At 54.9% G+C, this 57,671-nt stretch carries 54 protein-coding genes and 2 pseudogenes (1 of these 56 running past the window's edge); 26 read left to right on the forward strand and 30 right to left on the reverse strand.

Annotated elements, in window-relative coordinates; genetic code table 11:
• The 5 genes from CRO08_RS17385 to CRO08_RS11615 form a co-directional block, all read left to right on the forward strand.
• A partial coding sequence (locus CRO08_RS17385; protein ID WP_255252342.1) for a hypothetical protein occupies window positions 1-322 on the forward strand: 322 nt, incomplete at its 5' end.
• A gap of 61 nt (window positions 323-383) precedes the next feature.
• On the forward strand, window positions 384-2,183 hold the full coding sequence (ftsH, locus tag CRO08_RS11600) for an ATP-dependent zinc metalloprotease FtsH (protein ID WP_369684804.1): 1,800 nt from the start codon (window positions 384-386) through the stop codon (window positions 2,181-2,183).
• Window positions 2,184-3,095 carry a dihydropteroate synthase gene (folP, locus tag CRO08_RS11605; protein WP_097035667.1) on the forward strand — a complete coding sequence of 304 codons (912 nt, stop codon included), beginning with the start codon at window positions 2,184-2,186 and terminating at the stop codon, window positions 3,093-3,095.
• Complete coding sequence (gene cdaA / locus CRO08_RS11610; RefSeq protein ID WP_072810962.1) at window positions 3,082-3,915, forward strand: diadenylate cyclase CdaA; 834 nt, start codon at window positions 3,082-3,084, stop codon at window positions 3,913-3,915. The genes folP and cdaA overlap by 14 nt, the downstream gene beginning before the upstream one ends.
• Window positions 3,916-3,943: 28 nt before the next feature.
• Window positions 3,944-5,209 (forward strand): SUMF1/EgtB/PvdO family nonheme iron enzyme, encoded by a 1,266-nt coding sequence (locus CRO08_RS11615; protein WP_097036340.1) that lies wholly within the window; start codon window positions 3,944-3,946, stop codon window positions 5,207-5,209.
• A gap of 77 nt (window positions 5,210-5,286) precedes the next feature.
• On the opposite strand, the gene CRO08_RS11620 is transcribed toward CRO08_RS11615, so the two are convergent.
• Window positions 5,287-5,748 carry a hypothetical protein gene (locus tag CRO08_RS11620; RefSeq protein WP_141398354.1) on the reverse strand — a complete coding sequence of 154 codons (462 nt, stop codon included), beginning with the start codon at window positions 5,746-5,748 and terminating at the stop codon, window positions 5,287-5,289.
• Between the two features lie 110 nt (window positions 5,749-5,858).
• Here CRO08_RS11620 and CRO08_RS11625 point away from each other — a divergent pair, with 110 nt between their 5' ends.
• A complete protein-coding gene (locus CRO08_RS11625; RefSeq protein WP_072810972.1) occupies window positions 5,859-6,221 on the forward strand; it encodes a hypothetical protein in 363 nt (120 codons plus the stop codon).
• A gap of 94 nt (window positions 6,222-6,315) precedes the next feature.
• On the opposite strand, the gene CRO08_RS11630 is transcribed toward CRO08_RS11625, so the two are convergent.
• From CRO08_RS11630 to CRO08_RS11640, 3 genes are read right to left on the reverse strand one after another with little or no spacing between them, the layout of a single operon-like run.
• Window positions 6,316-7,086 carry a TlpA disulfide reductase family protein gene (locus CRO08_RS11630; protein WP_097036342.1) on the reverse strand — a complete coding sequence of 257 codons (771 nt, stop codon included), beginning with the start codon at window positions 7,084-7,086 and terminating at the stop codon, window positions 6,316-6,318.
• Window positions 7,087-7,096: 10 nt separating this feature from the next.
• Window positions 7,097-7,669: a hypothetical protein gene (locus CRO08_RS11635; RefSeq protein WP_072810980.1), complete on the reverse strand. Its 573-nt coding sequence runs from the start codon at window positions 7,667-7,669 to the stop codon at window positions 7,097-7,099.
• A 9-nt stretch (window positions 7,670-7,678) separates the two neighbouring features.
• Window positions 7,679-8,872, reverse strand: a complete 1,194-nt coding sequence (locus tag CRO08_RS11640) for a dihydroorotate oxidase (protein ID WP_097036931.1) — start codon at window positions 8,870-8,872, stop codon at window positions 7,679-7,681.
• 34 nt (window positions 8,873-8,906) lie between these two features.
• Between CRO08_RS11640 and CRO08_RS11645 the strand changes: the two genes are divergently transcribed.
• The 4 genes from CRO08_RS11645 (at window position 8,907) to rd (ending at window position 12,351) form a co-directional block, all read left to right on the forward strand.
• On the forward strand, window positions 8,907-10,280 hold the full coding sequence (locus CRO08_RS11645; RefSeq protein ID WP_255252344.1) for a M20/M25/M40 family metallo-hydrolase: 1,374 nt from the start codon (window positions 8,907-8,909) through the stop codon (window positions 10,278-10,280).
• A gap of 38 nt (window positions 10,281-10,318) precedes the next feature.
• Window positions 10,319-11,008 carry an NAD-dependent deacylase gene (locus CRO08_RS11650; RefSeq protein WP_097036344.1) on the forward strand — a complete coding sequence of 230 codons (690 nt, stop codon included), beginning with the start codon at window positions 10,319-10,321 and terminating at the stop codon, window positions 11,006-11,008.
• Between the two features lie 37 nt (window positions 11,009-11,045).
• A complete protein-coding gene (mqnE, locus tag CRO08_RS11655) occupies window positions 11,046-12,086 on the forward strand; it encodes an aminofutalosine synthase MqnE (protein ID WP_097036345.1) in 1,041 nt (346 codons plus the stop codon).
• 100 nt (window positions 12,087-12,186) lie between these two features.
• Complete coding sequence (gene rd, locus CRO08_RS11660) at window positions 12,187-12,351, forward strand: rubredoxin (RefSeq protein WP_097036346.1); 165 nt, start codon at window positions 12,187-12,189, stop codon at window positions 12,349-12,351.
• A gap of 1 nt (window position 12,352) precedes the next feature.
• Here the strand turns inward: rd and CRO08_RS17390 are convergent, their stop codons facing one another.
• Window positions 12,353-12,475: a hypothetical protein gene (locus CRO08_RS17390; protein ID WP_255252345.1), complete on the reverse strand. Its 123-nt coding sequence runs from the start codon at window positions 12,473-12,475 to the stop codon at window positions 12,353-12,355.
• An 11-nt stretch (window positions 12,476-12,486) separates the two neighbouring features.
• Between CRO08_RS17390 and CRO08_RS11665 the strand changes: the two genes are divergently transcribed.
• The 3 genes from CRO08_RS11665 to CRO08_RS11675 are packed head-to-tail and all read left to right on the forward strand — an operon-like array spanning window position 12,487 to window position 15,973.
• Window positions 12,487-14,115, forward strand: coding sequence for a nodulation protein NfeD (locus CRO08_RS11665; RefSeq protein ID WP_255252346.1), 1,629 nt, complete (start codon window positions 12,487-12,489; stop codon window positions 14,113-14,115).
• A 42-nt stretch (window positions 14,116-14,157) separates the two neighbouring features.
• Complete coding sequence (gene floA / locus CRO08_RS11670) at window positions 14,158-15,129, forward strand: flotillin-like protein FloA (protein ID WP_072810990.1); 972 nt, start codon at window positions 14,158-14,160, stop codon at window positions 15,127-15,129.
• A gap of 16 nt (window positions 15,130-15,145) precedes the next feature.
• Complete coding sequence (locus CRO08_RS11675) at window positions 15,146-15,973, forward strand: hypothetical protein (protein WP_097036347.1); 828 nt, start codon at window positions 15,146-15,148, stop codon at window positions 15,971-15,973.
• Window positions 15,974-15,996: 23 nt separating this feature from the next.
• Here CRO08_RS11675 and CRO08_RS11680 read toward each other — a convergent pair whose 3' ends face one another.
• Window positions 15,997-16,710, reverse strand: a complete 714-nt coding sequence (locus CRO08_RS11680) for a hypothetical protein (RefSeq protein WP_097036348.1) — start codon at window positions 16,708-16,710, stop codon at window positions 15,997-15,999.
• Window positions 16,711-16,805: 95 nt separating this feature from the next.
• Between CRO08_RS11680 and CRO08_RS11685 the strand changes: the two genes are divergently transcribed.
• A complete protein-coding gene (locus CRO08_RS11685; protein ID WP_097036349.1) occupies window positions 16,806-17,252 on the forward strand; it encodes a hypothetical protein in 447 nt (148 codons plus the stop codon).
• A gap of 31 nt (window positions 17,253-17,283) precedes the next feature.
• Here the strand turns inward: CRO08_RS11685 and CRO08_RS11690 are convergent, their stop codons facing one another.
• From CRO08_RS11690 to CRO08_RS11715, 6 genes and pseudogenes are all read right to left on the reverse strand, one after another.
• A complete protein-coding gene (locus CRO08_RS11690) occupies window positions 17,284-18,078 on the reverse strand; it encodes an amino acid ABC transporter ATP-binding protein (RefSeq protein ID WP_097036350.1) in 795 nt (264 codons plus the stop codon).
• An 8-nt stretch (window positions 18,079-18,086) separates the two neighbouring features.
• On the reverse strand, window positions 18,087-18,746 hold the full coding sequence (locus tag CRO08_RS11695) for an amino acid ABC transporter permease (protein WP_073114339.1): 660 nt from the start codon (window positions 18,744-18,746) through the stop codon (window positions 18,087-18,089).
• Between the two features lie 85 nt (window positions 18,747-18,831).
• On the reverse strand, window positions 18,832-19,623 hold the full coding sequence (locus CRO08_RS11700; protein ID WP_097036351.1) for an amino acid ABC transporter substrate-binding protein: 792 nt from the start codon (window positions 19,621-19,623) through the stop codon (window positions 18,832-18,834).
• A gap of 83 nt (window positions 19,624-19,706) precedes the next feature.
• Window positions 19,707-19,892, reverse strand: a complete 186-nt coding sequence (locus tag CRO08_RS11705) for a UPF0175 family protein (RefSeq protein WP_217990590.1) — start codon at window positions 19,890-19,892, stop codon at window positions 19,707-19,709.
• A 251-nt stretch (window positions 19,893-20,143) separates the two neighbouring features.
• A pseudogene (locus CRO08_RS11710) lies at window positions 20,144-21,342 on the reverse strand (HNH endonuclease family protein).
• A gap of 9 nt (window positions 21,343-21,351) precedes the next feature.
• Window positions 21,352-22,434: pseudogene (locus tag CRO08_RS11715) on the reverse strand (adenine-specific methyltransferase EcoRI family protein); the annotation flags it as partial.
• A 65-nt stretch (window positions 22,435-22,499) separates the two neighbouring features.
• On the opposite strand from CRO08_RS11715, the gene CRO08_RS11720 reads away from it, so the two are divergent.
• From CRO08_RS11720 to CRO08_RS11735, 5 genes are all read left to right on the forward strand, one after another.
• Entirely contained in the window at window positions 22,500-22,829 is a 330-nt protein-coding gene (locus CRO08_RS11720) for a transposase (protein WP_097034692.1), read from the forward strand.
• Between the two features lie 17 nt (window positions 22,830-22,846).
• The gene (locus CRO08_RS11725) at window positions 22,847-23,695 is read left to right on the forward strand and encodes an IS3 family transposase (RefSeq protein WP_176495014.1); all 849 of its coding nucleotides are present in this window, start codon (window positions 22,847-22,849) and stop codon (window positions 23,693-23,695) included.
• Window positions 23,696-23,750: 55 nt separating this feature from the next.
• On the forward strand, window positions 23,751-24,104 hold the full coding sequence (locus CRO08_RS16765; protein WP_141398355.1) for a hypothetical protein: 354 nt from the start codon (window positions 23,751-23,753) through the stop codon (window positions 24,102-24,104).
• A gap of 695 nt (window positions 24,105-24,799) precedes the next feature.
• Window positions 24,800-25,087 (forward strand): type II toxin-antitoxin system RelB/DinJ family antitoxin, encoded by a 288-nt coding sequence (locus CRO08_RS11730; RefSeq protein WP_097036353.1) that lies wholly within the window; start codon window positions 24,800-24,802, stop codon window positions 25,085-25,087.
• Window positions 25,084-25,497, forward strand: a complete 414-nt coding sequence (locus CRO08_RS11735; RefSeq protein WP_097036354.1) for a putative toxin-antitoxin system toxin component, PIN family — start codon at window positions 25,084-25,086, stop codon at window positions 25,495-25,497. The genes CRO08_RS11730 and CRO08_RS11735 overlap by 4 nt, the downstream gene beginning before the upstream one ends.
• Before the next feature lie 91 nt (window positions 25,498-25,588).
• Here CRO08_RS11735 and CRO08_RS11740 read toward each other — a convergent pair whose 3' ends face one another.
• The 6 genes from CRO08_RS11740 to CRO08_RS11765 all read right to left on the reverse strand — a co-directional run bounded on the left by CRO08_RS11740 (window position 25,589) and on the right by CRO08_RS11765 (window position 33,186).
• Window positions 25,589-26,365, reverse strand: coding sequence for a succinate dehydrogenase/fumarate reductase iron-sulfur subunit (locus tag CRO08_RS11740; protein ID WP_073054923.1), 777 nt, complete (start codon window positions 26,363-26,365; stop codon window positions 25,589-25,591).
• Window positions 26,365-28,278 carry a fumarate reductase/succinate dehydrogenase flavoprotein subunit gene (locus CRO08_RS11745; protein ID WP_073114345.1) on the reverse strand — a complete coding sequence of 638 codons (1,914 nt, stop codon included), beginning with the start codon at window positions 28,276-28,278 and terminating at the stop codon, window positions 26,365-26,367. Before CRO08_RS11745 ends, CRO08_RS11740 begins: the two co-directional genes overlap by 1 nt.
• 12 nt (window positions 28,279-28,290) lie before the next feature.
• The gene (locus CRO08_RS11750; RefSeq protein WP_097036355.1) at window positions 28,291-29,085 is read right to left on the reverse strand and encodes a succinate dehydrogenase cytochrome b subunit; all 795 of its coding nucleotides are present in this window, start codon (window positions 29,083-29,085) and stop codon (window positions 28,291-28,293) included.
• A 36-nt stretch (window positions 29,086-29,121) separates the two neighbouring features.
• Complete coding sequence (ndk, locus tag CRO08_RS11755; RefSeq protein ID WP_072797367.1) at window positions 29,122-29,574, reverse strand: nucleoside-diphosphate kinase; 453 nt, start codon at window positions 29,572-29,574, stop codon at window positions 29,122-29,124.
• 41 nt (window positions 29,575-29,615) lie between these two features.
• Window positions 29,616-31,643 carry a peptidyl-prolyl cis-trans isomerase gene (locus tag CRO08_RS11760; RefSeq protein WP_176495141.1) on the reverse strand — a complete coding sequence of 676 codons (2,028 nt, stop codon included), beginning with the start codon at window positions 31,641-31,643 and terminating at the stop codon, window positions 29,616-29,618.
• 121 nt (window positions 31,644-31,764) lie between these two features.
• Window positions 31,765-33,186 carry a hypothetical protein gene (locus CRO08_RS11765; protein ID WP_097036357.1) on the reverse strand — a complete coding sequence of 474 codons (1,422 nt, stop codon included), beginning with the start codon at window positions 33,184-33,186 and terminating at the stop codon, window positions 31,765-31,767.
• Window positions 33,187-33,508: 322 nt separating this feature from the next.
• Between CRO08_RS11765 and CRO08_RS11770 the strand changes: the two genes are divergently transcribed.
• Together CRO08_RS11770 and CRO08_RS11775 are read left to right on the forward strand one after the other, a co-directional pair.
• Window positions 33,509-37,423 carry a hypothetical protein gene (locus CRO08_RS11770; RefSeq protein ID WP_141398356.1) on the forward strand — a complete coding sequence of 1,305 codons (3,915 nt, stop codon included), beginning with the start codon at window positions 33,509-33,511 and terminating at the stop codon, window positions 37,421-37,423.
• Complete coding sequence (locus CRO08_RS11775) at window positions 37,420-39,321, forward strand: BamA/TamA family outer membrane protein (protein WP_097036359.1); 1,902 nt, start codon at window positions 37,420-37,422, stop codon at window positions 39,319-39,321. Before CRO08_RS11770 ends, CRO08_RS11775 begins: the two co-directional genes overlap by 4 nt.
• A 74-nt stretch (window positions 39,322-39,395) precedes the next feature.
• Here the strand turns inward: CRO08_RS11775 and CRO08_RS11780 are convergent, their stop codons facing one another.
• The 7 genes from CRO08_RS11780 to CRO08_RS11810 all read right to left on the reverse strand — a co-directional run bounded on the left by CRO08_RS11780 (window position 39,396) and on the right by CRO08_RS11810 (window position 46,834).
• The gene (locus CRO08_RS11780) at window positions 39,396-40,334 is read right to left on the reverse strand and encodes an ABC transporter ATP-binding protein (RefSeq protein WP_255252347.1); all 939 of its coding nucleotides are present in this window, start codon (window positions 40,332-40,334) and stop codon (window positions 39,396-39,398) included.
• 16 nt (window positions 40,335-40,350) lie between these two features.
• On the reverse strand, window positions 40,351-41,049 hold the full coding sequence (locus CRO08_RS11785) for a hypothetical protein (RefSeq protein ID WP_097036360.1): 699 nt from the start codon (window positions 41,047-41,049) through the stop codon (window positions 40,351-40,353).
• Window positions 41,050-41,082: 33 nt separating this feature from the next.
• Window positions 41,083-41,790, reverse strand: coding sequence for a fibrobacter succinogenes major paralogous domain-containing protein (locus CRO08_RS11790; protein WP_097036361.1), 708 nt, complete (start codon window positions 41,788-41,790; stop codon window positions 41,083-41,085).
• Window positions 41,791-42,257: 467 nt separating this feature from the next.
• Window positions 42,258-43,541: a serine hydroxymethyltransferase gene (gene glyA, locus CRO08_RS11795; RefSeq protein ID WP_097036362.1), complete on the reverse strand. Its 1,284-nt coding sequence runs from the start codon at window positions 43,539-43,541 to the stop codon at window positions 42,258-42,260.
• 110 nt (window positions 43,542-43,651) lie between these two features.
• On the reverse strand, window positions 43,652-44,770 hold the full coding sequence (locus CRO08_RS11800; RefSeq protein ID WP_097036363.1) for a hypothetical protein: 1,119 nt from the start codon (window positions 44,768-44,770) through the stop codon (window positions 43,652-43,654).
• Between the two features lie 52 nt (window positions 44,771-44,822).
• The gene (locus CRO08_RS11805) at window positions 44,823-45,515 is read right to left on the reverse strand and encodes a pyrimidine 5'-nucleotidase (protein ID WP_097036364.1); all 693 of its coding nucleotides are present in this window, start codon (window positions 45,513-45,515) and stop codon (window positions 44,823-44,825) included.
• 11 nt (window positions 45,516-45,526) lie between these two features.
• Window positions 45,527-46,834: a deoxyguanosinetriphosphate triphosphohydrolase gene (locus tag CRO08_RS11810; protein ID WP_072810456.1), complete on the reverse strand. Its 1,308-nt coding sequence runs from the start codon at window positions 46,832-46,834 to the stop codon at window positions 45,527-45,529.
• A gap of 74 nt (window positions 46,835-46,908) precedes the next feature.
• On the opposite strand from CRO08_RS11810, the gene CRO08_RS11815 reads away from it, so the two are divergent.
• From CRO08_RS11815 to CRO08_RS11825, 3 genes are all read left to right on the forward strand, one after another.
• The gene (locus CRO08_RS11815; protein WP_097036365.1) at window positions 46,909-48,048 is read left to right on the forward strand and encodes an RluA family pseudouridine synthase; all 1,140 of its coding nucleotides are present in this window, start codon (window positions 46,909-46,911) and stop codon (window positions 48,046-48,048) included.
• 35 nt (window positions 48,049-48,083) lie between these two features.
• Window positions 48,084-48,710 carry a phosphodiesterase gene (gene yfcE, locus CRO08_RS11820; protein ID WP_097036366.1) on the forward strand — a complete coding sequence of 209 codons (627 nt, stop codon included), beginning with the start codon at window positions 48,084-48,086 and terminating at the stop codon, window positions 48,708-48,710.
• A gap of 66 nt (window positions 48,711-48,776) precedes the next feature.
• Window positions 48,777-50,021 carry a nucleoside recognition domain-containing protein gene (locus CRO08_RS11825; protein ID WP_097036367.1) on the forward strand — a complete coding sequence of 415 codons (1,245 nt, stop codon included), beginning with the start codon at window positions 48,777-48,779 and terminating at the stop codon, window positions 50,019-50,021.
• Here CRO08_RS11825 and CRO08_RS11830 read toward each other — a convergent pair.
• The 4 genes from CRO08_RS11830 to CRO08_RS11845 are packed head-to-tail and all read right to left on the reverse strand — an operon-like array spanning window position 50,014 to window position 54,865.
• Window positions 50,014-51,249 carry a hypothetical protein gene (locus CRO08_RS11830; protein WP_097036368.1) on the reverse strand — a complete coding sequence of 412 codons (1,236 nt, stop codon included), beginning with the start codon at window positions 51,247-51,249 and terminating at the stop codon, window positions 50,014-50,016. The genes CRO08_RS11825 and CRO08_RS11830 overlap by 8 nt on opposite strands.
• A gap of 9 nt (window positions 51,250-51,258) precedes the next feature.
• The gene (locus tag CRO08_RS11835) at window positions 51,259-52,773 is read right to left on the reverse strand and encodes an MBOAT family protein (protein WP_097036369.1); all 1,515 of its coding nucleotides are present in this window, start codon (window positions 52,771-52,773) and stop codon (window positions 51,259-51,261) included.
• A gap of 1 nt (window position 52,774) precedes the next feature.
• Window positions 52,775-53,788 (reverse strand): calcium/sodium antiporter, encoded by a 1,014-nt coding sequence (locus CRO08_RS11840; protein ID WP_097036370.1) that lies wholly within the window; start codon window positions 53,786-53,788, stop codon window positions 52,775-52,777.
• A gap of 6 nt (window positions 53,789-53,794) precedes the next feature.
• Entirely contained in the window at window positions 53,795-54,865 is a 1,071-nt protein-coding gene (locus tag CRO08_RS11845; RefSeq protein WP_141398357.1) for a porin family protein, read from the reverse strand.
• A 68-nt stretch (window positions 54,866-54,933) separates the two neighbouring features.
• On the opposite strand from CRO08_RS11845, the gene CRO08_RS11850 reads away from it, so the two are divergent.
• Window positions 54,934-56,409: a M17 family metallopeptidase gene (locus CRO08_RS11850; protein WP_097036372.1), complete on the forward strand. Its 1,476-nt coding sequence runs from the start codon at window positions 54,934-54,936 to the stop codon at window positions 56,407-56,409.
• Between the two features lies 1 nt (window position 56,410).
• On the forward strand, window positions 56,411-56,581 hold the full coding sequence (locus CRO08_RS17040) for a hypothetical protein (protein WP_175547249.1): 171 nt from the start codon (window positions 56,411-56,413) through the stop codon (window positions 56,579-56,581).
• A 349-nt stretch (window positions 56,582-56,930) separates the two neighbouring features.
• Here the strand turns inward: CRO08_RS17040 and CRO08_RS11855 are convergent, their stop codons facing one another.
• Window positions 56,931-57,671, reverse strand: partial view of an ABC transporter ATP-binding protein gene (locus tag CRO08_RS11855; protein ID WP_255252348.1) — the 3' portion only. 480 nt of this gene lie beyond the right edge of the window; the window shows 741 of its 1,221 coding nt (coding positions 481-1,221); its start codon lies beyond the right edge, outside the window; the stop codon is at window positions 56,931-56,933.

The raw sequence follows: 57,671 nt of genomic DNA on the forward strand, positions 1-57,671 counted from the left end.
ATATATAAAGGATTATAATGAGCCAAATCAAGAAGCCGCCTCCCCGTTCAAGAATCGGAACTTTATCATTGTTCTTATTATGCTTGTCATGCTGTTCGTGATGTTCCCGCTAACCGGGCAGGACAAGGAACAGAACCTGACTCGCACCGAATTTTTGGCCATGATGGGAGACTCCACCAAGGTCATTACCGAACTTTCGCTGCAGAAGACCCCGACGGCATCATCATCGAGGGCGCCTACAAGCTTAGCCCGAAGAAATTGCCGAAGCCGCCAAGAACAAGAGCCCCATCGCGCGCTTTACGCGTTCCGACAATGCTGGTGACACCAAGCACTTTACAAGCCACATGCTCGAAATCTCTAACGAGCAGATTACCGCATGGGAAATGTTCAAGGGCGTGAAGGTAAAGGTCATCCACGAATCGACTACGTGGATAGACACCATCATGGCGTTCCTCCCGGTTCTCCTCATCATTGCGTTCTTCTGGATAATGACGAGCCGCCAGATGGGCGGTGGCGGCAAGAACCCGTTCAGCTTTGGCAAAAGCCAGGCAAAGATTATCGGTAACGACCCGAAGAAGAAGACCACGTTCAACGACGTGGCGGGTTGCGACGAGGCAAAGCAGGACTTGCAGGAACTCGTGGAGTTCTTGAAGGACCCGAAGAAATACGACGAACTCGGTGGACGAATCCCGAAAGGCGCTTTGCTCGTGGGGCCTCCGGGTACAGGCAAGACGCTCCTCGCACGCGCCGTCGCCGGCGAAGCGGGAGTGCCGTTCTTCAGCATGTCAGGTTCGGACTTCGTGGAAATGTTCGTGGGCGTGGGCGCAAGCCGCGTGCGCGACCTGTTCGAGACCGGCAAGAAGAACGCCCCGTGCATCCTGTTTATCGACGAAATCGACGCCGTGGGTCGCCAGCGTGGCGCAGGCCTCGGTGGCGGGCACGACGAACGCGAACAGACACTGAACCAGCTGCTCGTGGAAATGGACGGCTTCGCTGCAAACGAAGGCGTCATCCTGATTGCAGCCACCAACCGCCCCGACGTGCTTGACAAGGCGCTGCTCCGTCCGGGACGCTTCGACCGCCAGATCGTGGTGGGACTGCCCGACCTGAAGGGACGCGAAGAAATCCTGAAGGTGCATTTGAAAAAGCGCAAGGTACCTCTCGACAAGGATGTTGACGTGAGTGCCATCGCGAAGGGAACACCGGGCCTCGCCGGTGCCGACCTCGAGAACCTCGTGAACGAAGCGGCCCTCCTGGCCGCACGGTTCAACAACAAGAAGGTAACGATGCTCGACTTCGAGGAAGCACGCGACAAGCTCAGCATGGGTGCCGAGCGCCGCACGCTCCTGATGACCGACGAAGAGAAGCGCCACACCGCCTACCACGAAGCGGGCCACGCCCTCATGACGCTCCTGTGCAAACACAGCGACCCGCTCCACAAGATTACGATTATCCCGCGCGGCCGCGCTCTCGGCGTCACGATGAGCCTCCCGGAACGCGACCAGGTGAGCTACAGCCGCGAGTACGCCGAAGAACGCATCATGATTATGATGTCGGGCCGCCTTGCAGAACTCATATTCTTCAACCACCAGAGCACGGGTGCAAGCAACGACATCCAGCGCGCCACCGAACTTGCACGCAAGATGGTCACGGAATGGGGCTTCGACGACGAAATCGGGCCGGTATGCTACAGCCGCACCGATGGCGAAGTGTTCCTGGGCCGCGAAATAAGCAAACCGAAGGAAATGTCCGAGATGATGGCCGAGAAGATTGACAACGCGGTCAACAGCCTCATCAAGCGTCTGGATGCAGCCGCACGCAAGCTCATCGAAGAACACAAGGACAAGCTCGTGGACCTCGCCGAAGCGCTGTTCGAGTTCGAAGTTCTCGACCGCGAAGAAATCGACAAGGTCATGGCGGGCGAAAAGCTCACCGGTACCAAGAAGAGCCGCCAGTACCAGGCTCTCGAAGAGATGGCCGAAAAGAAGAAGCGCGAAGAGACTCCCCCGCCCGACCCGGGCAAGCAGCCGCCGGTAGCCCCGGTCGCCGATGCGCCCGTTGCCGAAATCAAGCCCGCCCCCGCTGGCGGTGGTTCGGCAGGCTCACCAACCGTTACGCCGTCAGTGAGCGACGGCGAAGCACATTCAACTACAGTCGAACCGCACGAACAGGAAAACTCGTAGATGCTGAAGCCTGTCCTGGAACAAAGTCGCGCCCTCCCCTGGAAAGTCGGGAACAAGGTCATCCCCTGTTCCACGCCTCTCGTGATGGGAATCGTGAACGTGACTCCGGACAGTTTCTTTGACGGCGGCAAGCACAACTCGCCCGAGGCGGCATACGAACATGCGGTATCGCTCCTGCAGCAGGGTGCAGACATTCTCGATATCGGCGGAGAAAGCAGCAGGCCCGGTAGCGCCCCCGTAAGCGAGCAGGAAGAAATGGACCGCGTGTGCCCCGTAGTGGAGGCGCTCGCTCAGCTTGCAAACATTTCGGGAGACCTCGACAATCCGGGTTCCCGCGAGTTCTACATCTCGGTCGATACCGTAAAGTCACGTGTCGCGCGCGAATGCATGAAACTCGGAGCGCACATCATAAACGACATCAGCGCCTGCGCGATGGACCCCGAAATGGCGGGAGTCGTCGCAAGTACCGGCGCAAGCGTGGTACTCAACCACATGCGCGGGACCTTCGGGAACATGCAACAGGATTTCAAGCCCTATGCGAACGTGGTCACGGAAGTGCGCGAAGAACTTGTATCGCGCGCGGAAGCCCTCATCAAGGCGGGCGTCGAGAAGTCCAGAATCTGCATCGACCCCGGCATCGGTTTCGGAAAGACCGCTCAGGACAATATCGACCTGATGAAATCCACCGAAGAATTCCTCGCGGAAGGCTACCCCATCCTTGTGGGCACATCCCGAAAGTCCTATATCGGGAAGATTGCAGGCCTCGAAAAAAGCGACAGGCTCATTCCCACCGTCACTGCAGGCATTATCGCAGTCCTCGGGGGTGCATCCGTACTCCGCGTTCACGACGTGCGGGAGACAAAAGAATCTATACTTTACCTGGAGGCGCTGAAGACCCGTGGTACTGTTTAAACTTTTTGACGTTATCGACGTGAGAATGGCCGACATCCTGGATGTCCTCCTGATTTCCATTCTCCTTTACTACGTGTTCCTGCTGTTCCGCGGCACGCGCGCCGTGCAGATGATCGTGGGTGGCCTTTTGCTGATTGTCGCCTGGCTCATCGCCCAGTGGTGGGAACTGCGGAGCATCTCGTGGATTCTCAGTAACCTTACCGGAATCGGCATCATCGCGCTCGTGATTCTTTTCCAGCCCGAAATCCGAAGCGCCCTTACCCGCATAGGCCAAACCATAAGCCGCGCGGACATACGGCAACTGTTCTTCCATTCCAGCGGTCTCGACGAAGTTACCGAATCCATTACGTCTGCAGTGCAGGACCTCGCCAAGAATCATGTGGGTGCGCTCATCGTGCTCGAAAAGCGCGTGGGACTCCGCAACTACGAAGAAACCGGTGAAATCCTGAACGCCCGAATCAGTTCACGCCTGCTGAGGGCACTGTTCTTCCCAAATTCCGCCCTCCACGACGGCGCAGTGCTCCTGAACAGCCACAGCATCGTTGCCGCAGGCTGCATCCTCCCCATGCCCACGGGTAACGCCGAAGGCGATGCGGGCTACGGCATGCGTCACCGCGCTGCAAAGGCACTCGCCGCAGAATGCGATGCCATGGTGATTGTCGTTTCCGAAGAGACGGGCGGCATTTCCATCGCCTACCGTAACAGCCTGCGCCGCAAGCTTTCCATCAAGGAACTTGAAGCCGAAATCAAGCGCCACTGGGCAGAACTCTTCCGCGAACAGGTCGTTGTACCGGAGAAGGTCGACGTAGAAGACAACTAGCAATAAACTTTTTTAGAACTACGGCAATATGAACGAGAACAACGAAAATACGCAAGAAAGCAAGAACGCGAGCAAGAGAAAGAAGAAGAACATCGCCGTACTGGTCATCATGTTCCTTCTGCTCGTCTGCCTTTTCATTGTGCAGTGCCAGCTCGACAAAATTAAGCAGGAAGCCCAGCAGAAGGCACAGGAAACAGAACTGGAAGCGCGCCAGAAGCACATTCTCGATAGCCTGCGCAGGCTCGAGCAGGCAAAGGCCGACAGCCTCGCGAACGCAGAAGCCGCACGCATCGCCGACAGTTTACGCCTTGCAGACAGTGCTAGAGTCGCAGACTCCATACGCATCGCCGATTCGCTCGCCTCGCTCAAGCCCGAAATAAACAAGGATAGCTTGCGCCACGTGCGCGACAGCATCAAGCACGTACGCGACAGCGTCGCAGCCGCCGACAAAGCCCGCAACGATTCGCTCGCGGCAGTCGCCGACAGCCTCGCAAAAGTTGAGAAGGCCCGCCTCGATTCTCTCGAAAAGAAACGCGTACAGGATAGCATCCGCGCCGCAGACCAGACTCCGCCCTCCGCCGAAATCGTACCGCCGAGCGGCCGCTACTACGACCCCATCAAACTGAAGGTCAAGTGCGACGAAATCAAGTGCAAAACGTACCTTTCCATCGGTGACACGCTGAACCCCGTAGAGGCGGGCAAGGCCGTGGAATACAACAAGACAGGTAGCGTGTTCTACTTTGCGGAAGATTCCGTCGGGAACCGCACCAAGTGGGAAGAAGCAAAATACGACATGGCTTCGGACAACATCTGCGGCAAGAACGCCTACCCCGTGCCCGTTGGCGGGAAGACCGTTTGCGTGGACGCCTACGAATACCCGAACGAAGCTGACGCCAACCCGCGCGACATGGTGAGCCAGGAGCAGGCGGAAGAACTCTGCAAGCAGGCAGGCAAGCACCTCTGCAGCATCGACGAATGGCAGGCGGCATGCCGCGGCAAGGACAAGACACGCTTCTCGTACGGTGACGGCTACAAGCAGAACAAGTGCAACACGAACACCAAGGCCATGAAACGCAGTGGGCGCAAGGAACAGTGCCGCAGCTGGTTCGGCATGTACGACATGAACGGAAACCTGTGGGAGTGGACCTCGACCAAGAGCAAGGACCACCCGAACATGTTCCTCGTGGCAGGCGGCGCCTGGAACACGAACAACGAAAGCAAGTGCACCGACAGCAAGTTCAGCTTCTATCCGCAGAACCAGTACCCGAGTGTCGGCTTTAGATGTTGCAGGTAAACAAGAAGCGTTGTATAATGGATAATTGATAATGGATGATGGATAATGTGAAATCATCAATCATCAATTATCAATCATCAATCAAGTAACTCCACGTGCAAGTGCTCGGCTTCACCCTTTTCCCACAGCACGCGGAAGCGGTACCCCAGACGCAACTGGGCCATTTCAACCAGCTCGCGGCGCTTGTTCATCGGCAGGTTAACTATCCGAAAATCTAGCGCGGCATTCATGTAGTGCTTCGAGTTCTTCGCGTGATACGGGTAGTCATTCCCACTCGTAATTACGGGCACGTAATCATCGCCCATCACCTTATGGAAGCAATGCACCACTTCGATTCCGGCACTATCCATCGCAGGGAGCAGACTTTCAAGATACACGCCCTCCTTCTGGCGGGTTCTCTTAAGCAAAAGCAGGTGCACACCCTGCTGGTTGAACGGCTTGTTTTTCGCCTTCAGGCTGCGCAGGTATTCTTCCGCATCAAAGACGATTTCTTCGTGCTTGATTTCGACATGCTGGACCGGCTGTATTCTTGAATTCAAAAAGAAGTACCCGCCCACCACAGCCGCAATGGCAAGAATAGGCGCAATTAAATACAAATGTTTAACAAAAAATTGCATTTTCCCGCACACAAAAATACTATTTTAATGGCATGAAAAAGATTCTCGCCCTCATTACCGTTTCCATTCTCCCCCTGATGTTCACCGCCTGCGGTCAAAAGACCGGTACGGAATCCTATATCGGCTACTGGCAGAGCGACGCGAACACAATCTTTGAAGTCCTTACCGAGAACGGCGAAGACTTCATTATCCGCAACATCTACGGCGACCTCACCGCAAAGGTCGTGGATGGCGCTCTCCGCGGCAAGAACAACGTGGATATGGACTACTCCATGACAGTGAAGGGCGATTCCGCATACTACCTGTTCGCGGACATCACTACCGGCTATAAGCGCATCACGAAGGAAGAATACGACAAGATCTTCGCGACGCTCTCCAAGCCCGCAATCCAGTAATTCCGGATTACCCGCAAAAAATTTAAAGCCGCTGTAAAGCGGCTTTTTTTTTGCAGTTTCGGTCGTTTATCGTTTATCGTTTATCGCGCGCGGCCTACTTGCCGCTCATCGTCTCGACAACAATCTGTTCGAGCGCCTTCGCATTGGGCACGCCGCTCCACACGCCCTTGATGTAGCCCTCGCTATCGAGCAGCATGAGCGTCGGTACGGCGCGAATCCCGTAACGCATCCACATTTCTTTCTTTGCGTCGCGGTAGAGCGGGTACGGCGAGCGGTGCTGCCTCTCGTAGAATGCGTTGAGCGTCGGGAGAGCCTCGTCGGCAATACCGATGACTTCCAGTCCCTGGTTGCCGAGCTTGTTGTAGAGGTTTTCAAGAATCGGGAGCGTCTGCCTGCAGGGGCCGCACCATGTGGCCCAGAAATCCAGCAATGTCGCCTTCGGTTTATCTTTCCGCCGGTCAGCATTCTGATAAAAATTCTTGCCGAATTCCGCCATCTTGCTCCCGATGGCAGAACCCGTGAGGCTGCTGATGTCATCGGGGCGGTCGGTGAGCTTTACCTTGAGGTTTTTCTTCTTGCCGTCGCGCAGGATTTCGACCGCAACGGTAGCGCCCGTCTTTGAACCGGAAATGACGGAGGTTATCTGCGACATGTCGGCAAGCGGCTTACCCGCAAAGCCGATAACCTTGTCACCCGCGACAATGCCCGCGGCCATACAGCCCGAACCGGGATGCACGCCCTTCACGTCGAGTGCCAGGTGGTTCTCGAATTCAGTCTTCTTGAAAATAAGCCCGAGCCACGGACCCGCAAACGAGGGAACCGCAGCAAACAAAACCAGCATAAATGCAGATAAACTAAATCGCATAGTCTAACCTCTAAAAGAACAGTACGGAAAATTTCAGGTAAAGGAAGAACCTTACCGGCTCCACAATCGGCAGATGCTCGTTTTCCTTCTCGACAGGCTCGCCTATCACGTAGCTGCCAAAGAATTCAAGCCTCCCTGCAATCGAGCCCTTTTCAAAAAAGAGAATGTCACGGCCATACCCGAACGACACCACCGGCGAAAAATGCGAGCCGTCCTCGTGATCGAGGTAGAAGCCCGATACCGCAAACTTGAGAAAGTCATCGTGACCGGAGCGCATGAGCGAGCCCAGGAAATACCAGTGCCAGTCAATGCCCGCCTCCAGGAATTCGGCAGCAAACGGAACCGTCCCGAAAACTCCGAGAGAATGATTCTTGTGCAGCCTGTATTCGGCATCGACACCCACCGAGCCATCGAATGTCTTGAGGTAGTAGTCGAGCGACGCTCCCCCGCCAAACAGGAACGAGGGCAGCGGGCGTTCATCCTTCTTTGCGCGGTCCTCTATGGGTAGCCCCATAAAGTCATCGGCCAGGCACGCGCCCGCGACAAACAGAACCACAAGCAAAGTAAGAGAACGGAACATCATCCAAACAAACTAAACAGAGCGGACCATCGGCTTCTTGGGATTACGGTCGTCGTATTCGCCAAGCGACTTGTAGCCGTCGTTTACCAGGGCATCGTAAAGTTCGTTGCGCATGGCATGTGCGGCCATCCAGCGGAAAGCCACCACGGAGTAGCACTGCACCGCATCGACACCGAGCTTGATGAGGTCGTAAATCTTGTAGCCGTGATCAATGCCGCCGCACGCAATAACGCTCATCTGCGGGTAATGCTCGCGGATGTACTTCACGTTCCAAACCATGTTATCGAACAGGGGCCTGCCCGACATACCGCCGCAGTCGCCATCGGCACGGAGCGGTGTCAGGTCATCGAACTTCGCGTTCATCGGGAGTTCGCTCATCTTCGCCGTCGGGTAGGTATTGCCAACGACCACACCGTTCACGCCGGTCCGGACAAGCATATCCATGATGGAAATCAGGTGACGTTCCGAAAGGTCGGGGCTAAGCTTCGCGTACACCGCCTTCCTGAGCGTCTGGGAATTTCTCACGTTCATGATTTCGGTAAAGATGCGTTCCGAGAAACTCATGTCCAAATCGACGCGCGACTCGCCCGTATTGGGGCAACTCACGTTAATCTCGATGTAGTCCGCCGCGCGGTAGGCAATCGTGAAACTCTCGACGATATCCTTCAGTTTTTCTTCAGGGTCCGAAAGGCCCGGAGTTTCTGCAACGGAAATGCCCACGCAGAGCCCGGCCTTGTGCGCCTTCACGAGCTGTGCATCTACGCGGCGCGCGATAACCTCGACACCCTCGTTGTTGAGCCCCATACTGTTGTGGATAGCGCGGTCTTCTTCCAAAAAGCCAATGCGAGGCCTGTGGGTGTTGCCCTCGCGGAAATGGCGCGTGGCAGTACCGACCGTAATGCCGCCAAAGCCCACGTTCGCGTAATCCCTTATACGGAGAGCTGTCTTGTTCGCACCGGCGGCCAAGATGATGGGGCACCCGAGGTAAAGCGAGTTGCTGCGGTCGGTGAAAGTTACTACGCGACGGAGCGGCTTCGAAAGATCTGGGCGGCCGCCCATGAAGGGAATAAACGGAGCAAAACGTGCGACGTGCTTGAACGAGTCGTGCCTGAACTCCGGAGACTTGTGGAAAATCTTACGGATAAGCGCAAGAACCTTGTCGCTAAAACGCAAATAATATTCGTGGTTGATGCAATCATTCGCCATATTATTTAAATTACAAAAAAAAGAGGTAACAAAAGTGCTTTTGGACGTAGAAAAGACTACTCATGCAAATTTCGACGGCTATATCGAGGCCCTCAAGCGCCTTGTGCGCATTCCATCCATCAGTTTTGACAACTTTGACCAGAAATTCGTGCAACAGAGCGCAGAAGCCGTAAAGGCCATGTTCGAGGAGGCGGGGCTCAAGAATGTGCAGTTCTTGTTGCCGCCAAGCGGGAGAGCGACCGTATATGCGGAGAGCCTCACGAGCCCCGACAAACCCACGATTTTACTCTACGCGCACCACGACGTGCAACCCACCATGCGCGAGGCGCTGTGGAACAGCGCACCGTTCGAACCCGAGATTCGTGGCGACCGCATCTACGGGCGCGGAACCGCCGACGACAAGGCTGGCATCATCACGCACCTTGCGGCATTCAAACAGGTACGCGAAATGCTCGGCGACAAGGGACCGAACCTCAAGTTCATTATCGAGGGCGAAGAAGAATCCGGAAGCGCGGGCTTCGCAGAAATATTGCGCGAGCACGCGAAACTCCTGAAGTGCGACGCGGTAATTGTGGCCGACCTCGGGAACTTCGCGAAGGGGACACCCTCCATCACAACGACACTCCGCGGGATGAGCGCGGTGAACATCACCCTCCGCAGCACCAAGACGCCGCTCCATTCCGGTAGCTGGTCAGGCCCGATTCCAGACCCCGCGCAGGCACTCTGCCGCATGATAGCATCGCTGACCGACGAACGCGGGAACATCGCCATCCCGAATTTTGAGGATGGCCTCGTACCGCCTACGCCCGAGGAACTGGAATCGTACCGCAGTCTCGGCTACAGCGAAAAGACGTTCCGCAGCGAGAGCGGCGTTTTGGACAAAGTAAGACTCACCGTCCCCGAAGGGGAAATTCTCGAATCACTCTGGCGCAGGCCTTCCATCGTGGTGACCGCGATGGAGTCGGGCAACCGATCGAGCGCGGGTAACGTGCTCCAGGACTGCGCCTACGCCCGCATCGGAATCAGGCTTGCGCCCGGCATGAACGCGGACCGCTGTTCACAAATGCTCTTGGACTTTTTGAAGGCTCAGGTCCCGAACGGGCTCGAATTTACCGCCGAAATCGAGGACGGAGCAAACCCGTTCGTCACCGACACGCAGCACCCCTTCTTCAGGAAGATGAGCGAAGCAATGGCGCAAGCCTACAAGAACGATACCAAGTTCATCGGCTGCGGTGCAAGCATCCCGGGTGCAGAACTCTTCCGAAAGACCTTTGGCGACATTCCCATACTGCTCACCGGCCTCGAGGACCCCGAATGCGCGGCCCATGGCGAGAACGAGAGCCTCTACCTCCCCGACTTCGAGGCGGGCATTGTCGCCGAGACGCTGTTCTTTGTATCGCTCGCATAGGGCGACCCCATTTTTTAGAATTTGCTATATTGAAAAACATGGAAAAGAAACTGGTTGTACTGACGGGCGCAGGAATTAGCGCAGAATCCGGACTCCGCACCTTCCGCGGAAACGACGGGATGTGGGAACACGAGAATATCGAGGACGTCTGCACGCCCGGCGCTCTGCGTCGTGACCCGAAGCGCGTCATGGACTTCTACAACTTCTTGCGCAAGGGGCTCCCCGAACACAAGCCGAACGCAGCCCACATTGCACTCGCCGAACTCGAGAAGCGCCTGGGCGACCGCTTTCTGCTGGTGACCCAGAACGTCGACGACCTGCACGAACGTGCGGGCAGCAAGCGCATTCTCCATATGCACGGCGATCTGATGAAACTCCGTTGCATGAAGGACGAACGCCACGAATTCATGTTCAACGGTGAAGAGACGCTCGAAACAAAATGCCCGTTCTGCGGAGCCGGCACCCGTCCCGACATCGTGTTCTTCGAGGAAGTCCCGCTCTACATGGACATGATACAGAACGCACTGCGCGACTGCGACGAGTTCGTGTACATCGGCACGAGCAGCGTCGTGTACCCCGCCGCCGGTTTCAAGAACTTCGCCAAGCGCTTTGGCGCGAAGGTGACCTGCCTCAACCTCGAAATACCCGCACACGACCCGGATACCGACGTGTTTGTGCAGGGCAAGGCAACCGAAATCGTACCCAAGTGGTGCGAAGAGTTTAAGTAATACGTGCGACCAACGCGCGATAAATAGTTTGTATAAAATGCCGCGACTTAGCGAATCCGAAGCTTTAGACCTGTTTTTAAACGCGCCGCTCGACGAACTCTGCGCACGCGCAAACGCCGAGAAGGAACGCCTGCACGGGAAATCCGTGTACTGGGTGAACAACCGCCAGATCAACTACACGAACGTGTGCGTACTGCACTGCAAGTTCTGCGCCTTCTCGAAAATCAAGAAGGATAGCCCGACCGCATACGACTGGGACTACGGCACCATCCGGAACAAGGCCGCAGAGGCAATTGCCGGAGGCGCGCGGGAGCTGCACATCGTAGGCGGGCTCCACCCGGACCATCCCTTCGATTACTACATCGAGATGTTGCGCAAACTGCGCGTTGAATTCCCGAAAGTGAACCTGAAGGCTTTTACCGCGGTAGAGATTTGCCACTTCGCGAAAATCTCAGGCCAGACGCCCCTGCAGATCATGACCACGCTCAAGGAAGCGGGCCTGGACGCCCTCCCCGGCGGAGGCGCGGAAATCTTGGTGCAGAGCGTGCGCGACCAGATTTGCCCCGGCAAGGAGACCGGCGAGGAATGGCTCGACGTGCACCGCGCCGCACACAGGATTGGCATCCCGACAAATGCCACCATGCTGTTCGGGCACATCGAGAAGCCCGAAGACCGCATCGCCCACATGCGCATGCTGCGCGACCTGCAGGACGAGGCACCCGGATTCTTCGCGTTCATCCCGCTCGTGTACCACCCGGAGCACAACGCGCTGCACAAGATCGTCCCGAACATCACGAGTGAAGAGGATATACTGCGCACTGTCGCCGTCGCGCGCCTATTCCTGGACAACTTCCCGCATATCAAGGCCTACTGGATACAGATGGGCATCGAGACCGCGATGAAGGCGCTACACGCCGGAGCCTCCGACCTGGACGGCACGATTATCGAGGAAAAGATTACGCACGCCGCCGGAGCCACCGTGCCCGTAGGCATGAGCCCCGAACGCATGAAGGCCCTCATTACGAACGAAGGCCTTATCCCGGTCGAAAGGGATGCACTGTACGAGCGCTTTTCCTAGCGCGAACTCGGGCACTTTTTTCATTGCAAAAAGTGGCACCGCGCACTCTAAAAATTGTATATTACACAAAAGAGACACAACACCCCTACTGGAGGAAATTATGGATAAATACATGTGCGACCCTTGCGGCTACATCTACGACCCGGCTGTCGGCGACCCCGATGGCGGAATTGCCCCGGGCACTGCCTTCGAAGACATTCCCGATGACTGGGTCTGCCCCGTCTGCGGAGTCGGCAAGGACATGTTCTCCAAGGTCGAAGACTAACTCAAGTGATTTTCACGCGCCCCGGCAACGGGGCGATTTTTTTATCCGGCGAACTGGGGCAAACCGGAGCGCTTATCCGTGCGATTTTTTCATTTTCTACAACATTTTGTTCTAAAATCTTCATATATTAAGGTTATGAAACTTTTTAGCCGATTTTTTTCTTCCCTCCTGCTGGTTGCAGCCTTCGCGACAGCCGCTACGACAGCCATGACCGCCTCGGAATCCGCCAAGGCAAGCCCCGCCGAAGAGAGCGCCGCCCCTGCCGGTGAAGCCTCGACCGTCATGGCGGACAGTGCAACACCCGCCGGAGACTCCGCCATCCAGGAACTGAAAAAGAAGCGCGCCGTCTGGATCAAACTTGAAGGCGACGTAGAACCCTCCATGTACGATTTCTGCGCACGCGCCATCGCCGACGCCCTCAAGGAAAACCCGGACTACATCGTATTCGAAATCAACACCTTCGGCGGCAGGCTCGATGCCGCCTTCGACCTGGTCGATACCATCATGGCGGTCAAGGGCCCCGAGACCATCGCCCTCGTGAAGAAGAAGGCCATCAGCGCGGGCAGCCTCATCGCTCTCGCCTGCAAAAAACTCTACATGCTTGAAGCCACGACCATCGGTGACTGCGCGCCTATTGTGCAGGGCGGCGACGGCACCCCGCAAATCGTCGGCGAAAAAATACAGTCCCCGCTCCGCGCAAAGTTCAGGAACCTCGCCCAGCGCAACGGCTACCCCGAACTGCTGAGTTCCGCATTCGTAACTCCGGAACTCGAAGTGCTTGAACTCACCGCCAAGCTCGACAAGGGCAAGAAGACGGAACGCGACACGACGCTCATCATCGAGGGCCAGAAATACGCTGTCCTCGACAGCCTCGAAAAGAAGTTCTGGGGCGCCCCGAAAATCCTCGTGAAGAAGGGCGAACTCCTGACCATGACCGACAAGGAAGCCGAGGAACTCGGATTTTCGAAGGGCACGTTCAAGGACCGTAACGAATTCGAGACCACACTTGCCATCGAGAAGGCCAGTGAAGTCGAGACCACGCTCGGCGAAGACATCGCCGCCGCCATCGCGGCTATCTCGGGCATCTTGCTCATTATCGGGTTCGGCGCGCTCTATATCGAATTCAAGACCCCGGGCTTCGGGCTCTTCGGTATCATCGGCATCATCCTCATCGGCATCGTGTTCCTCGGGCAGTTCGCCCCGCAGCTCGACGGCTACATTCCCGCCATCCTGCTCGTCGCAGGCGTCATCCTCTTCCTTGTGGAAATCTTCGTGATGCCCGGAACCTTCCTGTTCGGCATCGGTGGCATCATCTGCATGATTATCGCGCTTGCGATGTCGTTCTCGCCCGGAGAACTCCCGGAATACGTTCCCGACGCCGTCGAGACGACGTTCGATGCGACCCCATGGCTACTGGGTTTGCTCTACATGCTGTGCTGTGCGGGCGTCGCGCTCGTGTTCCCGATTGCCGCCAGCAAGTACCTGATTCCGCTTTTGCCCGAGGGCTGGACTCCCATGCTCAAGACCGACCTCGAGACGGCAGCTTCCCCCACGGAATCCGTGCAGGAAGTGCATGTGGGCGACACCGGCATCGCAAAGACGTTCCTGCGCCCCGTGGGCCAGGCCAGCTTTACCATGCCCGATGGCAGCACCAAACTCTTTGACGTGCAGACCCACGGCGAAATCATCGAGTCGAACACCCGCGTGAAGGTCGAATCCGTGCAGGAAGGCCATATCTGGGTCGTTCTGGACGAGAACGCCTAAAAATTTTAGTAGAATTTGAAAAAATAACACCGGAGACAAACAATGGATACACTCCTTATCGTTGGAATCATTATCGCGGCGATTGCCGTCATCATCCTCCTCGCCTTTATCGGCAAATTCTTCAGCCTCTGGCTCCAGGCCTTGTTCTCCAGGGCAAACGTGAGCATCTTCCAGCTCATCGGTATGCGCCTGCGTAAGGTGCCCCCGCAGGTCATCGTGGAAGCCCGCATCCTCAGCTGCAAGGCAGGCCTCCCGGTCGATACGAACCTGCTCGAAGCCCACTACCTTAGCCGCGGTAACGTGCTCCGCGTGATCCAGGCTTTGATTGCCGCCAACAAGGCGAACATCAAACTTGACTTCAAGGAAGCCGCAGCCATCGACCTCGCCGGCCGTAACGTGCTCGAAGCCGTGCAGATGTCCGTGAACCCGAAGGTCATCACGACCCCGAAGGTTTCCGCAGTGGCCCTTGACGGTATCCAGCTGCACGCCATTACCCGTATTACCGTGCGCGCCAGCATACAGAAGCTCGTCGGTGGTGCCGGCGAAGAAACGGTTATCGCCCGCGTTGGCGAAGGCATCGTGTCTTCCATCGGTTCTGCGGTAAGCCACAAGGAAGTGCTGGAAAACCCGAACATGATTTCCAAGAAGGTGCTCGCCTCCGGCCTCGACGCCGGAACCGCATTCGAAATTCTCTCCATCGACATCGCCGACGTGGACGTGGGCCAGAACATCGGCGCCATCCTCGAGACCGACCGTGCCGAGGCCGACAAGAAGATTGCACAGGCGAAGGCAGAAGAACGCCGCGCCATGGCTTTCGCCGCCGAACAAGAAATGAAGGCCAAGGTGATGGAAATGAAGGCGAAACTCGTGGAAGCCGAAGCCCAGATTCCGATGGCCATGGCAACCGCACTCCGCGACGGCAAGCTCGGCGTGATGGACTACTACAACCTGAAGAACATCGAAGCCGACACGCAGATGCGTAAAGAAATCGGCAACGCACCCGAGGCCAAGTAAGCAACCGTAGGGCAATATGGAAACCCTAATATTCCTAGCCATCGCAGCCGTCATCGCGATTGTCGAGAACAAGGTCAAGAAGTCAAGGGAGCAGAATCAACTGCCCCCCTCCAGGCCCAGCGATTACGACAACGAATATGCGGAAGATTCTGAGGAAGAAGCGCAGGAGCCGCAAGTTCAGCCCCCGCGTTCCCTGCAGGATCTTATCAAGCAGTTCGAGAATGCCCAGCGGGAAGCCGCTCAGGGCAATATCGAGCCGCCTACGCCCCCTGTGGAAAGGCATCACGACCCGAACATGCCGGTAACCTTCCGCGATATTGCAGAAGCAGTAATTGAACTGGACGTCGTCGATGCAGAATTCCTGATGGATGAATTCAACCTGAGCGAAGGCGATGCTATCTCTGCGTTAAACGACCTGCAGAAGTACCGCATCATCGGGCGCGACATGGAAGACGGCGAACACGACGTGCTCGTGCACGACATGGACGAACTGGACAACCTGCTCTCGCACGAAAGGCACGTGACGCCGCAGCAGAACGCGGAAGAACCCACCGGATTGCAGGAACCTGCCGCAGACGCCGAAATGGAACAGGCGCGCCAACAGGAACTGGAACGCCAGCGCAAGCTGAACAGCCTTGAAGGCCGTGCAAAATCTGCAAGGGAAAGCGCCGCTGCATTTACCGACGTGGATGCCGCAGACGCCGACAGCGAAGCCGCTCCAAAGCCGCGCCGTGCTCCGCTCGTTTCCACAAGGAGCCTTGCCGACGTGCGCAGGGGATTCATCTGGGCGAAGGTGCTGGACGAGCCGCGCTTCAAGCGCCGCTGGAGCACACAGTACAGGTAGCCAGGACAAGCACCTGTTGACGCCTACAGGAAATAGCCCGTAAAACTAAATTGCAGGCTCCATAGTTTCATGGGGGACGCTTCTCGGTAAGCGGCCCCTTTTGTCATTTCGACAATTCCGTCCTTTTCGATACGGGTCATGTCCATGACAAAGCGCATTCCAAGGAAATAATCCCAGCCGATATTAAATCCACCACCGAAAACAAGAGACCAGCCGAGCGGTTCCACGTCGAAGCCAAAAGACTCATCACCGTCATCTTCAATCGATGCGATATCGCCGTCAACATTCAGGTTAAACTGGGCGCCAGCCTCAAGATAGAACTTTGATATCGGTACGACCCGAACCAAGACCGGGAATGCAAATCTATACACATACAACCCGAAATTCATCTGGTCACCATAGGGGTCTTCGGGCGGGATGCCATAAACATCTTCGTCCAGCCGGAACCAGGCCATACTAAATTCCGCCTCGCCTACAAACCCGACAAAGCCGTTCAGCCGATACATGTACGAAGCGCCGATTTCTATTCCCAGACCCGCGAAATTACCCAACGCCGCCTCCCCGACACCGTCTTTTGCCGAGCCGAACGTGCCCCTTACCGGAGCGTTATCCCACACATAGTCAAACCCGAAGGCAAAACGCCCGCCAAAATAATGCGATTTATCTTGAGCAGCACCTTCTGCGAAGGCGATTGACGCAAACAGCAGCGCAAAAATGCATATTCGAACGGCTTTCATATCTTCTCCTGCTTTAAATATAAACTATTTTCGATAAGACTCATCTTTTTTTCTGTATTTATTGTATTTTTCCCATAGAGATCGAGGAAAGTGTCATGAGAAAGCTACTCAGGAAAATCAGCGTTTTCGCGTGTTCCATATTCTGGGGGAACAGTACAAAAATCTGCAATCCGTTCAGGTTCATCCGCAAGTACTGGGCGCAGCTGCTCCTTTCTTCCATTGCCATACAAACCATAGCCTGCGCATACGGCGGCGAAGACCCCTACGACTATTCCGACGACTGCGACCCGGTATTCGACACAGAGAAGTTCACGAACGAAGGCTATACCGACTGCGAAAAGCAAATCGTAGAACAGGCACTAATCGCAAAGGACCTGCAGGACAACCTGGGCAAGCGCGAAGATGCCACCATAGAAGCCTGGAACGAGGTGCGCCAGAAAATCAGCGAGATTGCCGAGACCTGCGACATGAACCACCTCTATATGGAAGGTTCATTCACATCCCTTTACTGTTCAGACGGCAGAGTTCTTATTCCTAAGTAAAATTTGCGTGGGCACCTGGCGGTGCGGTAAATCAAGCCTTTGAAAACCTGCTCAGGAACTGCGCGAGGCGTTCGTTGCCCGATTTGCGGAACACGTGGTCGGGCGTCCCCTGTTCCACGATGACCCCACCGTCCATGAAGATGACCTTGTCGGCCACGTCGCGGGCAAAAGCCATCTCGTGAGTCACGATGACCATGGTCATCTTGTCTTCGGCAAGTTTCTTGATAATCTTGAGCACTTCGCCAGTCAGTTCCGGGTCCAGCGCAGAGGTGGGTTCGTCAAAGAAAAGAATCTTCGGGTTCATCGCAAGGGCGCGGGCAATGGACACGCGCTGCTGTTGGCCACCGCTGAGCTCGCAGGGGTAAGCGTTTTCCTTGCCTTCAAGGCCCATGCGCTTGAGCAAGAACCGCCCCATCGCGCGGGCATCTTTGCGGTCGTCCCCCAACACGCGCACCGGAGCGAGGCAGATATTCTGAAGCACCGTCAAGTGCGGGAACAAGTTGAAGTTCTGGAACACGAGCCCCGTAGAAAGTCGAATATCGCGGAGCGTTTTCGCCGGCGCATACTTGACCGCCGTGCCCTTCGCCGAATCATTCGGCACCACCATGTCCTTGCCGTCGACCTGCACCAGGCCGCCGTCAACCGTTTCGAGCTGGGTAAGGCAGCGCAACAGCGTACTCTTGCCGGAGCCGCTGGGCCCGATAATCGAGAGCACTTCGCCCGCCTTCAGGTCAAAAGAAATATCCTTGAGCACATGCAAGTCGCCAAAGGACTTCTTGACGTGTTCTACCTTGAGGATCGGCGCAGATTCATTCACGTTTTCCATTCCACGCCTCACTTATAGTAATTGAGCTTGCGTTCCACGTAGGCGAAAAGCACGCTCAGCAAAAGGTTCGCCACATAGTAGAATACGCCCGCCACGAACAGCGGGTAAATGCTCGCATAGGCGGCCTGCTGTTTCTTGGCCAGCGCAAAAAGTTCCGTCACCGCAATCACCTGCGCAAGGGAGGTGTCCTTCACCAGCGTAATGACTTCGTTCGCGCTCGCGGGCACCACGCGCTTTACCACCTGCGGGAGGATAATGCGGAAGAACGTCTGCGTGCGGGTCATGCCCAGCATGTAGGCCGCCTCGTACTGCCCCTTGGGTATGGACTGGATACCCCCGCGGAAAATCTCGGCAAAGTACGCCGCATAGTTTATCGAAAACGCCACAATTACCGCCGGGAAGCGGTCAAAGGAAAAATCCACGCCCGCATATTCGCTCAGGTAGTAGGAACCGAAATAAATCGCCACAATCTGGAGCAGCAAAGGGGTGCCGCGCATCACCGAAATGTAGAACGACACCGGGTAACGCACCACGCGCCACTTGCTCATCTTGAGGACAGCGATGAGCAGGCCCAGCGGAATCGAGAACAGGAGCGTAAGCCCGAAAATGGCGAGCGTCGTGCAGAAGCCGCCCCAGAGAATCGGGAGTAAATTGCTCAGGTCAGACATGAATAATCAATCCTACGCAAGGTTCGCTTCGGCAGACTCCCTTCGGCGTCGCTCAGTGCCGGCAGCGAACTTGGTACGCAGTTCATTATTTTCCGAACCACTTGGCAGAGATTTCGTCGAACTTGCCGTCGGCCTTCATGGCTGCCAGGGTAGAATTCACGGCATCACGCAGGGCCTGGTCTTTTTTGCGGAAACCCACGGCATAGACTTCGTCGGAAAGGCCTTCCTCGAGCACCGTGAAGTCCTTCGCGTTCGTCACAATCCAGTACTTGGCCACGATTTCGTCCAGGAACACGGCATCAACGCCACCCTTGTCCAAATCCATGAGCGCCGTCTGGTTGTCATCAAACGGGACGATTTCCTTCGCGGCCTTACCCGCTTCGGAGGCATCCAGCAACTTCTGGGCGGTAGAGCCGTTCTGCACGGCAATCTTCTTGCCGGCAAGTGCCGCGAGATTTGCAAGTGCCTTGTCCTTCACCGTGAAAATCATGCGGTTCTTGAGATACGGGTCGCTCAGGTTCATGGCCTTTGCGCGGGCGCTGTCCACGCTCATGCCGTTCCAGATGCAGTCAATCTTGCCGGTGTTCAGTTCCTGTTCCTTCGCGTCCCACGAAATCGGCTGCGTCTTGAGCTTCACGCCCAAGCGCGCACAAACTTCGGTAGCGAGGTCGATATCGAAACCCACGATGTTGTTGTCCTTGTCGCGGAAACCCATCGGCGGGAAGGAATCGTCGAGACCGAGCACAAACTCGCCCGCCGTCTTCACCTTGTTCAGGGATTCATCGGCCTGAGTCTTGGATTCCGCCTTCTGGTCGTTACAGGCAGAAAGAACCGCGGCACACGCAAACGCCGCAAACATCGCTATAAGCTTTTTCATAAATGCTCCTTTTTCATTTACAAGAGAAATATACAAAAAGGGCCGCATTCTAGTGAATAGGGACAATTAAGCAGACCTCATATTTAAGGCCTATATGATTCAAGGAGTTCCATGACGTTGGCTGCATCCTGTTCAGCCTCATCCCAGCTCTGGTCGATGTAGGGAAAGCCCTCGCTTCCGTAAAGTTCGATTAGTTCCCATTTGGATACGCCCAGAATTTCCGCGGCACGTCCATGGGATATGGTTTCGTTCTTGATAAACGGGTACAACAACAACGCATTGCGGCGGAGTTCGTCGCTCTATTATCGCATACCATGAGGTCGGCAATATCCTCTGGAATGTCCATTGTTACTGTTGCCATGGGATTCCTCAATCCTTAATATATAATTTCATCAAGAAATAGGCAACCTAGCCGGCTTGTGCGATGCCGTTTGATGCAGTAGATCGAGGATTTCGTTTGCATTTCACACTTGGCTGTGCGTGCTATTTATAAATCGCACATAAAAAATGCAGGAACCAATCACCTATTCCCTTTAGCCCGATTATGTGACTTGCAAAGCAATTCGCAGTTAGAGCGATCAGTGGCTCCGCCTTTACTCCAAGCGGTCACGTGGTCGGCATCCATATCAGTAAGTTTCCAGATTTTATTCTTATTCGCATTGTCAGACATTGCACAGAACGGACAATTCGATATTCCTTCTGCTTGCGCCTTGGCAGTCTGTACAGCATAAACGCTTTTCTTCGTAGCCTCGTCAAACACGCGCACATTCAGAAGCTTTTTATCGACTTCACCGCCAAGCACATACTCAAAAATTCCCTTGCGGTCTTTCACATAGGGGTCAGCATAAAGCGTCATCACCTTATCATGAACAACTTTAGGACTGTACGCATTCTTATGATAGATTTCATACAATCTACCCCATTCAAGCCCACACATTTCACTTTCGGTCATGTCAAAAACGCTTGAAGCCCAATCAATAACTGTATTGAAATACGTCTTCAATTCATCGATATTCGTATCACGACGATGTTTCGCCATATAAGAATCTTTCTTAGGCAACTTATACTTTTTTGCTTCTTCATCAGAAATCATCACTTCACTGACCCAGTCGAGAGCTGCGCTCAATATCCCTTGACGGTTCGGTTCCCCCTTCACGTAGGTCTGCCACATCTGCACATTTGAATTCTTGGAATTGCTGAATTCTGCCTTTGCTGCGGTTACAAACGGCCCTGAATAGATGGCGTTCAACAGTTCCTGCTCGTTTAATGGGATGCCTACAATATTAATGGTTTTGAACCACTCCTTGATATCGGATTCTTCTCCCTCGCACTCATAAACTAGCAACTCGTAATCTTCAAGTTTTTTTGTTTTTCTGCAGGAAGTCCAGAAAAATATTGGGGAATTCCGTTTGCGTCTGCGATACCGAACTTTCCTTTGATGAATCGTCCGATAGACGTTATGCGTTGTTGCCCGTCAAGAACTTCAAGATGTTCATTGTCAATCTTGTTAAAATAAATAAGTCCCAGCGGATATCCCTTGAGCATGGAGTCAATCACGGCGACATCACGTTTGCCGTCGGCGTAGATGTAATTACGTTGGTATTCGGGCTGAATGGTAAGTTTTCCCGACAGCCCGAACAAGCCCTTGCCTTCGAGTTCGTTATAGACAAAGCCTTCGCAAATTTCCTTGACGGAATATGTTTTGAGTTCTGTTTTCATAATAAACCCCTATGCCTTTGCCCTAATTACTATACGACAATAAAGTCTTTGATATTCTCCATTATCTTTTATATAAAACGCAGGACCGCCTTGTTTTTCCCTTGGCAAATCAGTGGGTTTTGTAGTCGCGAGTTCAAGACTAATTCCCAAAATTTCAAACTGTTCCGGGCAATACTTATCTAGGAAAGAAATAGGCACTCCCATTACGCCTTTATAATCGCTAGGAATTGCGTCAGTGAAAGGAACCTCTATAGCTTCGAAGTTATCATAATGCAAATATCCTTTCTCTTTTATTTCTTTATGCTTCGAAAATTTCAGATTCTGCTGCATGGTCATCAAGGACAACGGATCATGGCGACGTCCATGTTCGATGTTGGTATACCAACATGAATTACCCAGCCGGGTATAATCACCTTTATAACCCAAACGTTCCGCTTTTTCACGATCAGAATCTTTTACCACAGCCCCTTTGGGGACCCGGAACACCATATCAGAGCCATTGCCAGTTGCACCAAGCCATAAGCCATTGTCTTTAATTAGCGGAAAAATCTCCTTATACGTAATTGCATTCATATTTCCTATAACAGCAAACTTTTTCCCTGACTCCATAATCCAAGCAACAAATTCTCTAAACAGGCTGAACGGTGGATTCGTGATTATAAAATCTGCCTCATCACGCAACCGCTTAATTTCATCAGAGCGAAAATCACCATCCCCTTCAAGATACTTCCATTCCAAATCTTCAATATCAATGCGACCATTCCTGTTGGTATCGTGCTCAAGCGTGAAAATTTTGCCCTTGATTTTCGACTTATCCACATCATACCAAGGAGCCTGCTGTTCAAACAACGTCGGTTGCCAATCCTTGACCTTATACTTTTTTGATTCTATTGCATAAGATGTCGAAATCAATTTCTTCAAACCGAGCTTTTCAAAATTCTGTGCAAAATAGCGGGTAAAGTTACTCCACTCAGGGTCATCGCATGGCAACAAAATTGTCTTATTTCGGAATACATTCTCATCGTATTCCAAGTAAGCATTCATTTCTTTTTCAATATCCGCATAGATTGTATAGAACTCATTGGACCATGCAGGAGTTTAATAAGAGGGTAGCATAAGCTACTATATTCATTGCGCAACCCCCAAAAGGTAAAACAATGGCAAAAATCAACTATAGCTCCGAGACAAGGGAACAGGTCATCAAGCTGGTCCTGAAAGGCGAAAAGTCAGCAAACCAAATAGCCAAGGAACTCGGAATCGGGCCCAATACAGTCGGTCGGTGGGTAAACGAGTACCGCAAGGAACACAACCTGCCGAGCTACCGCGAGGAACGGCGAATCCGCAAGGTGTCCGTCGAGGAACTCGCCGCCAAGAACAGGGAACTGGAAAAACTCCTGAAGAAGCGTGAAAAGGAGCTTGCGGACGAGAAGGAGACGGTAGAGATCCTAAAAAAATCCCTGCACATCTTTATGCGACCACACGACTGAAATGCGAGGCGATACACGTGAACCGCAAGAAATACTCAGTCAGGAAGATGTGCAGAGCCCTAGGAATACCGCAGTGTTCCTACTACCAGTGGTCGCGCCAGCAGGAAAAACGTGCCGAGAAGAAGGCCCGCGAAGAACGGCTTGTCCAGAAGGTCCGCGACACCTTCGAAGAAAACCACCGCGTGTACGGTTGCCCGAAGATGCTGGCGGCACTCCAAGACAAGGGTGTCGAGGTAAAGGTGTGGAAACTGCGCCGCATCATGCGCGAGAACGGGCTCTATCCAGTCACACTCAGGAAGTGGAAACCCTACCGCAAGGGCAAATGCGACGCCATGTACAGCGAGAACCTGGTGCAGCGTAAGTTCGATCCCGACAGCCTGAACGCCGTCTGGGCCGGCGACATCACCTACGTCAAGACTACGCTTGGCTGGGTGTACCTTGCCGTGGTGTTGGACCTGTGTAACAAGGAGGCGGTGGGCTACGCCGTAAGCAAGAACATCGACACGGAACTTGTCAAGCGCGCGTTGTCCAATGCCATCATGCAACGCGGCCATCACGACGGGCTCATCTTCCATTCCGACCGCGGCGTGCAGTACAGTAGCATGGGTTACCGCACGATGCTCTCGGAGAACGGGATAACGCCCTCGATGAGCGCCCCGGGCTGCCCCTACGACAACGCCTGCATGGAAAGCTTCTTCGCAAGCTTCAAGAAGGAGATGGCCTACAGGCGTGACTTCAAGGACATCGAAGACGTGCGGGAGGCCGCTTTCAGGTATATCGAGCTGTTCTACAACCGGAAACGGCTCCATAGTTCGCTGGGATACATGACTCCGGTTGAATATAGGCTGTCAAAACAGGCTGCCTAGACCACAAGGGTATACCACTTAACAAGAAAAAAGGATATATTTAACTTAACCGGTAATGAATATGGTTGTTCATGAACCCACTATTAAAAAAACTACAAATCCACATCGTTCTTCGCTTCTTTCGCCTTTCCTAGCGCATCGTTCTTTGCCATCATGTTGCTCCATGCTGAAAGTGAACGAGTTCACTCTCATGGGAGCGGTTCTGGACGGTTCGCTTGCCGAGGTGCAGGCAAAAAGAAACGGCGGGGAGCCGACTCACTCCTCGCCTAAAAGCGCGACATTTTCAAAAGAATACAATACACCCGCAAAAACCCGAGCGGATACAGTACGCCCAGGGTACACTACGCCCGTGCAACCCACAGGCGATGGCGAGTCATTGTCTTATTCTCGTATTCGTGAAAGTGTCTAGTTTCCAGATGAAGAACAAGAGCGATACTCAACGAGCGTTCACCCTCGTTCTTGCAGACACCTCCAAACTTTTTCTGGATACAAAAAAGGCGTGGAGTTGAATGCACCTATCATCTGGAGGCCTAGACTGCCCGAATACAATAAGCGCAAACAACTCACGCCCCAAAAGGCCGCTTGCATACAGGCAAACTGCTATTTAAACAATAGACCATGTAGCAAAACGATGCGGCAGGCACAGGCCGGTCGCAGACGTGAGCGTTCGCCTCATTCTCCGTATTCATGAAAGTGTCTAGTTTCCAGATGGAGAACAAGAGCAAAAACTCTATTTTCGATGGATAATATAGTCTTTTTCCACCACAGGCGGATTGGGAAAACGCAAAAATACCCTTAAAAGCAACATTAACTAAAATAGAACCGAACCACGAATCAGGTTTTGTCCCTCCCCACCATACGCAAAAAGGGCCGCATCGCTGCGGTCCTTTTTTTGATTTGTGTGAAACATTTTTCACCAAAAAAACACATTTTGTTTCACACAACCGCACAAATAACGCAAACTTTAGTTAGACAACCTTGAAAATCTTGTGCACAAGTGCAAGATTGACTTGTTTTTCCATCCAGAATATTGTATATTAATACAGGAGTATTATAATCAACTTCAAACGCACTTGTAGATTTCTGCAAAGCAAAGGAGCCATCATGCCAAGTACGCTATTGCAAGTCAGGGTGGACGAAAAGACCCGTTCTGCAGCAGGAAGCATATACGAAAAGCTCGGCATCGACTTGCCGACAGCCGTCCGCATGTTCCTTGCCAGAACCATTCTGGAAAACGGCATACCCTTCAGTATGAAGCTCCGTCCAGCCGCTCCCGCCGATGTTCTCGATGCCATGAAACAGGCTTCGCAGTCTGCCGCCGATGCAGGAGTCGCAGACATGTCTCTTGACGAAATCAACGATGAAATCGCACAGGTCCGAGACGGCAAATGAAATGCTACGCAGTCATTGACACGAACGTGCTGGTCTCCGCATTGCTAAAATGGGATTCCATTCCAGGGCAGGTCGTACAACAAACCTACGCCCACGAGATTATTCCTGTTTTCAATGATTCTATCTTACAAGAATACGAAGAAGTGCTCTCCCGTGAAAAATTTCATTTTCCAAAAGAGACTGTCGAATTTTTGCTTTCACGCCTAAAGACAATCGGCGAAAACATGACAACCGTAGAATCGCTTGTTGGCAATTTTCCAGACCCCAAAGACGTCGTATTTTTTGAAGTCACAATGGAAAAGAACAAAACCGATGACGCATTTCTTGTCACGGGAAACCTGAAACATTTTCCAAAGCACCCCAAAGTCGTCACTCCAGCAGAAATGCTGCGTATTTTGGACAACAGGTAATTCTTTTATTTATACGCAAAAAGGGCCGCATCACTGCGGTCCCTTTTTGCTAAAGGCGATCCCGGAACAAGTCCGGGATGACATTTAAGGATTAATCCTTTCCGTACACCTTTTCGGCGTAGGTCACGGTAGCGCCGAGGTATTCGCGGTTCATCTTGGCGATGTAATCCACGGTGATACCCTTCGGGCATGCTGCCTGGCATTCGTAAAGGTTCGTGCAGTTGCCGAAGCCTTCCTTGTCCATCTGGGCGACCATGGCCAAGACGCGCTTCTTCGCTTCGACCTTGCCCTGCGGCAAGAAGCTGAGGTGAGAAACCTTGGCAGACACGAACAACATAGCGGATGCGTTCTTACAGGCGGCCACGCAGGCACCGCAACCGATACAGGCGGCAGCGTCGAAGGCGCGGTCGGCATCAGCCTTGGGAACCGGAATCGTGGAAGCTTCAGGAGCAGCACCGGTGTTCACAGAAATGAAACCGCCAGCCTGGATGATGCGGTCGAATGCGGTACGGTCAACGGCGCAGTCACGGATAACCGGGAATGCGGCGGCGCGCCACGGTTCGATCACGATGGTGTCGCCATCCTTGAACTTGCGCATGTGAAGCTGGCAAGTGGTGGTCGCATGGTCAGGACCGTGCGGCATACCATTGATGACGAGAGAGCACATGCCACAGATACCTTCGCGGCAGTCGTGGTCGAAGGCGAAGCCTTCCTTGCCCTGCTTCATCTGTTCTTCGTTCACGATGTCCAGCATTTCCAGGAAGGACATGTCCGGAGAAACATCGTTGATCTTGACAGTTTCGAACTGTCCCTTGGTCTTGGCATCCTTCTGACGCCAAATCTTCAAAGTCAAATTCAGTCCGCTCATTATTTGTAGCTCCTAGTAGCGAGGTGGACGTTATCAAAGGTAAGAGGTTCCTTGGAAAGTTCCGGTGCGACACCGTCGCCCTTGTATTCCCAGGCACCCACGTAGCAGAAGTTCTCGTCGTCGCGCTTGGCTTCGCCTTCCGGAGTCTGGCTTTCTTCGCGGAAGTGGCCACCGCAAGATTCCTTGCGGTGCAGGGCGTCGAGAGTGAGGACTTCGGCGAATTCGAGGAAGTCAGCCACGCGGCCGGCACGTTCGAGGTTCTGGTTGAAGGAACCTTCGGAACCGAGCACGTTGACGTTTTCCCAGAATTCGGCACGGAGGGCCGGAATCTTCTCGAGGGCGGTCTTCAGGCCGGCCTCGTTACGGGCCATGCCCACGTATTCCCACATGATGTTACCGAGTTCACGATGGATATCGTTAACAGTGCGGTGACCCTTGATGGAGAGGAGCTTGTGGATGCGTTCTTCGGTCTGCTTCTTGCAGTCTTCGAACGCTGCATCGGATTCGGAAACCTTCTCGAGCTTGGTGCCCGCGAAGTAGCCGCCGATGGTGAACGGAATGACGAAGTAACCGTCGGAGAGGCCCTGCATAAGAGCAGAAGCGCCGAGGCGGTTTGCACCGTGGTCGGAGAAGTTGGCTTCACCGAGAACGAAGCAGCCCGGAATCGTGGACATCAGATCGTAGTCCACCCAGAGGCCGCCCATGGTGTAGTGGATGGCCGGGAAGATGCGCATCGGGACCTTGTACGGGTCTTCGTCGGTAATCTTTTCGTACATCTGGAAGAGGTTGCCGTACTTGGCAGACACGCCGGCAACGCCCATGCGCTGGATAGCGTCGGCGAAGTCGAGGTAAACGGCCTGCTTGGTGGAACCCACGCCGAGGCCAGCATCGCAGACCTGCTTGGCGTTACGGGAAGCCACGTCACGGGGCACCAGGTTACCGAAGCTCGGGTACTTTTCTTCCAGGTAGTAGTAGCGGTCTTCTTCGGGGATCTGGTCCGGGCTGCGGGTGTCGCCCGCCTTGCGCGGAACCCAGATACGGCCGTCGTTACGGAGAGATTCACTCATCAAGGTGAGCTTCGACTGCAGGTCGCCGTGGCGAGGAATGCAAGTCGGGTGAATCTGCGTGTAGCAGGGGTTAGCGAACAGGGCGCCGCGCTTGTAGGCACGGAAAGCGGCCGTCACGTTGGAACCCTGGGCGTTTGTAGAAAGGTAGTAGACGTTACCGTAACCGCCGGTGCAAAGGCAGACAGCGTCACCCACGTGGCTTTCGAGTTCGCCAGTGATGAGGTTACGGACGATGATACCGCGGGCCTTGCCGTCGATCACGACGAGGTCCATCATTTCGCGGCGGGGGAACATCTTCACCTTACCGGCGGCAACCTGACGCATGAGGGCCTGGTAGGCACCGAGCAAGAGCTGCTGACCCGTCTGACCGCGGGCGTAGAACGTACGGGAAACCTGCGTACCACCGAAGGAACGGTTGTCGAGGAGGCCACCGTATTCACGACCGAACGGAACACCCTGGGCGACGCACTGGTCGATGATGAGGTTAGAGTTTTCGGCCAAGCGGTGCACGTTGGCTTCGCGAGCGCGGAAGTCACCGCCCTTCACGGTATCGTAGAACAGACGGTAAACGGAGTCGCCGTCGTTCTTGTAGTTCTTGGCAGCGTTGATACCACCCTGGGCAGCAATGGAGTGTGCGCGACGGGGGCTATCCTGGATGCAGAAAGACTTGACATTGTAACCAAGTTCGGCGAGGGAAGCAGCGGCAGAAGCACCGGCAAGGCCAGTACCCACCACAATCACGGTGAACTTACGCTTGTTGGCGGGGTTCACCAGCTTGAGTTCGAACTTGTGCTTGGTCCACTTTTCTTCGATGGAACCACCGGGGATTTTAGAATCAAGAATCATTAGTGGGCTCCTTTACTTTTGAACATTAACAGAGTTGAGCTGCTGTTCGTACTGAGTCTGCAGGGCATGAGACTTAGCGATGAGATCCTGAGTTGCCGGCTGATGTGCAAGGTAGAAGGATGCTGCAGCGGTGATGGCGAAACCGAGGGCAACGACAACACTGTAGACGATGCCGGCGATGTCGATAATCGGGGTCCACTTCTGGTGAGCAATACCCATGGTCTGGAACGCAGAAGAAATGGCGTGGAACAGGTGCATGCCGATAACGAACATGCTGATCACGTAGAACACAGCCCAGAAGGGGTTGGCGAACATGTCGATAGTGGTGAGCCACATGTCGCGGACGATTTCGCCCTTGTCGTTCAGGTACAGGTAGTGTTCGCCGAACTTGAGCATCATGAGGTGCTGGATGAGGAAGCCGAGGATGAAGAGGCCGGACCAGATCATGGTGAAGGTCGCGAAAGTCTTCTTGCCCTTGCGAGCGTTGACTTCGTAGTCGATTCCGCCGCGAGCCTTCTTGTTCTCGATCTTCAGCGTAACCGCGAGGAAGATATGGAGAGCGAAGCAAGCCACCAGGCCGAGTTCGACGAGATAGATCATCTTAATCGGGAAGTGGAGCGGATTGAACCCGGTCAGGAACTCGGTGTAGGCGTTGTAGGACGCCTGGGCCGAAGCCTGGTCAAAGTTCAGGAGTTGGAAGTTACCACACATGTGGCCGAAGATGAACAGGGCGAGTGCCGCACCCGTGCATCCCATGATCTGCTTCTTACCGATGGAGGAGGTAAGATACTTGATGATCCATTGCATTGAGTTGTGTCTCCTTGAGGGGTTTTTGTTTTAAACTTAGAGGACGCAGCAGGCCTTGAGGCTCGGCATTTCGTAAGCGTAGCGTTCGTCTTCCTTGAACCAGAAGTCCAGTTCGCGCTTGGCGGATTCAGGACTGTCGGAGCTGTGCACGACGTTTTCGGTCATGGAAGGGGCAAAATCGTAGCGGAGGGTACCGGGTTCCGCCTTAGCCGGATTGGTTGCACCGTTGATAGCGCGAACCTTGGCAATGGCATTTTCGCCGCCGAGGGCGAGCATCACAGACGGGCCCTTGGTCATGTAGGCTTCGAGTTCCGGGAAGAACGGCTTTTCCACGTGTTCGGCGTAGAAACCGCGAGCATCGGCAGAGGTCATCTGGTGCATCTTCACGGCGCAGACGGAGAGGCCTGCAGCGATGTAACGGTCGATAATGCGCCCAATGAGGCCGGACTTTACGGCATTGGGCTTGATCATTGCAAATGTCATTTCCATAGTAGGTACCTTTTGTTTTTAGATGTGGGAAATATAGATAATTACTCTTCCGCCTCGATTTTCTTCATCAGGTCTTCGGCGAGTTTTCCGCCGGACTTGATGTTCTCGATAAGCCAGTTCACGTCCTTCCCCATTTCGCTGTTGGGGTACTTGGCCTGGAATTCTTCCAGGACCTGCAGGGCGAGCGTATCCTTGTGCAAGTTCTCGTTCAAGATGAACCCGCGGCTGAACATGGCCTTCTCGGCATCCGGGCTGTCGGGCCACATCTTGTAGAACACGTTGTATTCCGCCTCGGAGAAGGAATACTGTTCCGCCTCGGACTGAATCTGGGCAATCTGGAGCGTAGCCTTCGCAAACAGCGTGTCGTTATCGGGATAGAAGTCGCGGACCTTCTTCCACTGCTCGACGGCGGCTTCGTAACTGCGGGCCTTGTAGAGGGAATCGGCCGTAGCCTGCATGGCGGCAGCACCGGCGGCAGGCTGCTCGACCGAAACGCCTTCCTTGAACACCTTCACCTTCGCGTTGGCCCAGATTTCGGCCTCAATGCGTTCCTTGCGCGCCTTGCGGAGCACGCCGATGCGGTTCGAGAACACCTGCTTGCGGGTTTCGTCCATCGCGCGCTTCGCATTGATGACGTAGTTGAAGTAGTAGTCGCGCTTCAGCACGTTCTCGGGGAAGCGGATGTAGTCAACCAGGTCGGTCTTCGATTCTTCGTACGATAGCCTCGGGCGCACCGGGTTGCCGTTCTTTTCGAAATACGCCTTGAGGGAATCCTCGGGCAAAGCGTTCTTGGCCTGCGCCATCTCGTCGTAGTGCGAAATGATGTAGTTGTCGCGGGTCTGGCGCACCAGAGCGCGGTATTCCCAGGAGGAATCCAGGCCAATCGCACGAGCCTCGTCGGCAAAGGACGCGCATTCCGCAAGGCTACGAATAATACGTTCACGCATATTGTTCGTCTTCGGCATGCCGGGTTCTTCTTCGAATATCTGCAGGATTTGCTTCTCGGTAACAAGCGGGGCGCCGTTCTTCGAGATAAGCACGTAATCCGGAGGGAGCTCCAGGTATCCCGTCCCCAGCATGTGGTTTTCCACGTCCGCCTTCACGCGGTCATAGGGCTTGACCTGCGGCGGAATTTCACGGACAAGATAGAACACATGACGGCCGGGAGTGCGGGTCGAACCCAGCACCGGCGACAGCGTACCTTCGGGCTTGCCCGTAAACGCTTCGGCAAGGCCGTTGATAATCCCAATCCCGTACGGGAGGGCGTAGCCTTCCTTCACAACGCCCACGTAGCCGCCATTTGCGGCGGTTTCCTTGTTCGCGCTCTTCTTCGCGGCAATCGCCTTGAACTTCTCGAGGTCCACGGGCTTCTTGAACAGCTTGGCAAGCGCGGCGGAATCTTCCATCTGCACGTGATAGACTTCAAATGCAGGTGCAGTCTTGAATTCTTCCTTGTGCTTCTCGTAGTAGCCCTGCGGGTCGGGCGGCACAATCTTCTCGACCGTAACCGGGAACTTCTCCTTCACCGTCTTGATGGTATTGCGCACCATCTCCTGCTTGAAGCCGCCGATAAACGCCGCGGTGTCGCCACCCGATTCCTTGAGTTTTTCGGCCTCGCGTTCGAGCAGCAGGCGGTCGGCCACCTTCCCGCGCACATCGATAAACTCGACCTTGCCCGTAGAATCGGCAAAGTCGGCCTTATGCGCATCGAAAAACGCCTTCAGGTCGGCATCGGAATACGTGAGCTTTTCCATGGAATAGAAGCGCTGGTACACGAGCGTGAGCAGGCGGTCTTCCATGTTCTTGGAATAGGATTCCCAGTTTTTCCCGAGTTCGGGGTATTCCTGCAGGGCCTTAGAAACAACGGCAGACCTCGTGAGCACGCCCTTTACAATGTTGTCGTAATCGGCACGCCCGGTAGCGGAAGTCATTACCGCAAAATCAATATCTGTATTATAGACGGTCTCGTTATCTACCTGGGCAAACCTGCCCTCACCAGAACCGAAACCGTTACAGCCAACAAGGGCCATGCCGCAAAGGGCACCCAGAACAAGAATCTTTCTATTCATCAAATCCTCTTGGATATTTTGTCCCCGTAAATATAAACAATTCATAAAAATCAGACCCACGCCGAACAGAAAAGGCCACCCCGAAGGGCGGCCCTATAGCATCTACAAAGGAAATTTTACGTTAAATCTTGAAATCGAGACCCACGCCAAAACCACGGCTGTCGCGGTTGTACACGTCTATCCCGTATTCCACCTGCTCGTCGTAATCCTGGTAGAGCGTGTGGAAGTAGCTCAGGTTCATGCGCATCCAGTCCGTAATGCGGTAGGCAAGCCCAAACCCGAAACTCGTCGAGGAGATATTGATATTCATGTCGCTGATGTAGCCGTCCTTGATGCCGAAGCGGGTCACCTGCACGCCACCGCTTATGGTGAAGCGCGTAAGGAAGTCCACTTCCACACCGTAGAGGAACTCGTTCGTATCGTCCACGTAGTCCTCGAGATCGCCGCTGAAATCGGCCTTGCTGTCAAACCAGTGGTGGTACCCGAAGGCAAGGCGCAGGTTATCGAGCAGGGAATAGTTTATACCGATTGCAAGGAACGAAGGAATATCGTTGTGGTCTTTTCTGCCGTCATTAAACTGTTCGAGCGGGGTATCGTTCTTCTTGGTATCGTTTTCCATTTCGATGGAGGTATTGTACTCGAACTTTGCACCCAAAGTAAGTCGTTTGTACTTAAAACCGAGACCGACAATCGGAGTAATGCCAAAGCCCGTCTGGTCCAGTTCCAAATCCATCGTCATCTTGTCGTCAAGAGTCTCGAACGTGCCCGCGAGCGTCGCGTACTGCACCTTTTCTTCCTGAGTCTTCGCGCTTTCCGCAAGTGTCGCGAATGTTTCTGCAAGCGTGGACGCCTCCACCATCTTGCCATCGGGATTCACGCCCGGAATAACCGGATTCAACCTGAGGTTCCCGAGCGATCCGTCGTAGCTGTTCATCGCGTAGTTAAAGCGCGCACCAGCATACACCGAGAACATCTTGTTGAACTCGTAGGCGGCACCGAGGGTGGCGCCGAAGATATATGAACTTGCCTCGAGCGAAACATCGATGGAGCTGTTCGTGGTCGTAAGCCCCTTCTCGGCGAGTGCCGCCTCCATCTGCTTGAGCGGGGCGTATGTAAGCGCGTAGAAGCTCGGGATACCGTCATCGAAATTTACCCTGCCGCCACCGCCAATAACGCCCATGTGGCCCGAAAGCGCAAAGTTGCCGTGGTGCCAGGTCACCAGCACGCTCGGGAGCGAAGGCACAAACGCATTGCCCTTGAAGTTCGTGCCGTCCTTGAATATCGGAGACTTCTCGACAGTCGTCTCGCGGCTCTGCCAGAACGTCTGGTTGTTTGCCGAAATGTACAGGCCGTCTTCCATAAACGCCGTACCCGAGGGGTTCGCGTACGGGGCATCAACGTCGGTGCTCGCGTCGCGGGCCACGCTGCGCTGGAAAAGCACGGACTGGTTGGTGTTGGTGTTCAGGCCGCCCGCAACGGACAAAGTATTCAGCGTTGCGATGGCCAACAGGCATACGGTCGATTTCGCCTTGTCGAGCCTCATGAGTTTCCTTCCCTGGATAGGAGAAAATGTTTTGGACGGCGCATAACTTAGCAATCAGGCCAAAAAATCCGACTACAAAATGCTTACTTAAATCTTTCCGTAATTTTTAAATAACCGTTTTGTAACATTTGTTAACGAAAATATGTGACATCCATCGCATAATTTGTATGTCATAAGTGAAAGACCGCACCAAAAGCCACACACCCAGAGGCGCCCAAAATCCTCCTTGTACACGCAACTCTTTGAGCATCAACGAGTTATGCACCCATTTCTGGCATATTCCGGACCGCGACATATAATATGTTTTCTATAATTATGCACGTTGAAGATAGGTACTTCGACATTTGCTTTGACCGCCGCCATTGTGACGGTCGTTGTTGGCGTTCTTGCCCTGGGCGCCTGGTTTACGCGTATTGCCATAATTACCTACTTGTCGAACCCGCACACCTACGGCGACGTGGAAGTCACCCCCCACGGGTACACGCTCGGGGGCCCGCTCACCCATTCCTGGGATTCCGTGACCGTAAAGCAGGGCGACAACGTCTACACCGTAAAGGACTTTAACCTCGACATTACCATCCTGGGCGAAGGCAAGGGCGGCAAAGTTTCGCTCGGCGAATTTGCCGCAAGCATCAAGACGAGCCCCGACACAAACGGTACCGACAAGAAAAAGGACCCGATAGGGGAAATCGCCTTCCCGGAAAGGGCCAAGTTCTACCTGCCCGTAGAGGCGAGCGTCGGGAAGATTTCCGTGGATATAAACGAAGGGAGCGAAGACGCAAAGCACTGGCAGGCAACGGACCTCTCCATCAAGAGCGAGGGTATGCAGGCGGCAAGCATAAAGCTCGACAGCATCCAGGGCGACTACCTTGCAGAAACGGCAAGCATCGATATCCGCGCGGACTTCGCAGGCGAGAACGTGGCCGTGAAGGGCAAGGTCAAGGCCGGCAAGGATGCCATAAAGCTCGACGTGAAGGCGCCGAAGAACAACATGGCGGCAGTCAAGACCCACGTGGACATGGAAGTGAAGAAGCCCGAGGACTGGATACCCGTGGAAATTCCGCCCGCGGTACCGACCATCGGGGCAATCAAGGTGAACGGCGACGTGAGCTTCGACCCGAAGACGCGCAAACCCAAGTACAACCTGAACCTGCAGACGAGGGTCGGCGAGTTCTGGCCCCTGATGGCAAGCAACGCGAAGATAAACCTGAAGGGCGACGACGAGCGCTACCACGTGCACGTAGACCTGTACAACGACGAGGGCGGGCACATTATGCTCGAGGGCGACATGGACAAGAATCTCGACGGCGATATTAGCGGGTACGTCGAGTACATGAGTTCCATATTCGGCCCGCACATGATGCCGCTCGACATGAAAATCCATTCCGCGCACAAGGAAGGCGACCGCATAGACGTGAGCTTCGAGACGCGCCAGGGTTCCACAATCGACGCGGTCGTTAACCTGGGTGACAAACTGCTCGTCACGTTTGAGGGAGACTTCTCGCCGTACGAACCGTGGGCGCTGGACTGGAACTTCGGAAACCTCACGCTCCGCAACCGCTTTACCATCGATGGCAACTTCCAGAACGGGGTGCTACACGCGAAGGCGAAAATCCCGAACGTGGACTTCGCCTACCAGATGAAGGCCGATTCGCTCGAAGTGGAACTCGACCTCAACAGGAACGGCATCCTGTTCAGCAACGGCATCATCTACGGCGAAAAGGAAACGTTTGACTTCTTCGGCGACGTGATGTGGAATCACGAAGACCCGCACACCTCCTGGGACGTGACGCAGCGCGAAGGCGGGCATGCCTACGCGTACATCGCATGGACCGACTCCATCACCATCGAGGTACAGGCCGACAGCGTGAACATCAACACCATCCCGTTCGCAAAGCTAAAGATAAGCAACGACATCTACGGCACCGTATCCGGACACTGGCGGCAAAACTTCACCGACAACGTGGGCTCGATTGACGTGTTTGCCGAAGGAAACTACGACCCGTTCGAAATCCGCGCACACGTGAAAGCAAGGCAGAGCGGGGACTCCATCTTCATCGACAGGTTCCAGGCCATGCAAGACAAGAACATGGTGGAAGCAGAAGCGGCGTTTATCCTTCCGAACGACTCCAACCCGGAATTCAAGCCAACAGCGTTCCTGCCCATACAGGTGATTCACGCGTGGGCGTCGGCAAAGGACTTCAGCATTCCGGTGCTACTGGAACCGCTCAACGACACGACTCTTGCCAACGGATTCATGAGCGGCGACATCGCGTACGAAGAAGGCAAGGGCCTGCTCGGCAACATCGACTTCACGCAGCTTGAATTCAAGAAGATTGCACACACCATACTCAAGGTAGACAAGGTGAACCTTTTCGCCGAGGGCGACAAGGTAGAACTCAATTCGTACGTGAACATCGGCAACGGTGGATGGGCGGGTTCCTCGCAGGTTATCGTCGACAACGTGTTCAGCAGCGAGCGCCACGTGAGCGTAAGCCACAGCACCGACAACGGCGGCGACGTCGCCGTCGAGGGCATCATAGACTCGCTGTACACATTCACGGGCAAGGCGAATGTATCGGGCGCATGGTTTATCCCGGGCACCACAACAGAAATCAAGCGCACCGACCTGCAGATAGACGTTTCCGCAAAGCTCAAGGAAGGTATCAAGGGCATAACCGCAGAGATTACCTCGGATTCCACGTTCTACCAGCCTCCCAAGATGAGCAGGCTCGTCCCGTTCCGCGTGAGGGGGCACCTCGAAAACGGGATTGCCGAAATCACCGAATTTTCGACCCGCAACAACGAAGGCGAAACCATCAACGTTACCGCGGCATACAGCCTCGACAGCATGAAGCTTGAACGCTTCAACATCAGTTCCGACCAGTTCAGCCTCAAGTCCGGGCAGCATTCCATAATGGTGAAGGATGTCTCGGGCTCGCTCGAAGACTACGACAACGAGCTGGTGGTATCGGTGAGCCTCCCCTACATCCAGTACAACTTCTTCGACGAAACATTCGGCGAAGGCGAGATACAGGCTCAGAGCAACCTCGACTTTACTATACCGCGTTCCACCAGCGACCGACTCCAGAACAAATCCATTTCGGGCAAACTCATCGTCGACAAGATGATCTACTACAAGGCGCTCGAGTTCCAGATAACGCCGAATTCGCTCAACCGCATCCTCACGATGTTCAACAACTTCATCACCAGGTTGCGTACCACCGAAGCGCAGGAAGCGAAGATTTCTACCGCAAGCCCCATCAACCTGATGGTTCACGTGAACGACTCGCAGAGAGATTCCATCGCCATCGTGACTCCGTTCGCGACATTCCCCTTCACGTTTGACTTCTGGGTGCTCGGCAACACCAACAGGCCGCTCCTGCGTGGCGACGTAACGAATTCCAATGCGGGCTTTATCGGCGTGCAGGACCTTTACGAATTCGAACTGAACTCCTTCAGCATCTCGTGGATGGACGTCCCGTGGCAACACGGTGTACTCGAAGTATCGAGTGCGCAGGAACTCCCCTACTGCGACGACACTGGCGAAAAGGAAAATGAGACCTGCCCCATCAACTTCGACATTACGGGAACGATTACGAACCCGCAGCCCACGCCTACGAGCAACTGCGGTACTGAATCGAGCGCAGCAGCCACCTACTACAATATCATCCTCGGGTGCATCGCCGACAACAACGACGAATCGACCGACTGGAACAAGATTGCCGGCAAGGCTATCGGCAAGATGATTTCTACCACGGCCAACAAGACGCTCGGCGGCGAGTATATCGGCGATATCGACATGAAGGTGATGCTGTTCAGCAACAACACCACAAGCGACAAGGATTCAAGCTACTTCAAGATACCGATTTCACTCGACCGCTGGGTGAAGAACATGAAGTTCATCTTCGGTTACACGCAGGACCAGAGCGAAAACCCGACATATGACCAGGCCCTGCAATTCGGCGTGACCTACACGCTCCCCGTATTCCAGGACAAGTCGTTCTCGCACAAGAACCACCTCAACCCGTCGCTCTACCTGAACGGGCAGCTCATCTCGAAGCAGTACCTCACCAACACGGGAGCAAGTTCTAACGAGAACCGACTCGAAAAGAACGTCGGCCTCAACTACGGTTACCGATTCTGGAACGCGTGCCTGCTAGGCCTGGGCTACTGCGAAACGATATCCTCCAACGCATCGCTCAAGGATAGCGAGGAGAAGGAGGCACAAAAATGAAAAAACTAATCTGCTTCCTGCTTTTTGCAATCGCATTCGTCTTTGCCGAAGATACGGAGAAGAACCCCTGGAAGGTGCAATTCGACGGAAACGTTGTGTTTTCAAATTTCCAGTTAAACGAGCAACTCGAAGTTCCCGACGAATTCGGGAACCTCGATACCACAAAGCAAGACTTTATGATGGGCCTTGCCACCGAAAACATTCGCGCGCTCTACTATTCGCAAGGGTTCTTCAGCCTCAGCATGAAAATGGAAATCAAGCGTGAAGTCGATTCCGAGAACAAACGCAAGCGCGTTTACGTCATCTCGCTGCGCGAAGGCGAACGCTACCGGTTTGGCGGGACAAGCATCATCGTGCCCGATTCGTCCAAGATCGATATTGACATGAGCAAGCTCCGCACGAACGACAAGGAAAGGATTTTCTCGCAAGACGACATCGCCGAAGACATCCAGTTTATCCAGCAGACCTACCGCAAGGCGGGCTACCTGCACACCTACGTGTTGCCGGGCGAACTCATAGACACAACGCAAAAAATCATCATGGTCGAGATTATCGTGAACCCGGGTGCAATGGTCATCATGGGAAACATGGTGAGTACCGCACAGAAAAACCTCGACAAGTCCAAGAAAGAACAAGAGGCGGGGCTTTCCGATACCACATGGCTATCGTCGCTATGGAAAATCCCGCAAGGCGAAATCATTGACGGTAACCAGTTCAACACATTCAAGTCAAAATTACTTTCTACGCAGTTATTCACACAAATTAAACTTACCGATTCCCTGAGGACAGACGGGCTATCGGACATTCACCTGAACGTGACCGAGCGCGTACCCGGCGAAGCGCGCTACGGCCTGTTCTACGAAGAAATGTACGGGTTCGGCGCCATCGCGTACGCAAGGCACAAAAACTTCTTCGGTAAGTTCAACGAATTTTCCACCTCGTTCCTGCTGGCAGAGAACAAGCAGGAAATTTCACTCGGCTACGCAAACCCGCTACTCTTCGGGACATCTTTCACGTTTATCCCCACGGCAATCCGCCTTGAAGACCGCCTGAGTTTCAACCACGAAAAGACCGCCCCGCCGGCCTACCCCGATAGCGTCGAAGAGCGTTACGAAATCATCAACCGCGGCGACCTGACATTCGGCATTACCGACCACATCCGATTCCGCGGGACGCTCGATACGCGTTTCGTGAGCAAGAACGGAGCCGACATGTACAAGGTGAAGGGCGAAATAGCGCTCACCTTCGACTACACCGACGACTACTTCAACCCCACGAAGGGTGTGCGCGTGGCACCGACCGTAGGCGCGGGCACGAACCTGAACGCAGACCTCGAAAAGCTCACCATGATAGGCAACCCGTACACCTACGGCGAGGCAACCGTGAATCTCTACCACCCGCTGTTCTGGACATTCTACGGAGCGCTGAGCGGGAGCGTGGGCAAGTTCTTCGAGAAGGCGCTTGAAGACGATGCGCGCGTGTTTTACCAAGGCGGTTCACGTTCTGTGCGCGGGTACCGATTCCGCAGCATCTTCGCGAGTTACGAGAGCTACACTACCAGTACCGACGACGATGGCAACGAGGTCATTGACACGGTCATCAACACGGGACTTACCCCGATGTACCTGCGCATAAACGAAGAAATCCGCTGGACGCTCCCCTGGAAGGGCTGGAGGCACTGGCAGATTGTGCAGTTTTACGACTGGACCCGCGTGATGGACAACGAACGCGACTTGTACAAAGAAACTGCGAAAGAAGCGCTCGGCCTCGGGCTGCGTTACCGCTGGCAGTTCCTCACATTCCGCCTGGATTACGCGTTCAAGAAGAACCTGAGTGACTGGAGCCTCGAAGGCTTTGCCTGGGGCAGGTTTGCGTTCGACTTGTCGCAGACGTTCTAGTTGTTGGTTATTGGTTACTGGTATTTCAGGGAACGAGATGTTTATCGCGGGGAGCGGGACGTTTATTGCAGGAACTAAACCGTCTCGCGGTAGAGGCGAGAAAGGCTCGCTTGCGCGGGAGCAACGTCGGCTTCGATTCCGGCGGCGGCGAGAATGTCGCGAATTTTTTCGGGAGTCGGAAAGGCGGGCGAATTGTCCACAGGAGTATTGCCCGCGGACATTTTGCCTGCCGATAAATTGTCGCGGACTTCCACCCGGAACGTCGCGGTTTCGCTCGCGATGTCGGCGACCCGCCCGCTCTTCAAGACGTGCCCGCGGTCGATAATCGCGAAGTCAGTCGCCTCCTCTTCCATCTCGGCGAGGATATGCGAGCACACGATGGCCGTACCGCCTTCCTGCCTGCGCCAGTCCGCAATGAGTTTCCACACCGTCTCGCGCGACATCGGGTCGAGATTCGCCACCGGCTCGTCCAGAATCAAAAGACGCGGCGCAGGAGCCATCGCGCGCAGCAACTGCACCTTCTGGCGGTTCCCGAGCGAAAGCTTGCCCATACGGGTATCGAGCGGCGGGAGTTCCAGGCTCTTCGCCAAGCGGGCAATGCGTTCGCGGGCCTCAGTCTCATTCCACTCGGGAATGCGGGCCGCATAGAACCCCACGAAATAGTCCACGTACTCGTTTATCGAAAGTTTCGGGTATATGCCCGGATTCTCGAGCAGTATACCGCAGGCGAGCGGGTCGAGGAACGAACCTCGCGAACCCGAACCTGCAACCCCCTTCGCGCCAGAATGCGTATTAGACCCGCGCACGTCGTCTGCAAGTTCAATCGTTCCCGAGAATTTCGCGAAACGCCCGCACAGAAGGCGCAACAGCGTAGTCTTCCCCGCCCCATTCGGGCCAAGCAGCGCAAAGAAACTCCCCCGCGGGATTTCGAGCGACACACCCGAAAGCGCGTCCACGCCTGATTTCGGGTAACGGAACGAGACGTTCTCGACTTTTACCAGCGGGTTTTCCATCGCGAGCACCGCAAAACTACTTGCAGAATTCCTTGACCGCCTCGGCGGGGTTCTTGATGAGCGCGAAAGCGTCCTTCGTCTGGCGCACCGCCTCCATCTGCACCTTTTCGCTTGCACGCTGCAAGTACTGGATGCATCGCCAGTCCGTACGCACAGCGGCAAGCTGCACCGGCTCCGTACGGTCCTTGATGCTCACGAACTCAAGTGCGTGATAATCCTGCTTCACCGCGGCAATCACAATGGCAGCCGACGGGCGCACGATATCTTGCAGGGCGTGCCAGTCGCGTTCCACGAGCGCCGCCTGAATCTTTTCGCCCATGAACGGCACGGCCTTGACCGCATCGGCACTCGCACGCACCGCCTCGGCCCACAGGTCCTCGCCCGCGTTGTCAATCTTCTTCACGATTTTCCAGTCGTTGCGTACCGCAGCCTTGAGAAGTTCCGGGTTCGTCACGAACTTCAAAATGTTCGGGTCGCCGTTCACCGCGGCAAGGAGCGCAGGCTCGTCGAGAGCGTTGAGCGCCACCTTCAAATCTTCGCAAAGGCCATTCTTGATGTAGAGAATCGCCTGCACGTTCTGCGCGAACGCCGCCTTCTGCGCGGCAACAGTCGGGTTCTCGATAAGACTGATTGCATACCAGTTGAGGCCAATCGCCTCGAGCTGCTGTTCTTCGGTCGGGTTCTCGATCTTCTTGATTTCAGTCCAGGACTGCATAAAACCTCTTGTTTATGCGGTAAAGATAGTAAACTAGTTCTTAAGACAGCGAACCGAGAACCCGTAGTTGTTGTAATCGTCGCTGGACATACCCGCAGCATAGTCAACGTTGAAGTCCAAGAACGCGCAGTACGGACCGTTATTGATTTCAGTAGAACTCACAGTAGAACTCCGGAAGAACGTGTGGGCGCCCTCGTAGAGATATCCCCCACCCTTAACCCTGTAGCCGGCAGGGAGCGCCGAGAACCCGAATGCATCCGAGCCTTTGCCACCGGATGTGGACTTGAGCATTTTGCCTGCGGTCGCTTGTCCACCAACAGCATCGAACAACGTTTCCCATTCGGCCTTGCTAGGCAAATGCCAGCCATCGGGGCAAACATCAACCACAGCATCCCAAGTGTATAGTCGGCCATACTTTTCGCAAAACTCGGCAGAATCCTTGTAGCAGAAACTTGAGTCCGTTTCATAGTTGAGGTTTTCCGCCATCCACCACTGGTCGGCAATTTTAACGGTCTTGTAAGTCTGGCCGTCGCGTTCGTCCGCCAACTCGCCGTATTCGCAATTGTCTTCCGTTTCGGTCTTACAACCGACGACAGAATCCGAAGACTTCCCAGAACTGCTGGATTTGGCGCGGGAAGAAGACGAACCGTCCGAAGGACGGGTCGAGAAATCGCTACCATCGTCACCGCAGGCGACAAGCATCGCCGCACAAGCAAAGATTCCAAGCCAAAGGGAACGCATATTTCCTCCTGTTATTTCCAAATAATAGAATCTTTCTGTAGCCGTTGGTAGAAAATTCCCTTTCTGGCGGTGAAAACGACAATTTTTCCGCTATTTCACCGCCACTTTATTAGTTTATCTGTACAATTTTGTTCATTTTCGTCCCCCAAAGGCCGCGCACGGCGGTGATTTTGAACATTTTTCTTCTATTTCACCGCCAGCATCATGTCCTGCAACAAGAAAAAGGCTCATTTTTACACACACAAAGTAAATTTCGGCGGTGAAAACGACAATTTTTCCGCCATTTCACCGCCACTTTGGCAATTTTGTGCATTACTACATACAAAAAGCGACCCGTTTTAACGGGCCGCAATCTTTCGTCTGTAGCCCGCCATTGGCGAGCGTTCTTTGCGCTATCGCACCAAATGCTAGGCTCAGAAGTGGTCCTGCAAGCAGTTCCACTTCACTCGCCCTACGCATTTGTCGTCTTACTTGTACAGCGGATGCTTCTTGCAGAGTTCGACAATTTCCTGACGGATCTTGGCGAGAGCGGCATCGTCGTCCTTGGCCTGGATGGCGCGGTCGATGATGCGGGCCACTTCGCGAGTGTCTTCTTCGTCGAAGCCACGAGTCGTGATAGCGGCAGTACCGAGACGGACACCGGACGGATCCATCGGCTTGCGCGGATCGAACGGGATGGTAGAACGGCTGCAGGAGATGCCGACCTTTTCCATGGCCACTTCGGCTTCCTTACCGGAAACGCCCTTGGAAGTCATATCGACAACGATGAGGTGGTTGTCGGTGCCATCGCTGATGACCTTGTAGCCGAGCTTCTGCATTTCGGCACACATAGCCTGAGCGTTCTTGATAACGTTCTTCGCGTAGGTCTGGAATTCCGGCTGCAAAGCTTCGAGGAATGCAACGGCCTTACCGGCGTTGATGTGGTCATGCGGACCACCCTGCATGCCCGGGAACACGCCCTTGTCGATTTCCTTGGCGAGGGAAACTTCCTTGAGTTCACCCTTCACCATCTTCTGGATGGTGCGGTCCTTGCACATAATGATAGCGGAACGCGGGCCACGGAGAGTCTTGTGGGTCGTGGTCGTCACGATGTCGAAGTACGGCACCGGAGAATCGATTGCCTTACCGGCGATGAGGCCAGCGACGTGAGAAATGTCAGCCATGGTGAGGGCGCCGACTTCGTCAGCGATTTCCTTGAAGCGCTTCCAGTCGAGGTTACGGCTGTAGGCAGAGAAACCGGCGAGGATCATCTTCGGCTTTTCGCGGAGAGCGATTTCGCGGACCTTGTCCATGTCGATGCGGCCCGTTTCCTTGTCGACTTCATACTGGACGAAGTTGTAGAGCATGCCGGAGAAGTTCACCGGATGGCCGTGAGAAAGGTGTCCACCGTGGTCGAGCTTGAGGCCGAGGACCTTGTCGCCCGGTTTGAGGACGGCGAAGTACACGGCAGCGTTGGCCGGAGAACCGGACAGCGGCTGGATGTTCACGTGGTCGCAACCAAAGAGCTTCTTGCAACGGTCGATGGCCAGGGCTTCCATCTTGTCGATCACTTCGTTACCACCGTAGTAGCGCTTGCCAACGTAGCCTTCGCTGTACTTGTTGGTCAGCACGGAGCCCATGGCTTCCATGACGGCCTTGGAGGTGTAGTTTTCGGAAGCGATGAGTTCGATGCCATATTCCTGGCGTTCGGCTTCTTCCTGGATGATGTTGTAGATTTCCGGATCGGTCTGTTGCAGTGTAGATTTGAGCATTTAGCTACTCCTTGATTTGTACGCGCCAAATATAGATAATAAGAAGTCCAAAAAACGGATTAAGGCGTCAAAATGAAGCAGGAAACAGGAATTCTGGCGAGTACGCGCACCTATTCCATCATCACGTCGTCTTCCTCGTCTTCCCCGTCGTCGTAATCCTCGATGGTCTTGTCGCCAGGGACGATGATGAGGCCGAGCGTCACGGGCTCGCCTTTCAGGTCGATGTAGGCTTCCAGGTAGAGCTTGGTCGAAAGGCGGATAAGGCGCAGGTCAAGCATGGAACCGCCCTTGTGGATGCTCTTGGGATTGCGGTTGAAGAACAGGAACTTCTTGTTGATGTACTCGAAACGGTCCTTCTCGTAATTGATGCTCCACTCGGAGTTGCCGTCCTTCTCCTGGCGGTAGAGGCAGCGGTCGTTGTCGATATCGCACTCGAAACTCGCACTTTCCTGGTAGCGCTTGTTCCACTCGCGGCTAAAGGCGCAGCTCTGCACGCGGCCCGCGCCGTTGCGGTTCTTGTTCAACTGGTCATTGATGACAACGTAATCCATCTTCTTGTCCTTGACCTGGTTGTACACGTTCATCAATATGATGTAGGCTTCGATGTTCTTCGGGCACTTGCCGTCAAGTTCCACTTCTTCGTGCGCCTTCAAAAGCGTCTGCTGCATGTCGAGGTCGATTGCATCGGGAATCTCGCTTTCGCGGAGCTTGTCCAACACCTTCTTCGGCGGGATAACCACAATCTTGTCGCCCTGCTTGATGGCATAACCCAGCTGGTCACGCACGTAGTCAAGGCACTGTTGCACGTGGATATGCACCGTGTTGGAACCGCCCGAAACGAAGTCCACGCCTATACGAACGTTCCATGTGGAAGCGTCGCTCTTGGAGCCCTTCACCAGTTCGCAGAAAGGATCCTCGCGGATACCGTCGATAAACACGATTTGCGCATTGAGCTTGGTAACGAGCGAGCCTTCCTTGTCCATCGCGCTCCCGAGACTCCAGAAGTTCGGGTTCAGGCGGAGCACCTCGGCAAAAGCCTTGTCGCCGTCGAGCGCGGGCAAAAGCGAATCGTTACGGGCATTCTTCTCTTTCAAAAGTTCGGAATACTCCGTCGTCACGTTCATGTTGCTGAAGCCGTTGCGCGCCTGCGGAGCGGGGAACGACCACGCCAGGGAGGCAAAAAGGAGAGCGAGCGTAACAAAAAGTGCAGAATAAACAGTTCGTTTCATACGGGTATAAAATACAAAAATAGATCCTTCGACTACGTGCTGCGCACTCCGCTCAGGATGACACAACAGGAAGAATATCGCGCAGGTTCATCAGATGCGGTATATGGAAATCCACCCAAGCCGGCGCTTCCACGTTCGGGTTCACGAGCACGGTGGTCCAGCCCCGCCTATGCGCGGGTTCCAAGTTCCGCAGAGAATCTTCCAGGAGCACAATATCGCGCTTGTCCGCGGGCATCGAGCATTCCCATCCGGGCATCGCGTCACATCTCTCCGGCCAAACACGCGCAAGCCACCGCTCCATCTTCTCGTACGCGCTCTCGTGCGGTTTGCCTTCCCAGTCCATCATCTTCAGGTCGAACACGCCGTCTATCGCGGGCGCAATTCCCATGTGCGCCATGCCCGCCTCGCTCCAATCGTGCCGCCCGTTGGTAAACACATAGCGGGGGCCCTGCAGGCCTTGCAACAGCGCGAGTTTCTCGGGAGCACGCTTCGGGTACGTCAGGTATTCCGGTTCGTGAATGAAGTCGAAGAATTCGTCCGGGTCGGTACCGTTCATCGCCATGAGGCCCGCAAGCGTCGTGCCGAACTTTTCAAGGTAATCCGTGCGAATCCTGTGCGCCGATTCAAAATCGCCGCCGACAGTCTTCTGCACAAAAAGCGAAATGCGGTGGTCAAGCGAATTGATGACATAGCGCTCTTCGTCGCCATACAAAGTAAGGTCGTAATCGAAAAGCCAGACCTTCAAGGGACCCCCGCCTACACGCCCATAGCAAGGCCGCCAATCTGGCGCGCCAGGTATGTGGCGTAGTTGTCCGTCATGCCCGTCACAAAATCGAGCACCTGGTGGTAGGCCTCGGCGGCGGTCACGCTCTGCCCGATTTTCGCCTGCCCGATAAGCCGTACGATGCGGTCGGCACGGTAAGAATTCCTGCCGTTCTGCCTGTAATCGTAAACGCCGTTGATAAAGGCGTCAAGGACGGTCGCAAGAGTCGTGTAGCTACCGACTTCGAGTTCCGTCTTGCGGCGGTCCGGGTAGATGCGTTCCACGCCCAGGCGCTTCGCAATGCGGATGCCCCACATGGCATCGGACTTCGTGATATCTATCAGGTGGCTGTTGAGCTTGCCTTCCATGATTTCTTCATAGTGCTTCACGAAGGTCACGGCAACGTCGTCGATTATGTTTTGGAAAGCCTTCCCGCGGATACTGCTGAGGAAGTCGCGGAAGTTGCGGCCGTTTTCCTCGTATTCCTTGTCGATATTTATTTCGGGGCCGCAGAGGTAGCTGAACATGTCACGCACATCGCCAAACGAAAGAATTCCGAGTTCAATGGCATCTTCCACGTCGAGGATGGAATAGCAGATATCGTCGGCGGCTTCCATCAGGTAAACGAGCGGGTGGCGCACCCACTTGCCATTATCTATCTGCGGGAGCCCAAGCGTTTCGGCGGTAATCCCGTAGAGGTCCGCCTCCGTCGAGAACAAACTGGTGGGGCAACCGTACTTGGCCAGTTGCGGATACTTTATCATGGCGCCGATGGTAGCGTAGGTAAGGCGCATTCCGCCATCGAGAAAGTGGTACTCCAGCTTGCTCAATATGCGGTGCCCCTGCGCATTGCCGTCAAAATTCTCGAAGTCCGCCATTTCCTTGTCGCTCAAATCCTTCAGCGGGGCGCTCTGGCGGTTCTTGCGGAACCACTCGCGGATAGCCGCCTCGCCCGCATGCCCGAACGGCGGGTTACCGATATCGTGAGCCAAGCAGGCCGACTGCACGATGGTTCCGAACTGGTATTCGTTGATATACTTGGGCAAGTACTTCTTGATGAGGTGGAAAACCGTAATCGCAAGGCTACGCCCCACGCTCGAGACCTCGATACTGTGCGTGAGTCGGCTATGCACGTGGTCGTTCACCGAGAACGGGTGAACCTGCGTCTTGCGGCCAAGCCTGCGGAAAGCCGTCGAAAAGACAATGCGGTCGTAATCCCTGTGATAATCGGAGCGGTTCGGGTCCGGGTCTGCCGGGTGCCCGTAACGCGTAGCGGATAAAAGTGTTTCCCATCTGAGCATGGCGCAAATATAAAAATTCTGCAAGGCGAGAGAAGCGACAGACTTGTTTGGCATTTATTTCTATCTTTCATTACATGATTACGCGCATCATCGACCGCAACTTCGCCAACATGCGACTGGACCGTTTTTTACGCAAGGCATTCCCCGACGAATCCCTGTCGGTTTTCTTCGCCGTCATCCGCAAAAAGAAGGTGCGCGTAAACGGAGTCGTCGGCAAGGCGAACCAGATGCTGCAGGAAGGTGATACCGTCTGCATCTACGAGAACTTCAAGAGCGTGGAAGGGGATAACAAGACGCACGCAGACACACTTGCCGCTTCGCGGCTGCGGTGTGACGAGGGCAACGCAGCGCAGGCGCAAGGTGACAGCAAACAAGCAACGCCCAGCAAATCCGGTTTCGCGAAAAACAAGTCCACCTGGGGCACAACAGACGAAAGACGAAAGACGAAAGACGAAAGAAGTTCCTGGGGCGCGAAGGATTTGGATATTGTCATCCAGACAGAAGACTACGTCATCGTGAACAAGCCCTCGGGACTTGCGAGCCAGCCTGGATCCGGTACGCGCCCGGGCGAGAGCCTCGTGGAATACCTGTGGGAATGGGGCCGCCGCGAAGGTCTCGACTTCAAGCCCACCATTGCGCACCGCCTGGACCAGGAGACATCGGGCATGCTAATTGCGGCCCTCCACGGCGACACGCTGCGCGACCTTACCCGCATGATTCGCGAACACGAGGTGGAAAAGTTCTACTTCGCGCTCGTGAAAGGCAACCTGAAAAAGGAAAAGGGCACGATTTCGGAATCGCTCACCCGCACCGATGCCGCAAAGGGCAGCAAGATGAAGGTCGGCGAAGCCGGCAAGGACGCGAAAGAGGCCGTAACGCACTACCGCGTCAAGCAACACTACGAAGGCTACGATCTCGTGAAAATCAAGCTCGAGACCGGACGCATGCACCAGATTCGCGCACACTTCGCAAGCATCGGGCACCCGCTCCTGGGCGATACCCGCTACGGCGATTTCGCGCTCAACCGTGAAGTGAAAAAGACGCTCGGGCTCCACAGGCTATTCCTGCACAGTTGCAGGCTCGAATTCGTATGGCAGGGCGAACGCAAGGTATTCGATTGCCCGCTCCCGAAGGAACTGCAAAGCGTTATAGACAAACTAAAGCCCATGCGTTTCAGGCACGATATTGTTGACCCGCGCGGGGCAAGGAAATAAGACAGCATAGGATTCAAGATAGCTCAGGAAACAAGATGCGCGCACTTATCCTCTCCGACATTCACGGTTCCGCCATCGCCGCAAGGCAGGCGCTTGCTTTTTTCGAGAAATTCAACTGCGACCGCATATTTTTGCTGGGCGATACGCTCTATCACGGACCGCGCAACCCGCTCCCGGCGGGTCACGGCCCGATGGGAGTCGTCGATGCACTCGCTCCGTACAAAGGATGCATTACCGCCGTGCGCGGGAACTGCGATGCGGATGTTGACCTGATGATGCTCGACATGCCCATCGAGGATGAATTTGCTGTCGTGAAGGATGCGGGTACGGAAGGCGCACCCGAAAAGACGCTGTTCCTGAGCCACGGGCACATCTTTATGCCAGAATGCTTCCCGGCAGATGCGCTCCGCACGCTCGCCCCAAGCGACCTGGAACTGAACGCATTGAACGTCGATGCGTATATTTACGGGCATACGCACATCTGGAAACTCGAGAAGAACTTCAAGGGCGTGCTTCTCGTGAATCCGGGTTCCACGAGCCTCCCCAAGGGCGGAAACCCGCCGACCTTCGCCCTCTACGAGAGCGCGACCGGCTCCTCTCCTGCCAAGTTCAGCATCCACAGGCTTGACGACGGCAGCGAACTCGCTACGGCAGAAATTTAGGTTCGAGATGGCCGCGCCCTTACGGGCTCGCCATGACATTTTCTTACACATTCCTATATTTAGGCCATGGTCTTAAACGTTATTTGGCTTATCTTCTTCTTTGGCGCGTTTATCGCGTGCATGGTGCAGTGGATCGCCTTCGGCGACACCCAAATCTTCAACAAGACTATCATGGGTGCATTCGACATGTCGAAAACAGCATTCGAAATCGCCCTCGGGCTCACGGGCATACTCAGCCTCTGGCTCGGCATCATGAAGATTGGCGAAAAGGCGGGAGCCGTACAGATTCTCGCAAAAATCGTCTCTCCCCTGTTCAGCAGGCTCTTCCCCGAAATCCCGAAGAACCACCCGGTGGTGGGCACGATGCTCATGAACGTAAGCGCGAACATGCTCGGGCTCGACAACGCGGCCACCCCGATGGGCCTGCAGGCGATGAAGCAGCTGCAGGAACTGAACCCCAACGAGGATAAGACCGTCGCAAGCAACTCGCAGATTATGTTCCTCGTGCTGAACGCGAGCGGACTTACGCTCATCCCGGTGAGTATCATGACGTACCGCGCCCAGATGGGGGCGGCAAACCCGAGCGACGTATTCCTTCCGATTCTCCTTTCTACGTTCTTCAGTACCATGGCGGGCATCTTCGCCCTCAGTTTTTTCCAAAAGGTAAAACTCAAGGACCCGGTAACAGTCGCATGGCTCGGCGGGCTTTCCGCCTGCGTCATCGCCATCATGTTCTACTTTAGCCACCTCACCGCCGAAGCCATCGGCACCACAAGCCTCTTCATCAGCGGCATCGTGCTGTTCGGCATCATCGTCGCGTTCCTCGGGCTCGCGGTGTACAAGAAGGTTCAGGCCTACGAAGCGTTTGTCGAAGGCGCGAAGGACGGTTTCCATACCGCAGTGATGATTATCCCGAACCTGGTCGCCATCCTCGTGGGTGTCGCCGTGTTCCGTGCAAGCGGTGCAATGGACTTACTCATGAACGGAATCTCGTGGGTTCTCGGGCTGTTCGGCATCGGGAACGACATCGTGCCCGCACTCCCCACCGCATTCATGAAGCCCCTTAGCGGGAGCGGTGCCCGCGGCATGATGATCGACGCCATGAAGGCGCTCGGTCCCGACAGTTTCGCCGGCCGTCTCAGCTGCATGTTCCAGGGAGCCGCCGACACCACGTTCTACATCATCGCGGTTTACTTCGGTTCTGTGGGCGTGAAGAAGACACGCCACGCCGTCACCTGCGCACTCATCGCCGACGCCGTGGGCGTGATCGCAGCAATCGCAATCGCGTACCTGTTCTTCCCGCCTACTTAATCTCGAGAGGAGGCGGCACACTCTCAGTATATTTTCTGAACCCGCGAGGAACAACACGCAAACGCCGATGATCGTCCGGCAAGAATGGCTCGGGTTTCTTAATCATCCGTATTAGCTTTTCCGCGATAGCCTCGCTCGCCGCGGCATGCGCTTTTCCGTTCCAGTGTGAATCAGTCCTCCAGAAAATCTCTTCCGGGACTCCGTTAAGATTCCTGCGGCGAATTTTGGAAAAATGGTCTTCCAGATTGACAAATTGAATGCCGTTTAGGAGGAATCTATCAAAAAAGCCGTCATATCGGATAATGAATCCATCAACCCATTGCGAATTCCTGTTCGGAGGCATCACGAACAGTAGGCGCGCGCCGAAAGTCCACGCCAGCGAATCGAGTTGCCGGAGGTTCTTCATGAGAGCCGCATTTTCCGGTGCAAAGTCCGGGCCAACACCAACCACGACGGAATCCGGAGAATAAAGGAGGTGGTCCGCAACCTTCGCCATTGCCGGCAGGGGTTGTATTGTGCCGTCATACGCCTTTATCATGGGACGACGCCAGACCTTCGCATCGGGATGCCTGTCCCTGTAGAGCGCATAACGCCAGGTATCGGTCAACTCACGGATTTCGGCCACCGGCGGGAACCTGCGCAGCTTGAAGTCGACCGTTCCCGGAGCCTCAAGGAAGGCTCGACGGCGGATGCGCTTGACTTTTGAGCCTAGGCCCTTGCCCTCGTTCCAGGGCGCCACGTCACCATAATCGAATACCGCATTCGCACCGAAGTTCACATACACGTTGCGTTCGACACATTCCACCACGATGACTTTCGGAGCGGGCTTCCCTTCCTTCGCGCGTGCAGCGGCGAGCGCAAAGAGCGATTTCGGGGAGCCCTGCAGGTCAATGTAATCCACCGCTGCAACCTTACCCACGCCCGCTTCAGTTAGTTTGTCCGAAACCGCCTCGGGCAGAGGCTTGTGGCCGAACTGCACGCGGCTGAAGCTATCCCCCAGCCACCACACGATTCCCGAATCAAGTGGTGCAGTATGCACGCTTTCGTCGGGATGATACGGCTTGTCGACAACTTCCTCGTACTGCTTGACGGAGGTGAGCCTGAAGAGGTCTCCCCTGCCGGTAAACCACTGCGGAAACGCCCCGCTAAAGAAAATCACGAGCAATGCAATGGAAAGCAGGCCGAGCCCGCGAACGCACCAGAGAGCGATTTTAGTCTTTGTATCCACCGTCGCCCCCTAGAACTGGAAGTAAATGAATCCCTGCCCGCTAAAGCGGCCGAGGAAAATGATTGCCAACAGATAGACAAGGTTCCAGGTCCAACGCCACGCACCGGGTTCATCACCCACGACAGCACCACGCGTACCTCCACGGGTAATAAGCGCCCGTGCGCCCCAAATCGAAAGCCCCACGGCGCAACTGACCAGCACGGCACGGGGCACGGCAACTCCGCCCCAAATTGCGCTGCGAAACGCATCCACCACATCGCCGAACGAACCAAAATTAAAGAGCGCCGCCATGTAGTTGACCCACGATGCGAAATCCGGCGCACGGAACAAAGTGAAGAACAGCACGACAAGCGCAAACGTCTTGATGCGACCGAGCCACGGGTGCTTTACCGGGAGCTTACGCCACGGGCGTTCCAGCACATACGCGACACCGTGACACACGCCCCATGCCACAAAAGTCCATGCAGCACCGTGCCAGAGTCCGCTCAAGAAAAACACGATAAGCACGTTCACTACCGCAAGCGGACGCCCCTTGCGCGAACCGCCGAGGCTAAAGTACACGTATTCGCGGAACCAGCTCGTGAGCGAAATGTGCCAGCGCTTCCAGAAGTCGTAGATGCTTGTCGCTAGCAGGGGCGCGTTGAAGTTTTCCATCAGGCGCACGCCAAAAATCCGCGCGATGCCGATAGCGATATCCGAGTAGCCCGAGAAGTCGAAGTATATCTGGAACGTGAAACACACGCCCGCAATAGCAAGGTCGAGCGGCGACATTTGCATGGCATACCCGGCAGCGACCTGGTTGAACACCGCATCCACGAATACGCCCAGGTGGTCCGCCAGCACGGCCTTCTTGAAGAACCCCTGCAATATGCGGAACATGCCCGCCTGCAAGTCTCCCAAATCGAAACGATGCTCGAGCGCAAGTTGCGGCATCAAGTGAGGAGCGCGCTCAATAGGGCCGGCCACTAGTTGCGGGAAGAACGTCACGTACAGCGCGTAGTTTGCAATGCTTTTGCATGCGGGAATCTTCCCGCGGTACACGTCAATCACGTAGCTCAGGCTCTGGAACGTGTAGAACGAAATCCCCATCGGGAGCAGCAGCTTGGGCAAGTCCAAGGGCTTCCCCATCCACGGAGCAACAACCGCGTTCCACGTTTCTTCGAAGAATCCCAGGTACTTGAACGCAAAAAGAAGCCCGAGGTCAAAGCACAATGAAACTACAAGCGCAATGCGCCGTTTAATATTCGCCTTAACATCCGCACCGGGCACGCCATCAACTGCACCATCTGCACTCCGGCCAAACCTTTCGATAAGGCGCGCCATCGTGTAGTCAACGCCAATAGTCGCAAGGATAAGCGCGAGGTACTCGGGTCGCCACACCGCATAAAAGTAGAGGCTCGCAACAAGAATCAATATACGGCGGAACTTGCCGCCCCAGGCATTTTCCCTGCCCACGGGAACCGCGTAGTAGAGCCCTACGACAGCGACCGCAAACAGGATGAAAAACCAGGAATGGAAAAGCACGCTACTTCAAGACTCCGGTCGCCTGCGCAATAAGCACGCCGATATAGCCCACGTAGGCAACGAGAAACACGGTGCCTTCGAGGCGGTTGATGCGGCCAATGCGCTTGCCATCCGCACCGACCCTGCTCTTGCGCACAGGAAGCCCGAACAGCAGGAGGAGGACCGTCAGCACGGCCATGACCGGCAGGTCACGACTCAGGATAGAAGCGCTGAAGGAATGCATCGGGGCAATCGTCGCAGCGATGCCTACCACCAGGAGCGTATTGAACAGGTTCGACCCGATAATATTGCCAATGGCGAGGTCATTCTCACCCTTGCGGGCAGCGGCAATGGAACTCGCGAGTTCCGGGAGCGACGTACCCACAGCGACAATCGTAAGGCCAATAAGCAGGTCACTCACGCCGAGAGCACGCGCGATTTCTACCGCCCCCCACACGAGCGCACGGGAACTTGCCACCAACAGGGCAAGCCCGAGCACAAGCCACAGGATAGACTTTCCGAGAGAAAGATTTTCGCCCTCGCCCGATTCCGATGCAACTGTTTCTTCCGCAGCGGCACCCTTTTTCTGGCGAAGCTCGCTCACGATATTGAAGGTCATCACGCCCGCAAAAACGAGCAGCACGACAATACCGTCGAGCCTGCTAATGGAGCCGTCCATCGCCTGGAGTATGGCAACAGCCGTAACGGCAATCAACACGGGCAGGTCTCGCACGAGTGCCTTCCGCACCACGATGACCGGCGAAATAATCGCTGTCACGCCGAGAATGAGGGCGATGTTTGCGATGTTGCTCCCGTAAGCGTTTCCAAGAGCAAGTTCAGGAGCATCCTGCATGGCAGAAATCGCCGAGACGACCATCTCCGGAGCGGAGGTGCCGAACCCGACAATAACCATACCGATAAGGAGCGTAGACATGCCACAAAACTTGGCGACACCCACCGCACCATCAACAAACTTGTCCGCACTCCATACCAGGACACCCAATCCCAGGACTACAGCGACAATCGGAAGAATCATAAACTATTAGAGGACGTAGAAGGAAATACCGAAGAGGAAGGTGTTCGAGGTGAGCTCGTTGATGCGCCAGCCGGGCACGCCGTCATAGGCATTGGAAATACCGCATTCGTAGCGGATATCGAACGAAAGGTAATTGTTCGCCTTGATGGAGAGACCGAGCAGGAGCGCGAAGTCCATGGAATTGCGGTAATCCAGGTCAATCATGTCGGCATTGCCGTTCACGGGAGTACCGTCAGCCTTCTCGTAGGAATACTTGAACGTATCCTGGACAGGCACGGAGACCTGCATACCAAAATCAAACGAGAAGCTCGAGTACATGGACTTGAGTATGAACAGGAGCGGGATAGTCACGCGGTCCATCTTGAACTTGACATGCGCTTCCTTGGAATAGTCGCTACCGTAAGAGTAGGAGGCGCTAGCCTCACTATGGTCGAACAAGGCGCCAATCTTGAAGCCCATCGTGTATTCGTTCAACGGCACCACGGCAAACAAGCCGGCCTTCCATGCAATACCGTCATAGGATTCCTCGAAATCCCAGTTGTTGTCGAAGAGAGTGTTCATGCCGGCGAAGCCCTGCACACCGAACGAGAACTTCATCGGGATGGGTTCAGCCTTGAGCCTATACACGCGGGTTTCGCGAACAGTAGTTTCGACCGGAGCGGTTGTCTGCGCACCATACACGGGCTGCGATTCGGCATCTACGCCGCGAACAGCCTTCGGAGCAGGCATGTCGCCTTCGTCGGCAACAGGAGCGGGCTGCGGTTCAGGCTGCGGGGCCGGAGCGGCAGTCTCTACAGGAGCCGTTTCGGTTGCCGAGCCTGTCGAGGCATCCTGGGCAGGAGCAGGTTCCTGGGCAACGGCCTGGGGCGCTTCGGGTGCAGTTTCCGCCGCAGGTTCCGTCGCAGCGGCGGGTTCCTGTGCCGGAGCGGCCGGGGCGGCCTCAGCAGGAGCCGCTTCCTGAACGGTGGCTGTTTCCGGTGCGGGTGCTGCAGCTTCCGCTACGGGAGCCGCTTCTTGTGCCATGGCAAAAGCTGTCAGAGCCAGAACAAAACCGAACGATTTCATTTTCGTGTTCATAATTACTCCATTTTGCATTATTTACTTTCTTTGTATCAAAATACAAAAGTTTTGCTATCTTTCCAAACATGAAGTTCAATATAATCGCCACAGAATCGCAAAAAGCGAACGCCTACGCCCTCTTTTTCGTAAAAAAATCAGTGCAGTTTTCCACTATCCTGTCGGAAAACGGTAAAAAGCAGGTCGAATCCGTTCTTAACGGCATGAAGGACGGTCCGTTCGAGGACCTCGAATTCCTTGAAATCGATGGCAAGCCGACGTTTTTCGTAGATGCGGCAAAGGAGCGCGGGCTTTCCGCACTCGACCACCTGCGCATGGCCGCCTACCGCCTGGCTGGCCGCGCCATGAAAAAGCAGGTTCCCAGCGTGAGCATCTTCCTCGCCGATGCGGCAGATGAGCAGTTCAAGGCGATTCTCCACGGGCTTAGCTACGCCGACTACAAGTTCGACGCCTACAAGAGCAAGCAAGAGAAGAACTTCCAGGTAACATACGAGATTGTCGCGGGCGAGCACGTCAAGGACTTCAAGAAGATTGCAGAAGATGTCGCTGTCGAGCAGAAGGCGGTAACGCTTGCAAGGAACCTCATCAACACCTGCGCCAGCGACCTCTACCCCGCTGAGTTTGTTCAAAATGCGAAGACCATCGCGAAATACACGCCGGGCCTCAGCATCAAGGTGCGCGACATGAAGCAACTCGAAAAGGAAGGCTTCATGGGCCACGTGACCGTCGGCAAGGGCAGTTCGCACGAACCGTACATGATTACGCTTTCGTACGACGGAACGAAGGGGGCCAAGCGCACCTCGAAGGACCACCTGGTGTTCGTGGGCAAGGGTCTCACGTTCGATACCGGCGGGCTCTGCCTCAAGCCGCCCAAATCCATGCCCGAAATGATTAGCGACATGAGCGGGGCGGCGACCGTACTTGCCGCCATACAGGCTATCGCCACGCTCAAGCTCCCGATTCACGTGAGCGCCGTGTGTTGCCTCGCCGAAAACGCAATCGGCAACAAGTCCGTGCTCCCAGGCGACATCTTCAAGGCCAAGAACGGCAAGACCGTGATGGTCGACAACACCGATGCCGAAGGCCGCCTGGTGCTTAGCGACGGGCTTGCTGAAGCAGGCGAAATCGGGGCAACGCACATCGTAGATCTCGCCACGCTCACCGGTGCCATGGTCCGCGCACTCGGGTATGCCATCGCGGGCTTCTTCAGCAACGACGACGATCTCGGCCTGAAGGTTATCAACTGCGGCGAAGCGTGCTGCGAAAAGTTCTGGAGCATGCCGCTCGAAGAAGAATACGCCGACGCGCTCAAGGACAAGTTTGCCGACCTCAAGAACACGGGAACCGACGCGGGCGCAATTTCCGCGGCACTGTTCCTGCAGGAATTCGTTCCCGAAAATACCGCGTGGGCGCATTGCGACATCGCGGGTACGGCTTTCGTCTCCAAGAAGTGGAAGTACACCGAATACGGCGCCACCGGTTTCGGCGTGCAGACGCTTATCGAACTTGCCCGCGAGATAGCAACCCCAATCGATGAGGCATAAAATGGCCTGTGCAAACTGCAAAATCCGTGCCCAGTACGACAAGAACCCCAAATCGCTCATCGGGCGGTTCTGGCGATTCCACATCAACTTCTGCCCCGGATGGAAGGCTTACCTGAAAAGCCTTTCCGAAGAAGAACGCGCCCAGCTCGCCGAGAAATACGGTCTGAAATAAGTCCGGATTGATAACGCATAAAACCGAGCAAACTATATATTAGCCCGAGCAGACTAAAGTGGCCGCAAGCCCTCATTTAGTCTGCTGGAAAATGTGTTTTGCGGGGGTAATTTTTCTCTTTGATTACCGTTGAGCAGACTATTTTGAATTAATCACTGCATTTGGTCTGCTAAAAATTACTTTATACGCAACGAAATCTGCTGTTTTTAGACTTTTGAGCAGACCATTTCAGATAATTTCGTAAATTTGGTCTGCTGGAAAGCAAATTACATACAACTAAAAGTGATTTTTTAGGCCCCCTGGGCAGACCAAGCGGGCAGCACGCATGCATTTGGTCTGCTAGAAGCGTTTACTTGCTTTGCAAATTCTGGAAATAGCACTGCGCAAAATGAGACTCGCCCACTTTCGGCGGGATTTCCTGTGAGCGGCACTTGGCCTGCAACTCGGCGGAAAGGCTCACACACTTTTCGCAGCGGTCCGCAAATCGGCAGCCCTTCACAAAGTCGCGCGCATGCGGTACGGAACCCGGGATGGAGCGCAGGTTGCGCATGTCACTGTGGTTTTCGGGGATGGCGGCCAATAGCCCCTGCGTGTACGGGTGCATCGGGTTATCAATCACGTCGCGCACGGGCCCGCATTCTACGATGCGGCCGGCGTACATCACCGCCACGCGGTCCGCGTATTGCGAGACAATGCCCATGTTGTGGGTAATCAGCAGGACCGCGGTGCCCGTGCGATTCGCCATATCTTTCAAGACCGCAAGGACCTGCGCCTGCACCGTCACGTCGAGTGCCGTAGTCGGTTCGTCAGCAATAATGAGCTTGGGTTTCGGGAGCAACGCCATCACGATACATACGCGCTGGAGCATGCCACCCGATAGTTCATGCGGGTAGGCGTTCAGCACGCGGTCGGGGTCGTTAAAGCCCGCGAGAGTCAGCATCTCGCGGATTGCTGCCAGCGGGTCGGCGGCGCCATCCTTGCCCGCAGTTTTCGCGCCGCTTAAAGAGCCGTCCTTACCCGCGGAAACTGCGCCGCCCTTACCCGCGCCGTTTAAAGCCTTGCCGGTAGGCGCAGCAGGCGACCGATAGGG

The organism is Fibrobacter sp. UWT3, assembly GCF_900230125.1.
Taxonomy (GTDB): Bacteria; Fibrobacterota; Fibrobacteria; order Fibrobacterales; family Fibrobacteraceae; genus Fibrobacter.

Coding starts and splice junctions, on each gene's coding strand:
- ftsH (WP_369684804.1), top strand. CDS start 384: ATGTTCAAGGGCGTGAAGGTAAAGGTCATCCACGAATCGACTACGTGG.
- folP (WP_097035667.1), top strand. CDS start 2,184: ATGCTGAAGCCTGTCCTGGAACAAAGTCGCGCCCTCCCCTGGAAAGTC.
- CRO08_RS11615 (WP_097036340.1), top strand. CDS start 3,944: ATGAACGAGAACAACGAAAATACGCAAGAAAGCAAGAACGCGAGCAAG.
- CRO08_RS11625 (WP_072810972.1), top strand. CDS start 5,859: ATGAAAAAGATTCTCGCCCTCATTACCGTTTCCATTCTCCCCCTGATG.
- CRO08_RS11630 (WP_097036342.1), bottom strand. CDS start 7,086: ATGCGATTTAGTTTATCTGCATTTATGCTGGTTTTGTTTGCTGCGGTT.
- CRO08_RS11635 (WP_072810980.1), bottom strand. CDS start 7,669: ATGATGTTCCGTTCTCTTACTTTGCTTGTGGTTCTGTTTGTCGCGGGC.
- CRO08_RS11640 (WP_097036931.1), bottom strand. CDS start 8,872: ATGGCGAATGATTGCATCAACCACGAATATTATTTGCGTTTTAGCGAC.
- CRO08_RS11650 (WP_097036344.1), top strand. CDS start 10,319: ATGGAAAAGAAACTGGTTGTACTGACGGGCGCAGGAATTAGCGCAGAA.
- mqnE (WP_097036345.1), top strand. CDS start 11,046: ATGCCGCGACTTAGCGAATCCGAAGCTTTAGACCTGTTTTTAAACGCG.
- rd (WP_097036346.1), top strand. CDS start 12,187: ATGGATAAATACATGTGCGACCCTTGCGGCTACATCTACGACCCGGCT.
- CRO08_RS17390 (WP_255252345.1), bottom strand. CDS start 12,475: ATGAAGATTTTAGAACAAAATGTTGTAGAAAATGAAAAAATCGCACGG.
- CRO08_RS11665 (WP_255252346.1), top strand. CDS start 12,487: ATGAAACTTTTTAGCCGATTTTTTTCTTCCCTCCTGCTGGTTGCAGCC.
- floA (WP_072810990.1), top strand. CDS start 14,158: ATGGATACACTCCTTATCGTTGGAATCATTATCGCGGCGATTGCCGTC.
- CRO08_RS11675 (WP_097036347.1), top strand. CDS start 15,146: ATGGAAACCCTAATATTCCTAGCCATCGCAGCCGTCATCGCGATTGTC.
- CRO08_RS11680 (WP_097036348.1), bottom strand. CDS start 16,710: ATGAAAGCCGTTCGAATATGCATTTTTGCGCTGCTGTTTGCGTCAATC.
- CRO08_RS11685 (WP_097036349.1), top strand. CDS start 16,806: ATGAGAAAGCTACTCAGGAAAATCAGCGTTTTCGCGTGTTCCATATTC.
- CRO08_RS11690 (WP_097036350.1), bottom strand. CDS start 18,078: ATGGAAAACGTGAATGAATCTGCGCCGATCCTCAAGGTAGAACACGTC.
- CRO08_RS11695 (WP_073114339.1), bottom strand. CDS start 18,746: ATGTCTGACCTGAGCAATTTACTCCCGATTCTCTGGGGCGGCTTCTGC.
- CRO08_RS11700 (WP_097036351.1), bottom strand. CDS start 19,623: ATGAAAAAGCTTATAGCGATGTTTGCGGCGTTTGCGTGTGCCGCGGTT.
- CRO08_RS11720 (WP_097034692.1), top strand. CDS start 22,500: ATGGCAAAAATCAACTATAGCTCCGAGACAAGGGAACAGGTCATCAAG.
- CRO08_RS16765 (WP_141398355.1), top strand. CDS start 23,751: ATGAATATGGTTGTTCATGAACCCACTATTAAAAAAACTACAAATCCA.
- CRO08_RS11730 (WP_097036353.1), top strand. CDS start 24,800: ATGCCAAGTACGCTATTGCAAGTCAGGGTGGACGAAAAGACCCGTTCT.
- CRO08_RS11735 (WP_097036354.1), top strand. CDS start 25,084: ATGAAATGCTACGCAGTCATTGACACGAACGTGCTGGTCTCCGCATTG.
- CRO08_RS11740 (WP_073054923.1), bottom strand. CDS start 26,365: ATGAGCGGACTGAATTTGACTTTGAAGATTTGGCGTCAGAAGGATGCC.
- CRO08_RS11745 (WP_073114345.1), bottom strand. CDS start 28,278: ATGATTCTTGATTCTAAAATCCCCGGTGGTTCCATCGAAGAAAAGTGG.
- CRO08_RS11750 (WP_097036355.1), bottom strand. CDS start 29,085: ATGCAATGGATCATCAAGTATCTTACCTCCTCCATCGGTAAGAAGCAG.
- ndk (WP_072797367.1), bottom strand. CDS start 29,574: ATGGAAATGACATTTGCAATGATCAAGCCCAATGCCGTAAAGTCCGGC.
- CRO08_RS11760 (WP_176495141.1), bottom strand. CDS start 31,643: ATGAATAGAAAGATTCTTGTTCTGGGTGCCCTTTGCGGCATGGCCCTT.
- CRO08_RS11765 (WP_097036357.1), bottom strand. CDS start 33,186: ATGAGGCTCGACAAGGCGAAATCGACCGTATGCCTGTTGGCCATCGCA.
- CRO08_RS11775 (WP_097036359.1), top strand. CDS start 37,420: ATGAAAAAACTAATCTGCTTCCTGCTTTTTGCAATCGCATTCGTCTTT.
- CRO08_RS11780 (WP_255252347.1), bottom strand. CDS start 40,334: ATGGAAAACCCGCTGGTAAAAGTCGAGAACGTCTCGTTCCGTTACCCG.
- CRO08_RS11785 (WP_097036360.1), bottom strand. CDS start 41,049: ATGCAGTCCTGGACTGAAATCAAGAAGATCGAGAACCCGACCGAAGAA.
- CRO08_RS11790 (WP_097036361.1), bottom strand. CDS start 41,790: ATGCGTTCCCTTTGGCTTGGAATCTTTGCTTGTGCGGCGATGCTTGTC.
- glyA (WP_097036362.1), bottom strand. CDS start 43,541: ATGCTCAAATCTACACTGCAACAGACCGATCCGGAAATCTACAACATC.
- CRO08_RS11800 (WP_097036363.1), bottom strand. CDS start 44,770: ATGAAACGAACTGTTTATTCTGCACTTTTTGTTACGCTCGCTCTCCTT.
- CRO08_RS11810 (WP_072810456.1), bottom strand. CDS start 46,834: ATGCTCAGATGGGAAACACTTTTATCCGCTACGCGTTACGGGCACCCG.
- CRO08_RS11815 (WP_097036365.1), top strand. CDS start 46,909: ATGATTACGCGCATCATCGACCGCAACTTCGCCAACATGCGACTGGAC.
- yfcE (WP_097036366.1), top strand. CDS start 48,084: ATGCGCGCACTTATCCTCTCCGACATTCACGGTTCCGCCATCGCCGCA.
- CRO08_RS11825 (WP_097036367.1), top strand. CDS start 48,777: ATGGTCTTAAACGTTATTTGGCTTATCTTCTTCTTTGGCGCGTTTATC.
- CRO08_RS11840 (WP_097036370.1), bottom strand. CDS start 53,788: ATGATTCTTCCGATTGTCGCTGTAGTCCTGGGATTGGGTGTCCTGGTA.
- CRO08_RS11845 (WP_141398357.1), bottom strand. CDS start 54,865: ATGAACACGAAAATGAAATCGTTCGGTTTTGTTCTGGCTCTGACAGCT.
- CRO08_RS11850 (WP_097036372.1), top strand. CDS start 54,934: ATGAAGTTCAATATAATCGCCACAGAATCGCAAAAAGCGAACGCCTAC.
- CRO08_RS17040 (WP_175547249.1), top strand. CDS start 56,411: ATGGCCTGTGCAAACTGCAAAATCCGTGCCCAGTACGACAAGAACCCC.